This window comes from Legionella massiliensis, assembly GCF_000756815.1.
In the GTDB taxonomy this organism is placed as follows: domain Bacteria; phylum Pseudomonadota; class Gammaproteobacteria; order Legionellales; family Legionellaceae; genus Tatlockia; species Tatlockia massiliensis.
The window spans coordinates 230686-288356 of record NZ_CCVW01000001.1; the positions used below are offsets into that span (position 1 = coordinate 230686).

Below are 57671 nucleotides of genomic sequence, written 5' to 3' on the forward strand. Positions count from 1 at the left end.
GGTTTGTTGCGGAAACAACGATGACACCTTCATTCCCCTCAAAACCATCCATTTCAACTAACAGTTGGTTTAGAGTCTGCTCGCGCTCATCATGACCACCACCAAGGCCAGCACCACGATGCCGGCCAACCGCATCAATCTCATCGATAAAGATGATACAAGGTGCATGCTTCTTGGCTTGCTCAAACATATCGCGAACTCGAGAGGCACCAACACCTACAAACATTTCGACGAAATCAGAACCAGAAATTGTAAAGAAAGGAACCTTTGCTTCGCCAGCCACTGCCTTGGCTAGCAAGGTTTTACCTGTACCTGGAGGACCAATCAGCAGTACACCACGAGGAATACGACCGCCAAGGTTCTGGAACTTAGTTGGATCACGTAGGAAATCAACTAACTCCTTGACTTCTTCTTTAGCCTCATCTACGCCAGCTACATCGGCAAAGGTTATTTTAACCTGATCTTCACCCAAAAGCCTTGCACGAGAACGTCCAAATGACATAGCTCCACGGCCACCGCCGCCCTGCATCTGTCGCATAAAGAAGACCCAAACACCAATCAACAGCAACATTGGGAACCAGTTGACAAATAAGTGCAATAAGAAGCTTTCTTGCTGCTTTTCTTGTCCGCTGACATCAACTTTCGACTTAAGTAACTCGCCGAGTAATGCATCATCCTGCATTGGCATATAAGTCACAAAGCGATGATTATTCTTGGTTATTCCCTTAATGACCTTACTATCTTCGATAGTCACCGAATTAACCATTCCTTGATCAACTTCTTTCAAGAATTCACTATAGGAAAGCTTTTCAGCCGAGGTATGGCGAGGACCAAAATTACTAAATACCGAGACCAGCACTATCGCGATGATCAGCCACAAAAATAAATTTTTTACCATGTCGTTCAAAGCATTGACCTCAATTGTGACGTATTTCTACGACGTTAGAACGATAAAGTTACTATAAATTATAGCCCTTCGCCAGCAAATAGGTTTCCCGCGAGCGAGAACGTGAAGCTGAAGGCTTGCGAATAACTACTCTATCAAACTGCAACCGCGCTAGTCTAATAAGATCGTCAAATCCAGCACCATGAAAGACCTTCATCAACATTGCCCCACCTGGTTTTAACATTTTATTACCAAAATCAAAAGCAAGTTCTACTAAATACATTGCGCGGGGGATATCGATCGCGGCCGCACCACTCATATTTGGGGCCATATCGGATAAAAGCAAGTCCACACCACGTTCTGGTACCACATTCATCAATTTTTGCAGCACCTCATCCTCACGAAAGTCGCCTTGAATAAAGGTAACATCAGGCAATGCATCCATTGGAAGAATATCTAGAGCTACGATAATACCACGCCCATCCAACTTTTCCGCCACGTACTGCGTCCAACTACCCGGTGCTGCACCTAAATCTACTACAGTCATTCCTGGTTTTAATAAATGCTCTTTATCATCAACTTCTTTTAGTTTGTAGACAGCACGGCTTCGATATCCCTCAGCCTGGGCTTTCTTGACATAAATGTCATCAAAATGTTCTTGCAACCAGCGTTTGCTACTTTTGGAGCGAGGCATACTAATTAGAATTAAGGTTAAATGTTATATGATACTGAAATTTACTACCTTTTCCCAGCAAAACGTGCAATAATTTAGCATTTTGCAAGATTACATCGAGTTACAACGCAAAAATATACCTAATTAACTTCAAGATGCATGGTTTTATACGACTCGATTTTTTGTCCTGGGAATTCTTTAAAAATGAGTAATAGCCAGCTCTATTGCGAATTTTTAAAGAATCCCCAGGGCGAAAAAGTGATAGCAGAAAACATGCATCTTGAAGTTATTTGGGTGTATAGTGCTTAACTTGCTTACCTAGCAGTAAAACAAACCAGGAATCTATAGGAAACAATTAGTGGACACATCATTTAGACAAGCTTTAAAAGCCAGAGCCCATCATTTAAAACCTGTGGTACTTTTAGGTGCTAAGGGCTTAACCCCTGCTGTTATCGAAGAAACCAAGGTTGCTTTAATCGCTCATGAATTAATCAAAATTAAGATCAACGGTGCTGAAAAAGAAGACAGACGCCTCATCGCTGCTGAACTTTGCCAGCAATTAGAGGCAGAGTTAGTTCAACTTATTGGTAATACAGCGATCGTATATCGCAAGAATGAAGAAAACGCTTAGACAACCCTCCATCACCTAAGATCTTGTCAGGAGCAAAAAAGTTATTCGTTTTTTATAGATCCCGCGGTCAAGCCGCGGGATTTCGTTATCTCAGTAGTTAATGACGGCGCCTCCCCTCTAACAGCTCAAAACCAGCGAGTATCTGGTTTATTAGGCTTAACTTGACGGCCTTAGCCTTGAATAACAGACTGCGTGACAGTCGAGGCAGTATTGTATACACTTGACGAACATCCGTGCTAAATCCTGAGTTGTTTTTAGCATAACCTTATACATCCATGCCCTAAGTACCAAAGGGCATATTAATTGCCGTTTTTACAGATGATATTAAGACACTTACCCAATGTGCTTACCTTGTTTCGTTTGGGATTGATAGTACCTTTTTTGGTCTTTCTCTACCAACATCAATATGTAAGCGCTTTTTACATGTTTCTTCTGGCTGGTTTTACTGATGGTTTGGATGGCTGGTTAGCCAGACATTTTCATTGGCAAAGCTTTCTCGGTTCTTTTATTGATCCCTTGGCTGACAAATTGTTAGTTGCCTCAAGTTTTATTTCCTTAGCGCTAATCGGTGAATTACCCTGGTGGTTGGTGATATTGGTCTTTTTACGTGATTTAACCATATCGATTGGAGTAATAGCCTGGTATTGGTTAATACAACGCAAACTGGATTTTCAACCAACATTATTGAGTAAAGTCAATACATCACTCCAGTTAGTTCTGGTTATTCTTTGTCTCTTTGAATTAGCATTTTTTGCTTTTAGCCCCTATTTGATCAATACCCTTATTCTGGTTACTGCACTGACAACAACAGCAACCTATATTGACTATGTCCGTACCTGGGGCAAAAAAGCATACACCTTCGCTCAACTGACAAAATGAACCGGCAGTTAGCTCTAGCAATACAACTGAACGATGAAGCAACCCTGGCAGATTTCTGCTGGGGTAGCAATACCCTGTTTCAGCAGGAACTAAACGCGAGCCTGGCCGGGGTTGGTGGCCGTTTATTTTTCTTATGGGGTACTGAAGGCTGTGGAAAATCACATTTATTACAAGCCTGCTGCCAGCTCGAATCGAATGCTCCGGCAATCTACCTCCCTTTACAGGTTCTGAAAGAGTGGGGACCGGAAAGCATCGAAGGATTGGAAGAACAAGCGTTGATTGCTATTGATGATATTGATGCAATTGCAGCAGATAAGGCCTGGGAAGAAGCGTTGTTTCATCTTTTCAATCGGGTTCGCGATAATGGAAAAACTCTCTTACTGATTTCAAGTAAACAGCCGCTTTCTTCTTTAGCGATCAATTTAGCGGACCTTAGATCGCGACTTGCCTGGGGTTTAGTGGTACAGCTCAATGAGTTAAGTGATGATCTAAAAATCAAAACCATACAGCAGCATGCTCATAAGCGTGGTTTTGAATTACCAACCAGTGTTGGTCAGTTTCTGATAAATCGCTGCGCTAGAAATATGCACGATTTACATCGAATCCTCGACAATTTGGATACAGCCTCTCTAGCTGCACAACGCCGAATTACGATTCCTTTTGTTAAATCAATCCTAGATATTTGACTTAGTCACCCCATCATCCTGAGCGCAGCGAAGGATCTCCCGAATGAGGCATAGTGCTAATCCCGGAGATCCTTCGCTGCGCTCAGGATGACGGAATGTAGGGGCAGGGAGAGTAACCTTAGCGTTCAGGGGATATCCTTGACTCTTGGTGAAAGTTTGGATTTGAGTGCATATTTTGCCTTGTTTTCTCGAAAACTGCGCCAAATACAGACTTTCGGTGAATAGGGGTTGAACAGCTAACATTTGACTTTATATAAATACTCCCTATACCCTAATAAATTATGCCGTCTCTCAGGAGAGAAAATGAGCAGTTCCTTTCGTACTAAATCAATAGACGTAGAAGCTCATTTATCACCTATTCCCGAGCATTTAATTGGTTCCCTCGAGCAATTTACCCGCCGCCACTATCAATTAGGCAGTCTTAGCGACTTTCATGAAAAGATTCTTGGTATCGACAAAAGCGGAGGCTTAAGTATTTTTTATGATCCTGATAATAAAATTATCGGTTTTACCCGCATTTGCCGGCAGGTACTGCAGCTTTATGACAGAGAAATAAGCGTTTATACCGGCGCCACTTATCATAATCCGCGTAACGATCTTAGTTTAAGTGCTGCAAAATTCTGTTTGTCTAAAGCCATGCGCTATAAATTACAACGCCCAGATGAAGAAATGGTCTACATCGCCCATGCCAATACCCCTCTCAGATACCAATTCCTGGCAAAATTAAACCCTTCGCTTTATCCCCAGCCAGATGTTCCCACGCCTAAATCGGTTATAGAGCTTGTTGATCAGCTCAAGACACTGAATCAATGGCAAACACATAGCAGGCACTCTATGCTAATTAGCAATCAATTACCGATCATTGATCATGCCGCCCTGAATATTGACACAAGGGATCTGCTAACCAATTATTATCTATCCCTAAATCCCGAGTATTACAAAGGCACGACGCTTCTTGTTTACCTGCCAATCAATTTGGCAAATATTAGTCTAGGGATCAAACAAATACTGAGCAAAATGCAATCGAGTACACAACCTACGCATGCTTAATGGGAGTGAGATAAGTAATAATCTGACTCACTAAAGGATTTAGCAGCTGTCTGTCTTGTATCGAAAAAGCCATCTGTCCTGTTTAGTGCAAACTCATAATCGGAATCAGTATCAATAGCATGCTCTAAGGTCAGTGATTTTGGTAATTGTGCTGGAGCAGAAGCAGATCTCCTTCTAGTTTCCTTTTGGTCTTGTTCCTCTGAACGTCCTCTCGCCATTTGCAAAGCCAACTCTCTTATGGTCTCATTTGCTTCTCGCAATTTTGTAGCATATTCCACATTTTCTTCAGAAACAGCCACCATGCTGTCCTTACAGGCGATGATATTTGCTCTTAAATTATCCAATTTAGTACTGTGCTCTGCTATTTTTTCAAGATTGCAGAAGCTTTCGATCTTCTCCTGATCAAGCCCGCATAAACGGCCAACAAGCTTGTCGATTCCCGGGCGCTCCACAAACCAATAAACACTCAAGGCAGCAAGACCTATTGCAAAGCTGGCCACAAAAATTGGCCAAAATAAGGACGCCGTTGATGCCACAAATAAGCCAGCAATCGCCACTACGACTGCTTGTCCGGTAAAAAAGCCACCGCTAAAGTAGATAATGCCAATAACCCCGGCAACAAGGTATTTCAAGCCAGTCAATTTTTTACTCGACATTAACGCGTCTAAGGACGCCCTGCCTTCATCTAATTTTTTATAACGCTCAATTAGCAACTCTGTGATTAATAAATCCTCTTCCAGCTCTGCAACAGAGGTGCGTTTGATATACTCATTATCAAGATTTCGTCGAATTGCATTGATAGCAGAAACCTCTTTCAAGTAAACATCAACAAGTTGATTAACATTTTTCTTCTTTATACCTAAGTTTCTAGAAATTTCTGTTAAATCAAAAGCATAAAAGGCCATAATAGAAATTGCAGCAAAGAAGGTCCCGACTGCAAACACTGCTAATTTAGGCACGGAAAACATAGAAATAATAGCAGTAATTCCATCAAAGCCTTCGCAGCCAAAGTAAATTGTCCCTGCTAGCGCAAGAAAGGTATAAATCATCCCGCTTTTGTTAGACGATTTATTGGCTTGCTTTTCCTTTTTCTTGGTGTCTGGCAACAACTTCGACAAATCCTTGAGTAAAGCAGCATTTAATGAGGCCAGAAGAAGCGCGGTATCGCTGTCATCTTCCAAAGTTTCGTTGGCTGCTTGGCTTAGCGTCAGCCATTTAATTAATTTCTGTAACTTAAGAGTATCAGCCCCTCCAGTACTAAAAATCTCATTGACCTTATCGCTATAGGCATCATGCTCTCTGAGAGTATCAATCAAGTCCATTGTTTTCTGGCTCAGCTCTAATAATTTGCCAACCGGCGCTTCGCATGCCTGTCCAGCTTCGAAGAAAAATCCCAAGCTTTGCAAATCCCCTTGTGTCTCCTGAATCAGCTGCAAGGATTGCCGTCTTGCTAGCAAAGTTCTCAACTCTTTTATACGTTTATTCGCCTCACGTAAGCGAAATTCATAAGTGCTTTTGTCGCTGTATGACTGGATTAATTTAGATTTACTAAGGATGAGATTTTCTTTCAAATTTTCTAATCTGGTTTTGTCATTCTCTATCGATTCAGAATCACATAAGCACTCAATTTTTTCTTGATCAAGTCCAAACCAACGACCAACGAGCTTATCAATACTAGGGCGTTCAACAAACCAATAAACACTAAAGGCAGCGATACCAACAACCAAACTTGCTGCAAAAACAGGCCAAAATATTGGAACTGATGATGCAACAAGAAGCCCGGCCAAGGCAGTAGCCACTGCCTGTCCAGCAAAGAAACCACTGCTGAAATAAATAATCCCAATAACAAGGCCTACACCGTATTTAGCAACTCTAAGTTTTCTGTTCTCTGATAGCCGGGTTAAAGCTTGCCTTCCTTCATCTAAAGTCTTGTAACGTGCGATTAGTAACTCTGTAATTAACAGGTCTTCTTCTCGTTCTTCAATGCTTTTCCGTCGGAGATAATTATTGTTTAAATGCTTGCGAATTGCGTTAATTTCTTCAACTTCTTTTAAATAACGATCGACCAGTTCACGCGCTTCTTTTCGTTCAATTTCAAGGTTTCTTGCGATCTCTGTTAAATTAAAGGCATAAAACGCCATCACCGAGATAAAGGCGAATATCGTACCGATAATAAATAGTCCTGTTGTAGACATGGACAAAATACCGACGATAGCAGTAATACCGTCAAAGCCTTCACAGCCAAAGAATACAGTACCCGCAAAAATCAACAGACCATATTTAACGCGATTTGCCAAGCTTGTTTTGGTCTTGGTTTTCGGTGGCTTTATATACCCGGGTAAGGATTTAGCTAAGTCCTTCATTAGATTCGCATTAAAGGACGCAAGGAGGAGCTGAGGATCGTCATCATCATCAAGCTGGTCAGTTTCACTAAGAACTAGTTCGTCATTTTGCTTTAACCAAAGAGCAAGATCGTCTAAATCGGCGATATTGGAATTATCTAATTTAAAGATCTGTGCAATTTTGTCAGCTTGCGAGTTTATTTTCTTTAGTTTATTGAGAAGCGCTACTGTCTTAGGGCTAAGTGCTATCTTCTTGGTCATTCAGTCACCTTTATTGGAATGCAAGAAATGCAGAGTGCAAATTCCTAACTCCCGTCAGTTAATTTAATTATCATAATGAAAAATTATTAACCAAACGTTAAGCGACTGCTAATAATACAGTAAAAACCAAAAAAAATCTTTGAACTTCACAGCAGTTTTCAGATTTGCTATGAATTTTTGCTAAAAATACATGTCCATGGATCTAAGCCACTCTATCAATCTTTATAATGAATAAAACGACTCAATTTTGGCGAAATTAGCCACATTAGGATACCAATCCCCAAAGTGACCAAACCAATATAGGCAAAAACCTGAGTATAGATAGTTAAAGAGGTCATACCGGCTTCCACAGGTTCGGGTAAAGCGGTCAAAGAAGCAACTGAAGCCCCTATAAAACCTGCAACGGAAGAGGTTAAAAACCACATTCCCATTACAAAACCAGCAATCTGTCGGGGTACCAACTCAGCAACCATTGCCACACCCAGCGCGGAAACCAATAGCTCGCCTGTACTCTGTAAAAAATAACTGGCAACTAACCACCAGGATGAAACCATACCTGCCGAATTATGCACATAGCGAGCAAAATAGAGAAGACAGAAACTTAGGCCGCAAAGAAGCATACCTAAAGCAAATTTGTAGGGGATTGGAAAATGAACCCCATCAAGATGTAATTTGTGATAAATCATTGCCAATATAGGACTCATAATGATGATCCAAATTGGGTTTAAGGCTTGAAAACTTTGTGGATCGATAGGAATACCCAATAAACTCGGGTTAACATTATTTACAGCAAATAAATTTAAGGAGGTTGGCATTTGTTGGTAAAGGGTAAAAAAGACAACAGCTTCCACCATAAGAATGAAAGCAACTAGCATTCGCAGCGCCGAGATTTTACTCTCCTTAGACATATAATAAAAATAGACACCAACAACAGCAGTGGTTACTAACCAAACCAGACCTTCAGCAAGCTGAATGTGTTGCAGCAAATAAGCCGATATTAGTGTACTTATAATGATACCTAGAATGATTACCAGCCACTGCCAAATTTGAATGCTCCGACTATCAGCAGGAGAATTGATTTCAGCGACATGCTGACGTTGTAAATAATAATTTGCTAAACCAATCGTTAGGCCAATGAAACTAATAAAATAGGCATAGGAATAACCATAATGGCTAGCCACCTCTGGACCCGCTAGTAAAGCGACTATAGATCCAAGATTGATAGCCATGTAGTACAGTGTAAAACCACCGTGTAAACGCTCATCATTTTCGCGATAGCATTTAGCCAGCAAGCTTGAAGGATTAGCTTTGAATAGGCCATTACCCACGCAGATTAGCCCCAAAGCCAGATAGACCTGCGCTTTATTAACAAAGGAGAGGGCTAAATAACCGAGAGCAAGGGTGATGAGTCCCAATACTATTGTCCGTTTGGTACCTAAAACCTTATCACCTAGATACCCTCCGAATGCGACCATGCCATACACTAAGGCTGAAAAAGCACCAAAGATAAAATAGGCCTCACTATCATCGAATCCTAGATATCGGATAAAGAATAAGGTAAGCACCCCTTGCATGGTATAAAAACCAAAGCGCTCCCAGATTTCCAACATGAAAATCATGTAAAAAGCACGGGGTTGTGCACGAAACAAGGTTAGCATTTGTCTGTATCAATCCCTTAAAGTAACGTCAATTCAACGACACACTTCCCCACGCACACTGTCGTCCTGCTCTAGTTGCGCTTTATCATCTGGCCCTAGTTGTTGAACATGGTCTAATAAGGAGGTTATGGTTTTTTTCATAACCTTGTTGTTCATTAAAGCCTCGACCACAGGCCTATAAATTAGCAAGCCTTGTTTCTGTTCATCAGCAATCATAGGATCTTTCAAGGCGCTTTTTAAGAAGATTAATGCTTCCGGATTTGTTTCGCATAAATTGTTTATGCAACCCTGGGCCTCAGCCACTGTAAACTCTTGCTTCTGCGCATAGACCGCTAGCCCGTTGAAAAACTCCAGGACGCCAGCAGCACTATTATTTGCAATGTGTGAGTGCAAGGTATTATCAACTTTTTCCAGCCATTGCTGAAAAGCCGTCAATTTACGTAATGCCTCTTCAGCATGTTCCTTACCTGACATCAATGCGACTACGAGCCCTGTAGACTCATGTATTTCCTCATCATCATCCTGGTGCTCAGGACTCACGGGGGCCGGAGATTCATGTATTTTCGCATCTTGTTTAATTTGTTCCTGGGGACCAAGACCATCTTTCTCAGAATCAACCAGTGATGCTGTGGCCTCGTCCTTTGCCTCTTTTCTATTTTTTATATATTTTATGATTGCTGGGACAGCTACTCGCCCCAAAAGATAGGCTCCACCCGTAGCAATACAACCAGCAAAAACAGCCAATCCAATAGGTGGGAAAAAAATACCAACCACAGCACTGGCAATAACACCTGCCGCGACCGTTAAACCTACAGCCTTATCCAGTTTACTATCAGAAGCAATAGCGAGGCGGGTGATAAAATATGCAGTACCAACAGCGGCACAGCAGCCAATAATTGCAGCACCCAAGGGAGCCAAGGGCGGGACAATCAGTGCAATAAGTGCTCCACAAACCGCACCTGCGCCCAACCCCAACCCTATAGCACTATTAACTCCAGTGCCCATACCTAGCTCGTTATCCCACTTATACTTTAGTAAAAACTCTTTATCACGCAAATCCTGAACAGGCTTTACCTTTTCATCATATAGTTGACGCAGTGCAATGAGCTTCTCTGCAATTTCAGCATGTTTCCCTTCGAGTTCTGGATTGTCTAAGTCCGCTACCAATCCTTTTACTTTGCTCTCCAAGTCTTTAAGCTCCTCCACTGCTTGAAGCGCCTCCTCTGCTTGCTGAAGCGCTTTAGCAGTCACCTTTCTTTCTTTAGCATTTTGCACGAGATCAGAAATAAGCTTGCCAAAAGCGATGGCACTAGCCACGAAGGCAAGGATTGCACTTACCGCCCCTAAAATAGGAAGAACGACTGCTGGCGCTAAAAGTGTAGCGACGCCTAAACCGAATAAGATAAGTGTATAAATTGTTTTAGCACCATCAGTCAGAGTAAATGGCAGCTCGACGCCATAGTATTTAGCAGCAGCAATAATGATCGGAAGACGTATCAGATCCAAAGCCAATAACAAATCAGAGGTAGCAACAAGGCCTCCAGCGACAGGTTTTCCAATGCCGCTATCTCCCTTTAATATTGCTAATTTGCCCAAAGAAGCGCCGGTTCCATCAATGCCTCTTAAAAAACCACTAAGAAGCGGAACCTTTTCATATAAGATCTGAATTAGCTTATGTGGCTCTGGAAGCTTAGGTTTATATTCCGCTCCCATTACTTTAGCATTTTCTAGCGCCTTCTCACGCGCCTCTTTAGAGAGCTTAGTCACCTGTTGTGGGTCTATCATGTCCTGGGCCATATTAGTTGCTCATTATCACTTGCAATAATTAATTATATCGTCAATTTATTATCAGATTCTGAAGAAGACTCTTTAAAGAGTAATTATCTATATAGCAAGTTGGCAATAGGCATATAAATATTTTATTCCTGCCCAAGTCTACAACCGCTTGCCAGAACAAGGTTCCTCAACTATATTGCTACGATTTATAAAATCTATTAGTGCATATGGCTAGAAAAGCCCTGTATTTGGCCGGTGGTGGAGCAAGAGGCGCTTATCAAGCGGGAGTGCTCAAAGCAATCGGTCATATTCTACAAGTCAAAACCCTTCCCTTTGAGGTGATTAGCGGTGTCAGCGTTGGTAGCTTGAATGCTGCCGTACTCGCCGAAAATGCTCATGACTTTCAAGTTGGCCTCGAAAAACTTGAAACCCTTTGGACTGAAATCCGATGTCAGCATATTTTCAATGCCAGTAATTATGAGCTCTCCAAATCCGTTTTGCGGAATATTAGCCATTTAATTGTTAAACAAAGACAATCGGGTAACTTACTTGATACCTCGCCATTACGCGAATTTATAAACAACACTATCGATTTTGATTTGATCGACGCAAATATAGCGAGCAACCACTTAGAAGCAGTGGAAATTATTAGTCACTGCTATGAATCACAGCAGACTATTTCGTTCTACCGACACGATACCGCTTTATTTGAAGACTGGCATTATCCTCGTCACATTAGCCAGCAAGCTAATTTGCGAATGGAACATATTCTTGCTTCCAGTGCCTTGCCACTCTTTTTTCCGTCCGTAGCAATCGACGGTTTTCACTATGGCGATGGGAGTATGGGGCTGGTATCGCCACTACGTGGGGCTATCCGTTTTCAGGTTAATAAGATCCTGATTTTAGGTACCCGTCAACTTGCAAGTTTTCATGAGCCCGAACTCTTAAAGAATGGTGAAATTGGTTTCGCTAATATTTTAGGCGGGATGTTGAACGGTATTTTTCTTGATAATCTTGACCGCGATATCGAAATGGTAAATCGCATGAATGATATTGCCCGCCTACTATCCATGTGGAAAAAACGCCACTCACCCTGGCGTCCTATTGAAACCTTTCATCTAAGGCCCAGTATCGATGTCTCGGCAATTGCCCAAGCACAATATAACAGCATGCCGACCCTGCTTCGTTTTTTACTGAATGCCCTGGGCGCTAAAAACCATTCCGGTGATTTATTGAGCTTTCTGCTATTTGAGCCCGAATTCACACGCGAGCTTATTAGTCTTGGATATCAGGATACACTCGAAAAGGCGGATGAAGTGCAGAAGTTTTTTTATTAGGTCCCTACATTCCGTCATGCTTCGCTAAGCTCCCAAAGACGTACGTCATGTCGAACGTAGAGAGACATCTCCTGAGTGTGGCACTCTGCTAATCCCGGAGATCCCTCACAACATTCGGGATGACGAGGTCTTTATCGATGTTTGCCCCAAAGGAGCTGGAGCTCTCAGTATGACGGAGTGTAGGGAGACCTATTATGGATACATTCAATTGCCGCTGTTCAACCGCTCTGCGAATACTTTAACTCCGTTAAAACTGCTCGAGCATCAGGCCGCACACCATGCCAAATCAGGAAAGCTTCTGCTGCTTGCTCAACTAACATTCCTAAGCCATCTGCAGCCTGGACGCCTTGCTCAACTGCCCATGCAACAAAGGCTGTTGCGCCAGTTTTAGAGTAGGCCAAGTCGTAACAAAGTGTTGTGGATTTCAATAAGGATTGTGGTAGCGCTAAACTATCGGCGGCTAGACTTGCTGAAGTTGCGTTGATGATTAAATCATATTCGGTCTTAAGCTCAGCTAAACGGCTGATCTTGAGCTGGGTAAATTCTGTTTGCAGGGCTTTAGCCTTTTCTTCATTACGATTTACCAAGGTCAAGCCAGCAAGCTCAGCGGCAAGCAAAGGACCAATAATACCGCGTGCAGCACCGCCAGCGCCTAATAAAAGCACCTGCTTTCCTGCAAGTTCACCATAGGATGCTAGATCTCTGATTAATCCGATACCATCAGTATTATCCGCCTGAAGCTTGCCTTCACTTAGCCATAAGGTATTTGCTGCCTTAGCCAGCTTACAACGAGCAGTTATGCCTTCTGCCATCGCAAAAGCCCTTTGCTTAAAAGGAAGGGTGATATTTAAACCCTTGCCATCCCCAGCAAAAAAATCAAGTACTTGGGATTCAAACAAAGTGTCTGGCACCAGGATTTTTTCATAACTTAAGGCTATCCCTGCCTGCTCGGCAAAACGTTGATGGATAAAGGGGGATAAGCTATGGGCAATTGGATTGCCCATAACAGCAAAGCGTTTTAACATCTTGCCCCCTTAAACAATCAAGCTCTTCTCAACCACTTCTCGCAAATCGCGGGACAGCTTCAGCTCAGCCAGACGCTTAAGTTCTTTGTGCATTAAGCCTTGTCTGAGACTATCATAACGACGCCAGCGAGTGAAAGGAGTAGCCAAGCGGGCTGCAATTTGCGGATTTATCTGATCCATGATCTCGAGGATTTCACTTAAGAAAACATAACCGCTGCCATTTTCTGCATGAAAATGTCGTGGATTGGCCTGGCAAAAAGCCCCCACTAGCGCTCTGACCTTGTTCGGGTTTTTCATACTAAAGGCGGGATGTTTCAACAAGGTTTTTACCCGTGCCAGTGTGCCCTCTGCTTCGCTGGTTGCCTGAATAGAAAACCATTTATCCAAGACAAGATCATCTTGCGACCATTGCTTATAAAAATTATCAATCGCCAATTCTTGCACGCTTTTTTGTGAACAATTGCTTAAGGCAGCAAAAGAGGCAATCTGATCAGTCATGGTTTTGGCCTTTATAAATTGCTGCTGGCAGCTCGCAAGACTGCGTGCCTCATCGGCCTTCATCATAAACCAGAGGCATACATTTCTTAATTTCCTACGGCCATAGGCCTCAGCATGCATACCATGATCTTCCTGTTGCCAGAATAACTCATACATTGCCGCCATCTGCGGATACAGCTGTTTACCAAGCTCTGCACGGAAGAAATCACGAGCTTGTTCAACGGCATTAACATCAACAGCGTCCAGAGTAGCTGCAACCTCCTCAAATCCGGGAGGAATTAATAATTCGGCTCTTAAAGCGGTGCTGAGAGACTCATCTTGCAAAACATGACGATAAGCATCAACCAGCGTTTGCGGAATCTGCCATTGGCTTCGTTCTGTGTTAAAACAATTTGTCAGGCAAGAAAGCGCTAGGCGCTGTGCTGCATCCCATTTCGCATAGCCATCCGTCTCAAAACGCAGCAGCGCAAGCAAATCGGCTTCACTCTGCTGGTAATTCAGTTTAATTGGGGCTGAAAAATCGCCGAGCAAGGAAACAACCGGCTTAGACGGTAAACCTGAAAAGCCAAAACGCTCCTTAGTGTCACGTAATTGCAACACATTGTTTTCAAGCGGCAAAATTTGGCCAGACTCAGTAAATAATGCGACACGAATAGGAATGTGAAAGGGCTTTTTCTCTTTGCACTCTGGGGTTGGAATACAAGATTGGGTCAGCGTTAGAGTCAGAGTGCCCTCAACATAAGTGCTGGTCACCTCAACCTCCGGTGTTCCCGCTTGGCTGTACCAACGCTTAAACTGGTTTAGGTCAACCTGATTGGCATCTTCCATAGCAGCAACAAAATCATCAATCGTAACCGCCTGGCCATCATGGCGTTGGAAATACAAATCCATCCCGCGGCGAAAACCCTTGCTACCCAGGAGGGTATGTTGCATACGAATAACCTCAGCCCCTTTGTTATAAACAGTTGCGGTATAGAAATTATTGATTTCCTGATAAGACTCTGGCCTAACTGGATGCGCCATTGAACCAGCATCTTCAGGGAATTGCGCCGATCGCAATACTCGCACATCATCAATACGATTCACATCACGTGAATTCATATCGCGAGAAAACTCCTGATCGCGAAATACGGTTAACCCCTCTTTTAAAGAGAGTTGAAACCAATCCCTGCAAGTCACACGATTACCGGTCCAATTATGAAAATACTCATGGCCAACTACACTTTCAATACCCGCAAAATCCGCATCGGTTGCAGTATCAGGTCGCGCAAGGATGTATTTAGAGTTGAAGATGTTGAGGCCTTTATTTTCCATCGCCCCCATGTTGAAATCACTGACAGCAACGATCATGAAAATATCCAGATCATATTCCCGCCCATAAACCTCTTCATCCCAACGCATTGCATTCTGTAAAGAGGTCATGGCGTGAGCACATTTGTCTTCATTACCCGGCTCAACATAAATCCGCAAATCGACCGTTTTGCCTGAGGCGGTGACAAATTTGTCCTTCACACAGGCTAAATCACCGGCAACTAAGGCAAAAAGGTAGGAAGGCTTTTTAAAGGGATCGTCCCATTGCACCCAGTGCCGCCCATCTGCCAAATCGCCGGCACCAGTCAAATTACCATTCGACAGCAATACAGGATAGATCGCCTTATCGGCAGTTATTCTTGTGCTGTATTTTGCTAAGACATCAGGGCGATCTAGATAGTAGCTGATACGTCGAAACCCCTCTGCCTCGCATTGGGTGCAAAAAAGATGGTTTGAGCGATAGAGGCCAGAGAGCTTGGTGTTGTCTTGTGGATAAATTCGGGTAACGACTTCTAAACTGAATTCCTCCGGGCAATTGTCAATGATTAAATCATCCTGCTCCATACTGTAGCTGCTTTTATCAAGCGGTTTGCCATTCATTGCAAGGCTGACCAGCTCTAACTCATCACCATATAAATGCAAAGCCCCTTCATGTTGTCGCTTTAAGAGCATGCGATTTTGCACCAGGGCGTGATCATCATAAAGATCAAAGTTAAGGTCGATTGTTGCCACTGAAAATGCTGGAGGTTGATAATCTTTTCGATAAATGGTCTGGTCTGGCATGAACTTTGCTCCGGTCAGATATAAGTTACAAACATTAATGATTTTAGTAAATTTTTTCTCATTTAGGGCGTTACAAGATCTGATAAAACAGTTCTATAATGAAATTAGGAAGATAGTGTCTCGCTTTTAATGGCGAAATGCAAAAGAATCAAACAGAATAGCTTTTTACCCGAGAGGGATAAGCAAAAGGGGATGGCTTATGAGTACACATGATTTTTTAGCTAACTATACAAAGCGCTTTGTTGATAATAAAGCGGAGGAACTAAGTCTGGATGAATATCTAGAGCTTTGTAAAACAGATCCTTCAGCCTACGCAAACCCAGCGGAGCGATTACTAATGGCCATAGGCGAACCTGAAATGGTCGATACTCGCCACGATCCTGTTTTATCACGTATCTTTTCCAATAAAGTTATTCCTCGATATGCCGTATTCAGAGAGTTCTTTGGTATGGAAGAACCCATCGAGCAAATTGTAGGTTTCCTTAAACACTCTGCCCAAGGCTTAGAAGAAACCAAGCAAGTTCTCTACCTGCTTGGTCCTGTTGGTGGGGGAAAATCATCTTTGGCAGAAAAGCTGAAAGATTTGATGGAAAAAGTTCCTTTTTATGCAATCAAAGGTTCACCTATTTACGACTCACCCCTGTCCTTATTTGATCCAGAGGAAGATGGGCAAATTTTACTTGAACGCTTTGGTATCCCCACGCGCCATCTGCGCTATGCGATGTCTCCCTGGGCTATTAAACGTTTGCATGAATACAATGGCGATATTAGTCAGTTTCGTGTCATTAAAGTCAAACCCTCCCGCATGAAACAAATTGCGGTTGCGAAGACAGAGCCTGGTGATGAGAACAACCAAGACATTTCATCACTGGTTGGAAAGGTTGATATTCGTAAACTGGAAGAGTTTTCCCAAGATGACCCAGATGCCTACAGCTATTCCGGCGGCCTTTGCCGTGCTAACCGGGGCTTGATGGAGTTTGTGGAAATGTTTAAAGCACCGATTAAAGTGCTTCATCCCTTATTAACCGCAACTCAGGAAGGCAATTACAACGCTACAGAAGGCTTATCGGGCTTACCCTTCGAAGGAATTATCGTCGCGCACTCTAACGAGTCAGAATGGCAGACCTTTAGGAATAACAAGAATAATGAAGCCTTTATCGATCGGATTAACATCGTTAAAGTGCCCTATTGTCTACGTGTCTCTGAGGAATTACGTATTTATCAGAAGCTGCTTGATAACAGTTCTTTGACCGAAGCACCCTGTGCACCGGGAACCCTGGATATGCTGGCGCAATTTTCTGTGCTCACCCGTTTAAAAGAACCACAAAACTCCAGCATTTATTCAAAAATGCGTGTTTATAACGGGGAATCCTTAAAAGATACGGATCCGAAGGCAAAATCCTACCAAGAATACCGCGATTTTGCCGGAGTCGATGAGGGTATGAGCGGTATTTCTACTCGTTTCGCCTTTAAGATTTTATCGAAGGTCTTTAACTTTGATCATTCTGAGGTCGCAGCTAATCCAGTGCATTTGCTCTATATCCTTGAACGACAAGTCGAACAAGAACAGTTTCCCCAAGAGCAGCACGAAAAATATTTAACCTTTATCAAGGAACATTTAACACCCAAGTATGTTGAATTGATTGGCAAAGAAATTCAAACCGCCTATCTCGAGTCTTATTCTGAATATGGGCAAAACATTTTTGACCGTTACATTACCTATGCTGACTTCTGGATTCAGGATCAGGATTATCGTGATCCTGATACCGGAGAAATCTTTGATAGAGGTTCACTAAATGTTGAATTGGAAAAGATTGAAAAACCAGCAGGAATTTCCAATCCCAAAGATTTTCGTAATGAGGTCGTTAACTTTGTACTCAGGGCACGCGCTAATAATCATGGCAAAAATCCAGTCTGGAACAGCTATGAAAAATTAAAAACTGTGATTGAGAAAAAAATGTTTACCAATACCGAGGATTTACTGCCTGTTATTTCTTTCAATGCCAAAGCATCTGAAGATGATAAGAAAAAACATGAAGAGTTTATTGCTCGCATGGTTGACAAAGGCTACACCCGTAAACAGGTCAGATTACTCTGTGAATGGTATCTAAGGGTTAGAAAATCGCAATAAGGTTGAATCCGAATTTGCCGTTCCCGCGAAAGCGGGAACCTAGATCTAACTAGGCACAATGCCAACTCTTGCCTTTAGGGGAGGGAGCCTCAGTGTCCATTGCTTAATGGAAGGACCATAGTATGTCGCAACTGATAGATAGACGACAAAATGCAGGTAAAAAAAGCACGGTTAATCGCCAGCGTTTTCTGCGTCGTTATAAAAATCAAATTAAACGCGCTGTATCTGATGCGGTAGGAAAACGCAGCATTACTGAAATTGATCAGGGTGAGCAAATCTCTATTCCAGCCAAAGATATCTCTGAACCCCGCTTTCATCGTGGCCAGGGAGGACGGGTCGAACGAATCCTGCCCGGGAATGATGAGTTTATTGCGGGCGATAGAGTCAAACGTCCAAGCGGTGGTAATGGCGGAGGCGGTAGTCAGGCCAGCGATACTGGCGAAGGAGAGGATGATTTTGTTTTTCAACTTTCTCGTGAAGAATTTCTCGAATTGTATTTTGAAGACCTCGAGCTACCTGATTTAGTTAAGAAAGAATTGGCAAAGATGACAACCTATAAAACCGTGCGTGCTGGTGTCAGCAGCAGCGGGATTCCTGCCAATATTAACGTAATCCGCTCAATGCGCCAGGCAACTGGCCGGCGAATGGCCTTGTCCTCACCGTACAAACGCCAACTACGGGAAGCTCTGGAAGAATTGGCTAAGTTAGAAGCCATTCCCAATCCCGATAAAGTTGATTTACTACGCTTGCAACGCGACATTGAGTTTTTAAAGAAGAAAATCCAATCCGTACCCTTTATTGATACCATCGACCTGCGTTACAACAATCGCATCCGAATTCCCGCGCCATCTACTCAAGCCGTAATGTTTTGTGTCATGGACGTCTCAGGCTCGATGGATGAAGCGAAAAAAGATATTGCCAAACGGTTCTTTATTTTGCTCTATCTTTTTCTTACTAAAAATTACGAGAAAATTGAGTTGGTCTTTATTCGTCATCACACCTCGGCAAAAGAAGTGAATGAAGAAGAGTTTTTTTACTCCCGCGAGACAGGCGGTACAGTAGTCTCCAGCGCACTAGAATTGTTATATAACATCATTGAAGCCCGTTATCCTGCTGCCTCTTGGAATATCTATGTCGCCCAAGCTTCTGACGGCGATAATTGGAATGCCGACTCGCCCTATTGCCAAGAGCTCTTACAAGAAAAAATCATGCCCTTGCTGCAGTACTTTGCCTATATTGAAATCATGCCGCGCCACCACCAAAGCCTTTGGGAAGTTTATCAATTGGTAAAAGGGGTATTTCCCAATTTTGCTATGGAGAATATTGATAATATTGCCGATATTTATCCAGTATTCCGCGAATTATTCAAAAGGAAAACCACATGAGAAAAGAACCTTTATCTATTGGTGCCGAATGGACCTTTGATCTAATTCAAACCTATGATAGGGAAATATCTCGCCTGGCAAAGGATTTTAAACTAGACACTTATCCTAACCAGATCGAGATTATCACCGCAGAACAGATGATGGATGCCTATGCCTCTGTTGGTATGCCGATTGGCTATCACCATTGGTCATTTGGCAAGCATTTTGTTGGCGTTGAAAAAAGCTATAAGCGGGGACAAATGGGCTTAGCCTATGAATTAGTCATCAATTCGAATCCCTGCATTTCCTATTTGATGGAAGAAAATACGATGGCCATGCAAGCCCTGGTTATCGCCCACGCTTGCTATGGTCATAATTCCTTTTTTAAAAACAATTATCTTTTCAAAATGTGGACCTCTGCCGATGCGATCATTGATTATCTGGTCTTCGCTAGAAACTATATCAGTGAATGCGAACAACGACATGGTATTGACGAGGTTGAGGCCGTTCTTGATGCCTGCCATGCATTGATGAATTATGGTGTGGATCGTTATAAACACCCGGCAAGTTTATCAATGCAGGAAGAGAAAATTCGCCAGGAAAATCGCGAAATTTACTTACAATCTCAAGTTAATGAATTATGGCGCACTATTCCTAAAGCCAAGGAAGCCGATGGAAGTGGCCGAAAGAAACGATACCCCGAAGAGCCCCAAGAAAACATTCTCTATTTTATTGAAAAGAACGCCCCTTTACTGGAGTCCTGGCAACGTGAGATCGTGCGTATCGTAAGAAAAATTGCTCAGTATTTTTATCCCCAAGGCCAGACCAAAGTAATGAATGAAGGCTGGGCTTGCTTTTGGCATTATACCCTGCTACATGCCCTCTATGATGAAGGCTTGGTGACTGATGAATTCATGCTGGAAATCCTGCAAAGCCATACCAATGTTATTATGCAACCAGCCTTTAACAGCCCTTATTTTAATGGCATCAACCCTTACACTTTGGGCTATCACATGATGCAGGATATAAAACGCATCTGTGAAAATCCAACGGATGAAGATAAACAATGGTTCCCCTATTTGGCTAACCGCCAATGGCTAACAAGCCTAGATGAAGCCATGCGCAATTTTAAGGACGAAAGTTTTATCGCCCAATACCTATCCCCACGATTAATACGTGACTTAAAGCTATTTTATATTGTTGATGATGATAAAAGCCCCGATTTGCTGGTCAGCGCAATTCATGATGCCCAGGGTTATCAGGCAATCCGCGAAGCCTTATCGAGACAATACAATCTTGGCTATCTTGAACCCGATATTCAGGTCTATTCAGTTGATGTGGAAGGCGATCGTTCTCTGACCTTGCAGTATATACAGCAAAACCGTGTTCCCTTGGGTAATAACACGAATGAAGTGCTTAAGCATTTACATACTTTGTGGAAGTTTCCAGTAACACTGCAAGCCATAGACGCACAAGGTCAGGTAGCTGCTGAGTTTCATTGCCCGCCGGTTACGACAACTAAGACAGCGGTTTAATGAGCCCCGCAGGCGGATGAGGGGCAGCGATCTAACCCTAACTACCTGCAAGTTCTATCGCAAAAGCCAAGGCTAACTTTGTGAAATTCACCATATGCTCGGTATTCAACAGGTTCATGGTATCGGAAGAGGTGTGCATAAAGGGATTATGATCCTCAAAACTAGTTTCACAGGGAAAGACCACAGAAAAACCAGCCTCAGACCAAGAAGCATGATCACTACAGCTATAACCGCAACTCGAATAAGCAACTGGAACCTTGATGTATTCCTCGATTAATTGTGCCGTAAAAGCAGTTAAACCTGGCTCAGTATTATCGAGGAAGAGCCACATCGTTGGATCATCATCCTGATGCCGAAAGCCAGTCATATCAAATTGAACCACTGCTTTTACCTTGATTGCCCTCTCTTTGAAATAAGCAACGACACGCTGAGAACCTAGCAAACCCGACTCTTCAGCTGCATACCAAATAATATAAACAGGGTGTTTCAAATGATTTTCTGAGGCAAGCAGTACCCGCGCCATTTCGAGAATAGTTGCAGAACCACTAGCATCATCGCCAGCACCAGGCATTCTACCTGCAAGGGTATCCATATGCGCGCCGATCACAACAGCTGGCGCCTTTAGATCCTTACCAATAACAGTGACCACAGAGGGTTGAATATAGTCGTTACCCGTTTCAACTAAATAAGTAGCTGTATCATGACGCCCCTGGCTACGCGCTAAGTCTTCAAATTGGTTTTGTAGCCATAATGCGGTCTGATAACCCGTTTCCTGTTTAGCAAAACGGTTGTGGTAACTGGTTAGATGGCTCAAGGTTTGCCAGATATTTGTTGAGTCAATTTTAGCAATAGCCTGATAGACAGCTTCCCTATGGTTAATCCTATAATTGCCCCTTTTATAAGCCGGAACCTTAATCGTTGCTGGCTGCAACAAAGCTCTGGCAACTTCTTCTTTGGACTGGTGGCTGAGGTTTTTAAAACGACCGCAAGCCACCTGATCAGCAAGCAAAGCAAGCTCATCTACTTCTGCCGCTGGGATGTTAATGATTTTAAAGTTCTTGTTTTCAGCCAAGATCGAATAGTTTTTGTCTAACTTAGCGGCCAAACACTGGGGTATTTGTAATTGTTCCATCTCGTTTTGGGCTTGGGCAAATACTGGGCTTAATACACAAAGGCTCAAAATAAAGTTAAGGATAATTTGAGGCAAGTGCATTAATTTTCTCCGTCCGATATGTTAAATGTCGTCCCCGCGAAGGCGGGGATCCATCTGTGATGTAGTTCAGTGCGGCCTTTAGGGATGGATTCCCGCCTTCGCGGGAATGACTCTAATTCTGCTATGGGCCAAATTTGCTGGCCATTCTAGCAAGCGAAGAGTTCTTCATGATAGTGCATAATGATTTTTTTTTGTTCTCAATATTATTGATAATCATTTTCATTTGTTATAAAGTTTCACTTTCCTTGAACTGCCCTCCTGGTGAACAATGAAACTAAAAAAAATACCCTATTACCTTCTTCTAACCCTTCTTACCTTGGGAGCTAGCCTTATTATTGGCTTCTTAAGCTTTACAGGGATGTTTACCTTAGCACCGATTCTCGGTCTTGCGATTGGCTCTTTAATCCTGTCAGTTGCTTATGAGGGGGAGATTTATTTACAAAATATTAAAGGCGCTCTAAATAAACTCTTTAAGCGAGATTTCCTGAAAAATCAGTTAGGTAATGATGCGCTACTAAAATTATTTGAAAATAATACCATCGATACCGAAGCAGAAGATTGTCCGCAATTTTTCAAGGATTACCAAGCTCAACTCAAATTACTGCATAAGTTTGATCACAAGCGCTTAGATGAAAAATCAGAAAAGGCCAAGCGCCAAATCGAGAAAAAACTAAAAGACATGGAAAGATGGTTCGCCTCACAACTCTTTGCCGAGGAAGGGGGTGAGCTAACACCTTATGAAAGAGAGCTCAGTAATTGGCTGAATGAAAGCATGCAAGATAAATTGCTAAAAGCCTATCGCGCAGCCTTTGATGAAGAAATGCAATTAGATGAATCTAGCGAACAGGTTGACGAATGGATTAATAATTATCTAAACATCCAATTTGAAAAGCAGACCATCAATCCCGACGCAAACGATTGCCCAGCACTTTTCAAAGAATATAAGGAACAACTCCTGGCGCTGCAGGCTCAGCAAGAAAGTGACGCTGCAAATGATGAGGAAAGCGATTTCCTTATTCTGGAATCCACTCGTGTGGACGAATCCAGAATACAGCAGGAAGCCAAGCTGAAGCAGATGCGACAACGTTTCGCCCAACTGATGCTTGCTAACAATCTACAAGCGAAAAATCTAACAGCCCCTGAGCAAGAATTGTTGCAATGGATGCAAAAAAACCCGCGTGGCGAAGCAAAAGCTTTATATTCAAAGCGCGAAACAACTTATAAATGGGTTATCGCCTTTAGTGCGGTCTCTGGTTTCTTTATGAGTCTGGGGATTACCTACCTATTGGTCGAAGCCTTTTCCATGCTGCCTATTTTAGCGGCCATTTCTGCAGCCACCTTGCCGGCAATTATTGTCCCCTTGGCTTTGATTTGCGGCGCAGCCTATACCTTCCTGATTTATAACGCAGTAACCGATATGATTCATAACGATACACTGCGCAAATGGTATTACAAAATACGTGATGATCTAAAACAGGGCATTACTCTACGCTCTGTTTCGCTTGCCGTATCGGCTGTTGTCTTACTTAGCCTGACTATCGCCTTGACAGTTTGTACCGCAGGGACCTGGTGGACTGTTGCTAAAAACGCCCGCCCACTTTTCGAGTGGATGCGCAGAATGCCCAGTTTTATTATGGGCGTGGTTACCCCCCTTTTCCTTGGTGTTTCCCAGCTGATCTTTAATCTGCAGAATACCAGCGAATCCCTGGAAATGATTGACAATGCCACTAGGGCAGAAGAAGGCTTTTTTGCACGAATCGCCAAGGGCATTGCGGATACCTATCACCATGTGATGGATAATGAAAACTGGTTACAGATCATTAACCCCTTCCGTTTACTATTAAAACTAACAGTAACTCCGCTACGCCTACTCTTCTTCTTTGGCCATTTGATTAGTATTGGTGTTACTGCGGATCGTGTCCCTGGTATCCCGGAAATTGTATCGGCAATTCTCGGCATCATCAGTGAAGGATTCGAGGATGCTCATTATTTTGTTGGCGATCTTTTGCATAATCATGACCACCATCATCATGGTATCAAGGATCTAGCTAGAGAACGCCTTGGCGAAGGCCATGGCCATTCTCATGACAACGATATCCCATCCCGCCTGCTCAACTTCATCTTCACACCGCTCTATGCCGCAGCAGCAGGTTGGGATTATGCAGCGACGCGTATGGTTAACAAAACGGCAGAAGACTGCGGCCTTATGCAGGTAGAGGGAGAAGAGAAACCTTCTTTCGACCAGTTAAGAGAAACCTTACAAGGCAAGAATGCCGTGGTTTCCCATAACAATAAACTTTACTATGCCAATCAACGAACCGAGAAGGTTAAGGAAATTAAATTAACCCCAGCGAACCAGGAAAACTATGAGGCTTTACAAGCAAAATGCGCTGGGGAACACCGCTTCGCCCAAGCTGAGGAGTTGGAGTCGATTGCGTCCCTAACCAAATCAAATAAGCATAGCATTGGTAAAGAACTCTCTTGGGAAGAATCCTGGGATAAACAAAAGGGGCAGCCTCCCAAAGAGTCGGTCGAAATCAAGCCAACTGCAGCCAAACCATCCAAGGAATGGCAACTTGAACATTCGGTTCACCGCATTGATCAGTACTTGGACAAGCATTTGAACCAGGCAAAGATCAATGGACAACTTGCCTCAGAAAAAGCAGCAGGCTTACTGGAATTACGTAGAGATTTACGGGATATGCATGAGGCTGATGAGGAAGAAATTAAAGTCCGAATTTCTCAAGAGACTGCAAAGCAGGTTTATGGGCAACAGCGCTTCTTCGGTCTGGGTTATAAAACACGCACAGAAGACTTTCTTGCTGATTTACCTGAACGCATTAGTTCGGCGCCTGTGGCTTAAGTAAATATCGTCATGCGAACGCAGTGCCCCTTCCATCATCCTGGAGCGTAGCGAAGGATCTCCTGAATGTGGCACTGTGCCAATTCCGGAGACCCTTCGCTACGTTCCCAAAGACGAACGTCATGTCGAACGTAGAGAGACATCTCCTGATGTGTAGCACTGTGCTAATCCCGGAGATCCTTCGCTACGCTCCCAAAGACGAACGTCATGTCGAACGTAGAGAGACATCTCCTGATGTGTAGCACTGTGCTAATCCCGGAGATCCCTCACTATGTTCGGGATGACGGGCTATGTTAGGGTGACGAGAGTGACCTATTACCCTACGATTCCAACAAATTCTTCAACCCCGCCAAATGAGATTTAGCCAAAGCCTTAGATTTAGCCTCATTCTTCTCCCCTGATTTTCCAAACCATTCAAGACTGTCCTGGGGTAACTCATCGAGGAAACGGCTGGGCAGGCAATCTTGCATCTCGCCAACACGGCGGCGTTGCTTGGCCAGAGTCAAACATAGACCTTTCTGAGCTCGAGTAATCCCCACATAAGCGAGGCGGCGTTCCTCTTCAATTTGATCATCGTCAATGCTCACCCGATGTGGTAGGAGCTCTTCTTCCATTCCCACCAAATAAACAAAGGGAAACTCAAGCCCCTTTGAGGCATGCAGAGTCATTAATTGCAAGGTAGAGCTATCTTGCTCTTCGGCCTGTTCAAGGATATCAATCAGGATTAATTTATTGACAACATCAGCTAACTTCAGCTCGGGCTCCTTGGCTAGTAATCGACCTACCCAATCTAAAAGCTCCCAGACATTATCCATGCGTTTTTGTGCTTTTGCTGGTGTATCACAGAGTTCATAAATATAAGCTTCATAGCCACTGTCTTCGATCATTTCACGCAAAACCTCGACCACAGACTCAGAGTGTAGACGTGTTTTAATCCCTTCCAGCCAGGACTTAAAGTGCTGCAAAGCAGCTCGGGGTTTATCAGCAATCTGTTCTGTTAAAGCGAGGTGATCAGCGCAACTATAAAGATTTTGCCCTCTGCCCTGCGCATAATGACCTAAAGTATCCAGACTGGTCTCACCGATTCCGCGTTTTGGCGTATTGATTACCCTTAAAAAGGCGGCGTCATCCGCTTCATTGCATAATAACTTCAGGTAAGCAAAGGCATCTTTGACCTCAGCACGGGCAAACCAGGACTGCCCGCCGCTGATACGGTAGGATATGCCGTGATGGCGTAACACCTTTTCAAAGACTCGTGACTGATGGTTGCCGCGATATAAAATGGCATAGTCGCCGTAGTCCGTTCGACTGCGGAGCTTATGGCTTATCATGTCGGCGACAACCTGCTCTGCCTCATCATTCTCATCCTTACAACACAACACCCGCAGCATTTCGCCATGCCCGAGGTTTGACCATAACTTTTTGTCAAACAAGTGGGGGTTATTCGCTATTAAATGGTTTGCTACGTGCAGGATGCGCGAAGTTGAACGATAATTCTGCTCCAATTTAATCAGCTTTAAATTAGGATAATCCTGTTGCAACTGAGAAAGATTCTCCGGCTTCGCCCCACGCCAGGCGTAGATAGACTGATCATCATCACCGACCACGGTGAACTGGGCGCGTAAACCGACTAATAATTTCACTAATTTATATTGCGAGGTATTTGAGTCCTGATATTCATCAACCAATAAATGGCGGATTTTATTTTGCCAGCGCTCTAAAACCTCAGAATGGTTAACCAAGAGCTTCACTGGCAGGCGAATCAGATCGTCAAAATCTACTGCGTTATAAGCTTTTAGGGATTGTTGGTAGCGTGGATAGATCAGCAGGGCATCGTCAAAGACCGCTGAATCAGCCTCTCTTCTGGCGGCATCTTCTGGCTCAAGCAAATCATTTTTCCAACGGGAAATCTGCTGCTGAATCTGCATAAGATAATCCCGATCACTAGACTTACCCACGGGTAAAAAGCTGCGTAGAAGTTGCTGGCAATCTTCGCTATCGAAAATTGAAAAGCCTGTTTTTAAGCCGCATAAACTCAGATCACGCTTGATAATCGATAAACCCAGAGTATGGAAAGTCGCTACCTTTAATCCTCGGCGACTAGTGGCCGGCAAAACCGAAGCGACCCTTGCCCGCATTTCATTCGCCGCCTTATTGGTAAAGGTTACTGCGCAAATTGTATTGGCCGCATAGCCACAATTTTCGATGAGATAAGCAATTTTTTGGGTAATTACCCGGGTCTTCCCTGAGCCGGCACCGGCGAGGACTAATAAAGGTCCATCGATGTATTTTACTGCGGCTGTTTGTTGGGGGTTTAGCATTATGTGATTCTCAAAAAAAATCGACATGGGGGTTAGAAATCCCCTCATCCGCCCTTCGGGCACCTTCTCCCCTGAAGGGGAGAAGGGAAATATGTTCTTCGGGGGCGCATTATCTCTCGGCTCTAACAGGCAAGCAATCTGAATTTCTCAGGATTATGTTAGAATAGCCCAGATTTTTTGCATCCTAGGGCTAACAATGAAAGAAACCGATTCCTTACAACGCTTTTTGTTTGAGAAAGCCAGTATTCGCGGCGAAATCGCGCATCTAAAAGAAACCTATCAAACCATTATGAATCAACGTCCCTACCCCCCCATGGTAAAAAACTTACTTGGCGAGGCTTTGATTTCCTGTTTGCTTCTGGCTGGAAGCATTAAATTTGAGGGTGAACTAAGTCTGCAATTTCAAGGCGATAAACGCCTACCCTTATTGTTAGTGCAGTGTGATCATCAATTGCATATGCGAGCTTTTGCAGGCTATCAGGACGATCTGGAAATGATCGACTATGCCGAAGCCTTTTTGAAAGGGCAGATGGTGTTAACGATTAACCAATATAATACGACTCAGAGTTATCAAAGTATTGTCCCCATCCAATCCACTGCGATGAGTGAAAATTTAACACATTATTTTGCCCAATCGGAACAGGTCGCAACCCAGGTTTGGCTAGCTGTTGGCGATGATATGGCCGCAGGGATGTTATTACAGCTAATGCCCGGCCAAGATAGTCAACAGCGTGAGCAATTCTGGGAATATGCTGTCGTCCTTGGCCAAACTGTTAGTGAAAAGGAATTACTAACCCTGAACAATGAAACCCTGCTGCACCGGCTTTATCATGAAACTGAGCTGCGTATTTTTGATGGCCGACCTATCAGTTTTCGCTGTCGTTGTAGCGAAGAAAAAATGAAAGAGGTTTTAAAGATACTTGGCGAAGAAGAGGCTAAGGCGCTCTTGAAAGAACGGGAAAAGATAGAAGTCAGCTGCGATTTTTGCAATAAACATTACAGCTATGATGCTATTGATATTGCTATGCTTTTTCTTAAATCCTAAAGGTATCCCTCTCATCTCCCTTCTCCCCAGACATGGGGAGAAGGGAGATGAGAGGTTGCTGGTTCTAGGCTAACAGTTACTTAATACACAGATATTGATGCACAAGCACTTGGATCCGTAATCATTTCCTGAGCCGCGGTTTTTAAATTGTCCATCTTCTTCCCAGAGTCAGTATTGGTTTTGAAAAACATGAAGCTATCATTATTGTGGTATTTGTTATAAAGACCATAAACCACATAACCAACACCCAATAGGACAAAAGCGAGAGCAATATTAGCCCAAACCTCACCATACTCTCGGTGATCTTTTAATGTGCTTTCTGCCTTACCAAAAGCCGTATTACATGTCTTGTCGAAGGCTCGACAAGAGCCGTAACTCTTCGGATTAGAGTTGAAAGCAATATAGGCGAAGTAGAGCGAATCACAGAGTGCTCTTGCTTTCTTATTTGCCTCATCATAGTCCTCATTGAAAGTCGCTTTGTCCGCCAATACAAGCGCTTTTTCATTCATAATTTTTAGTTGCTCAATGAAAGCCTGTTGTTTTGGATTAAATGAAAACAAGGTTTTTATGGCATTCGCGGGGATAACTGGTGGTTTGTTAGCAGCCTTACCAGCTTGACCAGATCCACCAAGTAGTGGATTAGCACGGCTACCGATTAGAAGTAGATTATCAATGCTCTCAGAGGACACTTCTTCATCTAGCTCATTCTCTGAATCATCCTCTGAATCAACGGCGCTAATAGTCGGTACAGGATTTGAAACAACTGTGCTTCTGATTGCAGGCTGGCTCGACACCAATTGAACTGAAGCCTTCCCAGATGCCAATTGATCCAACTGAGCATTCTGTTGTTTAACCATTCTATAATCTTGTAGGAAACTAGCCTGTTCAGCCCCAGAGATTAAATTGTGTTTTGCAAAAAACTCAAGAACTTGTTCCAGCTTCGGCTCATCAATAGCTTTAGCAAATCTCATGTGCATATGCGTATCGTCAAGAGGAAAGCTATCTTGATGGTAACGATCATGATCCGCGTCGTCACGGTGGACAAACGTTACAGGCTCGTTTAACTCATTAACCCTTTGAGTAACTAGTCCCGCCTCTTCATACTCGCACTCCAATTCAATCATAGCAGGCGCACCCATCAAAATTTGAAAAATTGGATGCACGTGATGGAAGGATGTTTTACCAGTTTTCTTTGGATATAGGGTGATGGTATCGTCAAAAAGACTAATATTGACCTTTTCGCATAGCCGAGTAAAGGCAGGCATTTGTATTCCTCCAAATTAAATTAACAACAAAGAATTTTGGTAGGGCTATGCTAACTGCCTTAGATTAAGGTTTTATTAAGAAATCGAATAGTTTGCATTAAGAATATTAATTCAAGACTCAATAAACACGCTACTGCAGAGGTAAATCACCCGGCGAAACAATGCAACTATCCGTTGAAGAAAATTGGAAAAACTCACCGCGCATAGCGCGCAAAATTTGCTGAAGGGTTAAAAATTGCTCACTGAGCTGAAAATACAGACCAGCCTGACTTTCGTAGAGCTCCCCTACCGTTAGATAGGCGGCTTGCCCCATATCGGCAAAATAACTTAGGCTTAGGTTTCTTTTCTTTGCTACACCCGGAAACAAACCACAGAATAATAAACTCTTGTCACCAACATCACGTAACATTTCAACCTGCCTTTGCCTCGTTCTGTGCATTGACTCAAGAAAATCAAGGGCAATAACGGATTCAATCAATTTACTCGCCTGCGAGAAGCGCATGAGCAGAAAGACAAGATAACTTTCCGTGTTCTCATTAAGCATCAGACGGGTTGAGGCCTGAGCTTCATTCACCAGTGCATGCCATTGGCTGAGCTCGGTGGGATGCAAAATTAAACTCTTCATCATTATCCCCCTTTTTTACTTCTTATTTTTAGTGTAGCAAACTGTATACCAGTATCCAGTTGATTATTTATTAAATTTTATGAGCTAAAAAAGGGCATCTGTAGCCTGGATGTAACGAAGCAAAATCCAGGTTACGGAATTAAATATAATCCGCTCGGGCTGAAGAAGTGCGCAGCGCTGTCTCGAAGCCTTAGCTAGAGCCTTCGAGACGTGGCTTGCGCCACTCCTCTCAAAGAACGGTGTCTGAAGGATAGATGAGGGCTGCTGGTTCGAAGTTCTTTACCGATATTTGCCCCAAAAGGGCTGAGCTGCTCAGGCCGAACGGAGCCATAAAAATTAGGTGGTTACTCAGCAATACAACAAGCAATCGGCGCCAACTCAGAATAAGGAACCTGAGGCAAAAAATCATTGCTGTAACATTCCTTCACCGCAAATTGCTTATCGGTAATCGATAAATGCCGAGTATAACGGCCAACCTTCTCCCAATCTCGCTCAATATTGAGCAGGGTTCGCGAAAAGAAAGGCAGGGTTCTTACAAAGATTTTTCGGTAGGTTTCTGTGCGTAATTGCGGTTTTTGCATGCACAACAATTCATAGGCCTCATCTGGTGCTTCGGTAGTAAATGCGGCACCACGTTGGGTTGCTCGGAGAAAACCGCGAATTAATTCCGGCTGCTTTAAGATAGCTTCTGGCACGATAAACTGGATAGAGCAGAAGCAGCAACAACCTAAGCCAGCCAACTGATCCAACCGTAAAAACTCTGTATCACCAGCTAAGGCTTCGAGTTCAACACGCTGAAAATTAATAAAGCCTATCCCGGTATCCACTCTGTCGTGAAGAATAGCGTCCGTTAAATTCATACCAATTCGCACCGTCTCATAACTGCCAGATTCAATACCCGCTAAATTGGCCAAGTCATCAATTATTTTCTTACCAAACTCACCGATATAACCTACCCGCTTACCAACGATGTCGTGAAAGGATTTAATCCCAGAACGCTTAAGCGCGATCAAGCCAGTTGGCGGTTCATCAAGCAAGGTGCCAATTGATTTAACAGCATAACCTTTTGCCCTGGCCGCTACTGTATGAATCATCGCTTTGACACCAAAATCAACCTTAGCCAAACCAACTATCTCGGTAACATCGCTAGGATCCGTTGGCTCGAGAATTGCGAGTTTGATGCCCTCGTCTTGATAATAACCAAGTGCCTGTGCGGCAAAAATTGGAGTATGGTAGGGATTAGCGTACCAGTTAAGTAATAAAGTTGTTCTAGTATGAAGTTCAGACATAGCAATCTCCTTGGAAAATGAAAAAAATGGAGATGGCAAAAGGTATCCATGTCTTAAAAAATAAGAGCATGGATTTTTTGAAGGCATCCTTACGCTGGTCCTAACCAGTTCAAGTTCTGCGGGTGTTTCTCAGCCGTTACCGGCACCCCGAGCCATCTTTAAAATCTCGAATATCCTATTGGAGCCCTGATTCTTTGTCAAACGAGACTAAACAATCTCGAATTCCCGCGGCTTGACCCGCGGGGTCTATAGTTCCTAACTATCAAAAGAAACCAGACTGTTGTACTGTGCTGCCTTGTGGGTTCTGTAATTGTGGGATCTCGAGGGTTGGAGTGAGTGATGATGAGGACGCAGGATGACCAAACATCGAATCACGGCTAGTACCTGCAGAAGCTTGAACCTGTTTCCTGGCAATTATTTCTTGCAACTGAGTATTAAGTTGTTTTTCTCGGTTTAATAAAGCCTCTTCCTCTGGATTCGGTAAATAGTCGGTATCTACGGCTCTAATTTCCTTTGTATTGCGTAATTTTTCCGCATAATCCAAACCAAATCCGATAATAAATTCCTCTTTCGAAATCACAAAGCCCGAGAATGTTGGATGACAACCGAGTGCACGCTCCTGCTTCTTATCTACTAAAGTCATGAGGTGTACTTCTTTTGCGCCCTGTTTCTCAAAAAGTTCCTTGATTTTTTTATAGGTTTTTCCTGTGTCACAGACATCGTCGATTACAATAACAGTTCGCTCGCCAGGTGGAATTTTAGTGTTCAAATCCACAGTTAAATCCCCTGAACTTACACCACCATGATAACTACTTGTTTGCATGTAGGCGGGATCGAAGGAGTATCCTCTTTCTGTCAGCTCGTCGAATAATCTGTTGGCAAAAGGCATCCCACCAACCAATACACCAACCAATAGTGGGCACTCATCAGGATAAGCTGCGATTATTTCTTCAGCTAAAGAAGCAATTCGATTCTTAATATTCTCTTCCGACAAGGCCTTGCCATTATTGATATCAAAAACTGGTGTGCCATGAGCCCACAGGCGGGCGGCAATGACTTCCTTTAATTTTTTTATTTTAGTCAACTCTGCTCTGATTTCGCTTTCTGACAACATATAAAATTCCCTTATTCAATGGTTAAGTCACCAACAATTCAGTTAGGTTTATTTTTATGACGCAATGACTAACTGCCGGGCGGTATTCTCAATTATTTCCCAGGAAAATACAATTTGAAAATTAGGGTACAAAGTGAAGGCAAAAACTCAACTAAAACTGCCAGGTTCCCGACTCATCGACCAGCACTTTCGCGCCATCAGTCACCAGCAAATGACCATCTTCAGAAACAAAATAGATAATTTTACCGTTAGTAAATTGATAACCAAGCGAATGGCAGGGAGTAACTCCATCAGCACACATCTGCATAATCTGCCTGCCCATTAAATTGATAGTGCCTCCGGTGGCTTTATTGGTCCCTTGATAAGAAGCCTTGTCACAACCCACCTCATATTCTGGACTTTGGCAATTGATGGCTATCGTAAAATGCTGGGTATCCAGTGTTTGTGCCGTAGCCAACCCTGAGCATAGTAAAGCAATAACCATTATTGGTGCTTTCATCATAATATCCTTATCAATCTGAACTCATTTTAGTATAGCCTTTCGAAAGGCAAATAATTGATTGAATCCACGGATTGATTTGCAGCAATAGGCTGTACAAAGCCTTTGATAAAATCCTGCCAAAAAACAGAGTAGAGATAAGCTTGCAAAGGATGGTCATCACTGACAGGAAAACAGGGGCCATGATTGGCTTCCAACAACCATAAACGGCCGGAACTATCCACAATAAAGTCGAAACCATAGATAGCGAAATTTCGTTCTTTCTCAGGGATAAAGGCTTGGGGATTTTTCTGTGCAAGTGCAGAGACTGCTGCCTGAGAAAGCTCTTTTATTTGTGCATAAATTGGCGGGAAGTTTTCAAAGCGCTTAGAGGGAATTTGTATGACATTAGACTCCTCATCCCGTAAATGCTCATTAGTTAAATGAGAGCGCAGATCACTATAATCGTTAGCCATAAAGGGATGTAAGGCAACATTATAATAACCATTAGGGTAGATAAAACATCCGGCATAATTGGTTAGGACAACAAACATGCGAATCGAGTATTTCCGTCCATCTCGCAATAAATGCGGGCTAAGATAGTATTGCAAAACATGCTCGCCACCTAAACGTTTTGTGCTTAGAAAATGCCTCTCTATTTCACTCAGTTTTTGGAAAATTTTTATTTCCTTACCATTGTTTAATAATGCAGGCTTTAATATCCAAGATAGGTTGGGAATTTGATTCAATAGTTGTTGATTCTGGTAATAGTATTCACTCGCTAATTGGTTTAAAACCTGAAGCCAATTTTCATCGTTAATACAATAGGTTAATGGCATTACATCATGGCAGTATTTATCGACTAATTGTGCCAGCAAATGTTTATATTCAAGCTGCTCAGCTGCTTGAGTATTAAACTGCAAGTTTGCATCGCTAAAATCGGCCAACTCTTGCGAAGGACTTTCTTGCCAACCTTGCTCTTGCAGATAGCGACTTAGATTAAAATGAGTCGGCGATTGGTCAGCCTTTAAATAAAAGCGAAATTGGCGATTCATTTTCTTTAGTTAATCCGTACTAATTAGCGTCTTGCTGAGAGTATAGTTGAATTGATAATAAAGCCCAGTACGCCAGCGACCAAGCCCCAGAACGCCGCACCAATTCCAAAGAGGGAAATACCGGAGGCCGCGACAAGAAAGGTGACTAATGCAGGCTCTTTTTGCGCCTCATCCTCTAAGGCAACCTTCAGACTATTACCAATTGTGCCTAACAAGGCTAATCCAGCAACAGCCAATACTAGCTCTTTGGGAAAAGCATTAAAGAGTGCCACAACTGTTGCGCCAAAAATGCCTGTAATTAGATAAAAGGCACCCGCCCAAATCGCTGCGCGATATCGTTTTGTCGGATCATTATCAGCTTCTTTCCCCATACAAATAGCCGCGGTAATCGCTGCTAAATTAAAGGCAAATCCGCCAAAAGGAGCTAAAAGCAAGGTAGTTAAACCAGTCCAGCTTATTAGAGGTGAAATCGGCGGTTTATAGCCTGAGGCATGCAACACAGCAACGCCGGGAATATTTTGTGAAGCCATTGTCACCACAAAGAGTGGTATGCCAATGCTAAATAAAACAGGTAAAGAAAATTCCGGCAGGGTGAACTTTGGCGCCGATAAGGTAAAATGGAAATTTGCTAAATTAAATAAACCCTCAAACCCCGCAATCAGGGTACCTAAAACCAAAGCAAAGATAATCACATAGCGAGGGAAAAAATGCCTTCCCAACAAATAGCTGATAAACATAGCAAGCACCAAAATAAACTGATGCTGCATGGCAACAAAGAGGTTCATACCAAATTGTAACAACACACCAGCGAGCATAGCCGAGGTCAGTGAGCGAGGAATCCGTGACATAATCTTCTCAAACCAACCTGTTATGCCGGATAAAACAATAAGCAAACCAGAAAAGAGAAAGGCGCCAATTGCCTCAGCCATTGAAACACCCGATAAGCTACCTACCAAAAGCGCTGCACCAGGCGTAGACCAGGCTGTTAAAACGGGAATACGATAATAAAGAGACAAGCCCATCGACGTTAAACCCATACCGATACCAAGAGCAAACATCCAAGAGCTCAGCTCTGCTGGATCAGCCCCTGCGGCTACTGCCGCTTGAAAAATAATCACTGCGGAACTGGTAAACCCCACCATTACCGCAACAAAGCCAGCAGTTAGATTAGAAAGAGTCGAACTATTCAACATGGTGTTAAACTTGGTAAATTGATGAGTCAGGGTATAGAGATTACTATTGTGCGCTATAACGCACAAGTGCTTGCAGGATTAACATGAAAAATATTTCGCATCATATTGCAGAAACCCTAAAATCTTTACGGCAAAAGGAAGGATGGAGCCTGGATAAGGCAGCTCAAGAAACAGGTGTCTCAAAGGCAATGCTAGGTCAGATCGAACGCCAGGAGTCTAGTCCTACTGTTGCTACCCTCTGGAAAATTGCCAGTGGTTTTCACACTTCTTTTTCAACCTTTATTGAAGACTACCCCAGCGAGCCCCAGGGGGTTATTTTTCGCTCTGTAGCAACTCAAAATCTCAGTCATCTCAACGAAGAAATCCGCATCACAACGCTCTTTCCCTTTGATAAAAACCTGAAATTTGAACTCTTTTCTATTGAATTACCCTCGGGTTGCGAACATTTATCATCAGCCCACGAATCTGGCGTTGTCGAGCATGTTATTGTTGTTAGCGGAGCGATGGAGCTACTACTCAATGAGGAATGGCAGCTCTTGCAACAAGGCGATGCATTTCGCTTTAGCGCTAATCAGTTTCATGGATATCGTAATAGACATGCTGAGAGCGCGGTGTTTCATAATATTATTCATTATCCATGAGTAAATTTTTGTTTATGCCTCCGTCATCTCGAACGTAGTGAGGGATCTCCGAGATTAGCACTGTGCCACATTCAGGAGATCCCTCACTACGTTCGAGATGACGAAGGTCTCTATTGCAATTTACAAGCAGACTGTGTATAAAGGTAATTCTATGCAATAATTTTGCTCACAACCAACGGTCTAAGATGAACGATAGATTTTCAACACAGCTTGCTAACAAAGCACCTCTCTTGGAGGCCGGAAACCCCGGGCTTAAGCCTGTCGTTTTTTCAATTGTACTAGTCCTTGTGGCCCCCGCGGCCATCTAATATCCCACACACAATTCGTTTTTCTACCACCCACCAAATAAAAAATGGGAAAAGGCTATGCAACAATACAAATCCATTCTGATCTACGGTTTCGCAATTTTCGCGATGTTTTTTGGTTCTGGCAATCTGGTTTTTCCAATTCAAATAGGCCAGGCTGCTGGTGATAACTGGTTTCTAGGTTTCGCTGGCTTATTACTTACCGGCATTTTCTTGCCGCTGATGGGGCTTTTTGTGATTAAGCTCTACCAAGGCAATTACAACGCTTTTTTTGCCGGTGCAGGTAAATTTGCGGGTATTGTTTTACCCTTGATTATGCTTTCCTTACTTGGATCTTTTGGGGTTGTCCCTCGTTGCATTACCGTAGCCTACGGTAGTCTTAGCTATCTAATGCCAGAAATTAAATTAGTCTACTTTAGCCTTTTTTTCTGCATCGTTACCTTTTTCTTTTGTCTCAATGACAAGGTCATGATAAAAATTTTAGGTAAATGGATGAGTCCGATTCTGCTGATTACGCTGGCAATTATGATTATTATCGCAGCGATTAATGCACCTGAAGCGTCAACGACAACCTCAGCTAGTCATGCCTTTATGGGTGGTTTTACCACAGGTTATCAAACCATGGATCTCTTTGCTGCCTTTTTCTTTTCCGCCCTGATCTTTAGCCAAATCCAGCAACAGATGCCAGAAGCTACTACTAAAGAGGTTCTCCGTTTTGCCATCAAGCCAAGTATCTTAGGAGCCTCCTTACTTGCCTTGATTTATTTTGGCTTTGTCTTTTTAGGTTCGCATTACTCTGCTTTATTGACTAATACAGCGCCGGAGTTGATGTTGCCATCTATTGCGGCCAATGCGATGGGTAACTATGCGACTCTATTTATCGGAGTTGCGATGTTCTTTTCCTGCTTAACCACTGCTGTTGCCTTAAATAACCTGTACGCTCGTTATCTTTGTTCTACCTTCAAGGTAAAAGAAGATAAATTTTATCTCTTCTTGCTGGGTACAACCGGAGTCTCTTTTATTGTTTCGCTTCTCGATTTTAAAGGGATCGCAGCATTTCTGGCACCGATTCTGGAAGTTACCTATCCTGGAGTTATTGCTCTGACAATGATGACAATCGTTCTTAAAGAACGACGTAACTTAAAAAAGGCCGTATTTTATGCCATGACTTTTTTTATGTGCCTGCCACTTGCAACCCATTAAGCTTCCCACTAGATCCCGCGGTCAAACCGCGGGAATTCGAGATAATTAGAGTCCGTTAAGAGAACTTGCAGAGCCTGGATAGGATTTATTAGTCAATCCATGTATAATGGCGAATCCATGAACAAATGCTCTGCTTTTGCTCAATTTGAGTTCTTGCAGCACGCCGCTTTATCGCACAACATAGGTCATTTATGATTGAGAAAATTAGAAATATCGCCATCATCGCTCACGTCGATCATGGTAAAACCACTTTAGTAGACAAATTACTTCAGCAAACCGGTACCCTCAATGAGCGTGCTCCCAAGGTTGAGCGTGTAATGGATTCCAATGCACTTGAGAAAGAACGCGGCATTACCATTCTTGCAAAAAATACCTGCGTGCACTGGAAAGACCATCAAATTAATATTGTTGATACCCCTGGCCATGCTGATTTTGGCGGTGAAGTTGAACGTATCTTGTCGATGGTAGACTCTGTCCTCTTGCTGGTTGATGCGGTAGATGGTCCCATGCCACAAACTCGCTTTGTTACCCAGAAGGCCTTTGCCCGGGGCTTAAAGCCAATCGTGGTGATTAATAAAATCGATCGTCCCGGCGCGCGTGCACATTGGGTCATGGATCAAGTTTTTGATCTTTTTGATAATTTAGGTGCAACTGATGAGCAGCTCGATTTCCCTGTTGTTTATGCCTCTGCTTTAAATGGCTATGCTAAGCTGGATTTAGAAGAAGAGGCCTCAGACATGAGTGCCTTACTACAGACAATCATTGATCGAGTTGCCCCACCCGAGGTTGATGAAGAAGGTCCCTTCCAAATGCAAATCAGTTCCCTGGATTATTCGTCTTATGTTGGAACCATCGGAATTGGCCGTGTAACTCGTGGCCATATCAAGGCTAAATCTGCCGTTAAAATTATTGATAAAGATGGCAATATTCGTAGCGGTCGCCTCTTGCAAATTCTGGGCTTCAAAGGACTAGAGCGTGTCGAGGTCGAAGAAGCCAGTGCTGGTGATATCATTGCTATTACTGGTATAGAGCAGCTCAATATTTCTGACACAATTTGCGACCCGAATACTGTAGAAGCCTTACCTCCATTGACTGTTGACGAACCTACAATCAGCATGACCTTCCAGGTGAATGATTCTCCCTTTGCCGGACAAGACGGTAAATTCGTTACCAGCCGCAAAATTCGTGAGCGTTTACAAACTGAATTATTGCATAACGTTGCCCTGCGCGTAGAAGACACGGAAGATCCGGATAAATTCCGCGTTTCAGGACGGGGTGAACTGCATCTGTCTATTCTCATTGAAACCATGCGCCGTGAGGGTTTTGAATTAGCGATTTGCAAACCAGAAGTTATCATGCGCGAAGAAAACGACGAACTTCTTGAGCCTTATGAGCGTTTAACTGTCGATGTGGAAGAAAACCACCAAGGCTCCATTATGGAAAAATTGGGTGAGCGTCGCGGTGAATTACAAAACATGCTCCCAGATGGAAAAGGACGTGTGCGCCTGGATTACATCATTCCTACTCGCGGCTTAATTGGCTTTCACACCGAGTTTTTATCAGCAACCTCAGGAACAGGCTTAAATTATCATGTCTATGATCATTATGGCCCTGCGGTTAAGGGACGTATTGGTAAGCGCTCAAACGGCGTGTTAATTGCAAATTGCGCCGGAACAGCCCGAGGCTTTGCTTTGTTTAATTTGCAAGAGCGCGGACGCCTGTTTATCGACCCACAAGTTCCCTGCTATGAAGGAATGATCGTCGGTATCCACGCGCGTGATAATGACCTGGTTGTCAATGTGACCAAAGAGAAACAATTAACCAACATCCGAGCGTCTGGTACAGATGAAAACATCATTCTGACCCCACCTGTGAGGCTATCGCTTGAACAGGCTTTGGAGTTTATTGACGACGATGAGCTAGTTGAGGTTACACCACAATCAATTCGCATTCGCAAAAAATCGCTGAAAGAGTCTGATCGTAAGCGGGAGTCTCGTGCTGCTGCCAGTGAGGATTAAGTAATATCTGGCGGTCTAGACGGATTATAGCTCTCGAATCCCTGCGGCATAGACCGCGGGGTCTAACAATGGTGCAAGCCGCATAGATCCCGTGGTCAAGCCCATAAGTATCTACACAAGTGTCTGTAATAGGTCATGTCCCTCCTCAACACTACGTCATCTTGAGCGCAGCGAAGGATCTCCTGAATGTGGCACCATGCTAATCACAGAGATCCTTCGCTGCGCTCAAGATGTCGTGGCGTTGGGGGACAGGGCGTTCAATTACAGACACTTGTGTAGATACCTATGGGTCAAGCCACGGAAATTCGAGATTTAGAAACCCTACAAAAACTCACATCCTCTGCTCAACAGAAACCTCAAAAGGCAAATCGGCAACTGGCAAGGGATTAAGAATTTCCTCAAAAAAACGGTATTCGAAATCTACTGATAACCAAAATTGTCTTGCAATACTACTTCGCCTATCGGGGCAAAGAATCTCTACATTCAGCTCATCAGCTATTTCCATCATAGTCTGTGTAGACTCTCTAAATTGCTCATCAGCATAAGTCGCAATCCATTCACGATAGGGATGGCCTGGTTCACACTTAGATAAATCCATTTGTATCCCCAATTCCTTATAAATCCAAAAACAGGGAACCAAGCTAGCCACAGCTTCTTCTATTGGCGCAAATTCAGCGTTATCTAAAAGATGTTTTGTATATTCAGCAATAACCGGAATTTTTTCTTTGGGTCGGCGCTCAGTACTAAAAAAGGAATCTGGTGCCAATTTTTTCAGGTATTTAGCATGAATATCCTTTTCTAGCTGAATAGTTCCCTTCGCAAAATCACGGAAAATTTGTGCATGTCGTTGATTAACCAAGCGTGAGCTAACCAGATTAAGCGCCTTTCCATAATCAGACAAATACAATTCATCTTGCTCTAAATAGGATCTAAAAACAGATTTTGACAAAGTGCCCTTATAGAGCTTGCGATTGAAACGGCAGGTATAAATTTTGGAAAAAACAGACGGATTTTTCTGAATTAAAGCGAATAATTTCACTGCTAAACTCCCCAAACTTAGCGGAGCGGATTAAATACCTAGCGTTTTATTCATCCAATCTGATACTCATCTTTCAATTTTGCTCAATCAGAAAAATGCTTACGTAGAATAGCTACGCGCACATTTTTCCTCAATCACAAAATTGAAACCTGAGCATCAACTTAGCGAATAAAACGCTAGGTATTTAATGCGCTCCGCTTTAAAAACAAGGAGAGCAAGATGCAGAGGGATCTGAACCTTTGAAGCTCACTCTCCCTCCGCAGGCATTACCCAGTGCAGGTTCTAAGGGTTTTTCTCAGCTTTGATTGTTGAATCAAAGCACCCCTGGTGAATCATCAGTCTAACGAAGCATATTTCAAGTTACAAGCAAGGGGGTCTAATAAATTTATCGACAAATAGCGTGATTTTTATTACATTAGCGATCCATTCGCACCTCGTTACAGATTCAACGGCGGTTTTAATAGGAATAAGCTAACCTTCTTGGAAAAAATCAATTATGTTATTTACAACCCCAATATTCTTATTTTTTTTCTTACCGCTTTTTATTTCTGCTTATTATCTAGCACCAGCGAAAGGGCAAGCACGAAATTCTGTTGCGCTGCTTGGCTCCATACTCTTTTTCTCATGGGGTGAGCCAGTTTACGTGTTCTTTCTACTGGCCTTTGTATTTTTTGACTATCAGCTTTCAAAAGCAGTTTCTGAAGCTTCCAAGCTTTCCCAGCCAAAAAAGAAGCTACTGTTATTTATCGGTATTTTGGTCAATGTCGCTATTTTAGTCAGCTTCAAATACACCACCTTTATTCTTAGAGATATTCTCTTACCTCTGCATCTATATAGCGGGCAGATTCCGGAAGGTACAGGGCCCTTGCTCCTAGGTATTTCCTTTATTACCTTTCATAAAATTAGCTACTTAGTAGACAGCTATAAAGGGCGCGCAGTTCCGCCAAGGAATTTCTACGATTGCGCTCTCTATATTTTCCTCTTCCCACAGCTGATTGCTGGGCCAATCATTCGCTACCACGACATTGGTTCACAAATTCATCAACGAAGTTACACAAGCTCCGTGTTCTTAGTAGGATGCTTTCGCTTTTGCATTGGTTTCGCTAAAAAGATATTAATTGCAGATCAATTGGGACTGGTTGCTGACCGCATTTTTGCCTTGCCTACCAATGAGCTTTCCCTCGGCTGTGCCTGGGCTGGCGCTTTTTCCTATATGCTACAAATCTATTTTGACTTTTCCGGTTATTCAGATATGGCCATCGGCCTAGGCTGTATGATGGGCTTCAGATTTCCTGAGAATTTTAACCGCCCCTATATTTCTAAAAGCATTACCGAATTCTGGCGACGCTGGCATATCAGTTTATCCAGTTGGATGCGCCAATATCTCTATATTCCCCTAGGTGGAAATAGAACCTCCAAATCACGCGCCTTTATCAACCTATGGATTGTTTTCCTTATTTCCGGCCTTTGGCACGGTGCAAGCTGGACCTTTGTAGCCTGGGGCGCCTATTATGGCTTCTTTCTCTGCGTTGAAAAATATTGCTCGGAAGCCTTTCCCAATTTGCACAACTTTATTCCCTCTGTTTTAAAGTTTTCGCTGACCATGCTGATTGTTCTGTTCGGTTGGGTGCTGTTTAGGGCACCAACCCTAAGCTATGCTATTGATTTCATGAAAGTTATGCTGGGGCTTTCGCAACTGAAATCTGCCGTCCATGCCTGGGGGCTTTTGTTAGGAAATCACGATTTATTTCTTTTATTTGTTGGTGCTGTTATCGTATTTTTTCAAGTACCAGCTAAGCTCTTTAAACGGCCTAACTGGATTAGCTCTGCATGGAGCGAAACGATGACGCTTGATGGGACAAAGCAACTCTCCCTCTTATTTATCAGCACAGTGGCACTTTTACTGATAGCGACGATGGGGATGCTGAGTGCAGGTTATACAGCGTTTCTCTACTTTAGATTTTAACTTATGAATAATAAACAAAATTTTTTAACGCGCAGCTTTGCGATAATATTTGTCATCCTACTTAGCCTGCCTGGCTTAGGCTATTTTTTTCATTTTACCCCAGGGAAAGAACTCTTTGGTTATACAGAAATCCATACAGCCAAGCCTGAGAAGCTCTTAACAGGTTGGTTCGATAAACAATTGCAACCTCACCTCGAAGAGGTCGTCAATCAGGATCTTGGCTTTAGGGCATGGATTATAAGGCGCTACAATGATGTGTTCTTCCGTCTCTTTGCGCAGCATCCACGCCAAGACATCTTTTCAACCAAAGAGCATGGCTTATATTTCGGACTTTCTGTAGCCCACTTAAATAATGAATATATTAACCGCGAGGAATTATCAAAGACTTATAATGAACTTGCCCTTAAGTTAGCGGAAATTCAAAGCCTGCTGACAGCAAAGGGAAAGCATTTTGAGGTTATCATTGCCGGCTCAAAGCCCTATGTTTATCTGGATGGCGTTGGCAAGCGCTTTCTCCTAGATGACAATCTCCACGAAAAAGCCCTCCGCCTTGGTAGCGTCTTAAAAGAGCATGGGGTCAATGTAATAGATAGCGCCCCAATATTGCGTGAAGTTAATAAAAACAAAGGAATAGAAACCCACGCTCGCTCAGGAGTGCATTGGAATTATTATGCTGGCTGTGTAATTGCGAAACAGTTATTTACTGAGATGCGAACAACCTTTGCCAATGCCCCAACACTTCATTGTGGAACCCCAACTTACAAAGCGGTTGAGCTGATAGATAAAGACGGGTATTTGCTTATGAATGTCAAAGGCAGGGTTAACCTCATTGGGAAAACTGCCTATCCAACCCCGGTAGCTAGCATTTCTAATGATTATCTGCCAAAAATGCTAATAGTCGGTGATAGTTTTATGCATCAAATAATAACCTCGCTTGATCAGGCTAAGGCCTATTCAAATATTACCGTATCGAGTTATTACCGTACCAATATTAACCATAAGCCGGGCGAACTTCTGCTTTATCAAGATCCTGATCCTATCGATCAGGTTGAAAAGGGTGTCCTTAATGCCGTATTAGAGAGCGACATCGTTATTTTAGAAATGGTGGATTACAATATCCCTCGAATGGGTTACGGTTTTGCTGAAGCCCTTTTGAAGCGGTTAAAAGAAGAAACATAATCGATTACTAGGTGGTTAATAGACCATGAAACAAAAGTTTAAACGCGTTATTTTGTATGCACGGCAATATCGTGCTAGCGAAGGTGTTACGGAAAGCCTCTATCGTCTGGTCAATTTTTTAGATGATAAAAAAATAGAGGCCTATTTGGATATCGATACCGCTGCCAGCTTTAATATCAATTTGCCAATTCTTAATCGCGCGGCAATGGATCCAGAGCAAGATCTTATCGTCGTTGTTGGTGGCGATGGCAGTCTGCTTTCCGCTGCAAGAATGTCTATACAGGTTAATGTCCCTGTTATTGGTATAAATCGTGGGCGTCTTGGTTTTTTAACAGATATTTTACCAAGCGAGCTTGAAGAACAACTGACAGAAGTTCTCGCCGGAAAATATCAAGAGGAACAGCGGTTTTTATTACATACCACTATCCATGACGGCACTACGACCTATTTTGAAGGTGATGCCCTTAATGACGTTGTTCTGGGACGAGGGGAAGAAACACATCTTATTGAGTTTGATGTAATTATTAATCAGCAATACGTCTGCCATTATCGTTCCGATGGCCTGATTCTCTCCACGCCCACAGGCTCAACGGCCTACTCCTTGTCTTCAGGAGGTCCCATCATGCATCCCCATTTAAACGCGATTGTACTGGTGCCTATGTTTTCCCATAGCCTAAGCTCGCGTCCGCTGGTTGTAGATGGCGAGGTAAACATCGATCTGAAAATTAGCATGTCTAATGAAAATAATTTGCAGGTTAGCTGTGATGGACACGAGTCGCGCATGGTAAAACCCGGGCAACTGGTTAGTATTAAGAAAAATGCTCGGCATCTTCGGCTCTTGCATCCACTTAATTATCATTATTATGATACCTTAAGGATCAAATTAGGCTGGGAATCCAAACACCAGGGATAAATACACGCTATGCTTACCCACTTACGCATTGAAAATTTCGCGATTGTTAAACAACTAGACCTTGATTTTGCTAATGGCATGACAGCCTTTACCGGAGAAACAGGGGCTGGTAAATCAATCATGATTGATGCGCTAATGCTAGCCTTAGGAGGACGGGCTGACGCCACGGTAATTCGTTCAGGTGAGGAAAAATGTGACCTTAGTGCCTGTTTTCACTTCGATGAGCAATCAGAACCGGCGCAATGGCTTTTGCAGCATGACATTCAATGTGAGGGTGGTGAAATTATCCTGAGACGCATACTCTATGCCGAAGGACGCTCAAAATCATATATCAATGGTCAACCCTTCCCACTCCAGAAGGTCAAAGAGCTCAGTGAAATGCTGGTTCATATCCATGGCCAGCACCAACATCAAACCCTGATGCAACATCCGACTCACCGGCAGCAGCTGGACACCTATGCTGGACATGTAGACTTAGAGCATGAGGTCAACCAGCTGTATAAACAATGCCAAAAGACCAAACAAGAAATCGATAAGCTGCAAAATATCGATAAACAAAATGATAAAATTGAGCTTCTTCGTTTTCAAATTGATGAATTGTCAGCACTGAATCTACAGCAAGATGAAATGCTGCATTTACATGAAGAACATCAATTATTGCACCATGCTCGCGATTATCTGCAACAAACACAGCAAATCACTTATCTGCTAAATGCTGATGATGAGCCCAATATATGCCAAGGCCTTAGCCAAATTTTACAAGCCTTGCAGGGCCTGCCCCAAGAACAGGCCACCATTAAGAATGCCTATGAGCTAATTAATAGCGCTCTGATTCAATGCGAAGAAGCCCTCGATGAGATGCAAAGCTTTTCTGAACAAGTTCAGCTAGACCCTGAACGTTTGCAAGACGTCGAAACACGGATTAGCAGCCTGCATCAGGCCGCTCGCAAATACCATATTGATGCTAACCAGTTAGCCGCCCATGCAGAAAACCTAGAGCAGGAATTGCATAATTTAGAGTATGCAGAATCCAAGCTTAGTGAACTGGAAGAACGCTATAAGAAAGAATGCCAATCCTTTGAGCTTGCAGCCTTGAAACTTAGGGCATCACGCCAGGAGCATGCGAAAAAACTAGCCCATGAAATCACCGAAAGTATTCGTAAACTGGGTATGCCTAAGGGACGGGTTGAAATTGAAATAAGTCCCCTGGAAAAAATGCAAGCCCATGGTCTCGATAAGATAGAGTATCTGGTCTGCACAAACCCAGGCTCTACTCCTGACACCTTAGCAAAGATCGCATCTGGCGGTGAATTATCCCGTATCAGCCTTGCGATTCAAATGATTACAGCACAACGAGGTTCGACACCCACCCTACTCTTTGATGAGGTTGACGTTGGCATAGGAGGTCCGACTGCAGCATTAGTAGGCCAGCTACTACGTAGATTGGGCGAACGTTTGCAGGTTTTCTGCGTAACCCATCAGCCCCAGGTCGCTTCTTGTGCCCATAATCATTTTGTTGTTGAAAAACATTCTGACAATGAGCAAACCTTTTCACGTATCGTCGCCTTGTCTCAGATTGAAAAAATTGATGAGATCGCTAGGATGCTGGGGGGATTGATTATCACAGAACAAACACGTTCGCATGCTAAGGAACTTTTAGTACAAAGCTCCTAATAAGAACCCTCATCCGGCGATTGTTCCCTTCGCCCCTCTGGGGAGAAGGTGCCCGAAGGGCGGATGAGGGGTGACATACTACAGATCCTCATTCTCAAAAGGCTCATTGCGATAAATATATATTGCCATAACTATCATTGCCAGATTGTAAACAATATTAATACCGACATAACAGGTGATTGCGCCTTGCAAACCTAGCCATGGAATTAAAATAAGACAGGCTAGAAACTGAGAAAACAATAATGATACGGTTAATCTAGCGCCTGTCTGGCTGCCATTCTTTGAAAATTGAATCATTCTTGATAAGGGCATTGAGATTGCATAAGTCAAAATATTAATTAAGCAAAGATGAGTATAGGGTAAGGCAAGGATAAAATTTGATTGATAAAGCAATAATATCTGTTCTGCAAAGAGAGCAATAACCACAATAATAACAAGCGCTATTAGTGTAAGAATCGAAAGGTACTTTACCATCGTTTTTCTCAAGACTTCTCGGCTTTGCGCATAGGCTGCGGAGATATCTGGGCTAATCAAAATACCAATGGGGCCAATAGCAATATAGGCCAGAGAAATAATAGAAACGACCGCTGAAAATAAGCCTACAGATTGTTCATCAGGCCCTAACCATTCAATCACAAAAAGTGGGATCGCTGTAAAATTATATTTATTCAAATTTTGCAGGGTATAACCATAGATTTTGTCTTGCCATTTATAAAAATTCACTTCGCTAGGAACCGTGTCCTTATACATTTGCTGCAAGTCACTTTTTCTTTCAAGAAAAAGAGAAACCAAGACAATAATCACGTAGCTAATAATAAATCCAATGAGCATCACATGAGGGAAGTAATGCGGATTATCATGGAACATCACTCGATAAAGATAAAAATAAGTGAATAAACTTAAAATAAAATAGGAAAAAGTCTGCAGTAGGCTTAATACTATCGCCGTTCGCATATGATTAACGGCACGGAAGAATTGAATATAAATCGTATACACGGACAGTACTACCGCCCCCCAGGCAAATAGAAAAAAGGGATGACTAATTTCAAACATATCAACATCCGCTAGAATCACACTAAGTGCCATAATCGCTATACTAAGAAGGATTCCGCCGATAGCGAGCGTCTTATAAATAGGCTGTAAAAAAATTCTTAGCGATGAAGTCAATCCTACAATTTCTTCATACTTTTTCTTGACGTAAAATTTGGGGACGTAATAGGCAATAATTGAATCAATACCAAAGGTAATAAAGGTTGCAACTAAGAATAAGGCATTAGTAGCAACTGTAAAGTCACCGAATAACTCTTCTCCTGCTTGTCTAGCTACCAACATATTGATAATAAACAGCATTAATTGATCAGCGATAATAATTAATAAATTAAGTGAAAAATCCATAAATAAACACTAACTACTTAGCCCTCGATTATATATTATGGACCGGTTTGCCTTACTCTGGTGAACCGATTGATTAGTCCCGTTGTGCAGAAATTCACGCAGGGTAACACAAAACCTATCAATAACCATTGTAATTGGTAAAGGTAAGCGGGGCTCCCTTGTCCAAGTACAACATGGAAAAAAGTACTAATCAAAGCAATTGCCAGAAAACAAAGCAAGGTCGCTAATAATTTGTGCGACCTTAACAAGGCTACCACTCGTCTATTGGCAATCTTTTCAGCACTAATGAGTCCCCAGAGCCCGTAATAAGCCATCCATACATGAGCGGCTATTTGCTCACTAGTCAAAACAATATAGATTAGCAGCAGACTGGCAAACAGAAGAATCAACCAAGGCACAGAATCCTGCCACCTAAGATCAGCCAAATAATAAAGGCCGATCAATATAACTGCGAAAAAGACAGCAGCTACGACGTCATAGAGATTATGATAGCCAAAGTGTATAAGACTTAAGGCAACGCCTATCAGTACGATAACTATTGCCATTGTTAGCCAAAAATTCTTAACCCTCAGAGCAAGCCAGGCATACAAGACCGTTACAAATTGCATGTGCCCGCTTGGAAAGGCATAGCCAATCTTGCCAAGGGCAGGTGACAAAGGAATCTGAAAGGTGTTTTTCAACGCAACATTCACTAACATACTAAAAAGTATCAAACAGGTTGCATGATAAAAAGTTTCGCGATTCAACCAGATAAGTCCGATGACAACCAGCGGGATAATAATTAAATCGCTGCTAAAGAGCAGGAAAATTCTTGCTAAATGATCAATCATAATTTGTTATGGCCATTGTTATTTTTTGCAATCGGTCACTCCCCTGCCGTCATTCTGAGCGTAGCGAAGGAGCTCCTGAATGTAGCACCGTGCTAGTCCCGGAGATCCTTCGCTACGCTCAGGATGACGGACTATGCTTGGGTGACGGGGGTGACCTATTACTATTTTTTGCCTCGTACAAAACAAAATAATATAAAAGACTCTCGGTTTAAGCAATGAGCCTTTCTTGCATGGCATAAATAAGAGCAGCCCCCTAAGTTCAGGTTTTTTCAAGACTTCAAATACAAATCCACAGACTTATCAACAGATCTTGTGGATTAAACAAACCAAAGAAAATAAGAAAACATTTGTTAAATATCAATCGGTTGATGAAATCCATGTTTATATTTTTGACTTCAATTTAAATTTTGCGCATAGTTATCCACAGGTTATAGCTAATAACTCTTTTAGCTTTCCAAGGTCAGCTTTAACCCGTTGTATCCTGTTGGGTCTATCTAGCAGCCTTTGCAATTGCGGCGCAATAGGAACCTTCGTCTTGATTATGGGCTCAATAATGTCGTCAAATTTACTAGGGTCTGCTGTGGCCACAACGACCCAGGGCTGCTGCTTAGTTAACTGTTTGCGAATGGCTAAGGCAGTAGCCGTATGAGGACAACAGATATAGCCATAATGCGTATAAGTCTCGCTGATTGCCTGGCGAATTGACTCGTCACCGACACTAAAGGCCTGCACCTCTCTTTTAAAGTCCGCAAAAGAGCCAAATAAATGATTGAGACGCTCTAAATTGCTAGGATTTCCAACGTCCATCGCATTGGCAAGCGTTGCGATGCTGGGTTGTGCTTGATAATGCTCATTTTGCAAATAATCAACTAAGACGCGGTTGGCATTGGTTGCCATCACGATTTCCCGGATAGGAAAGCCCATTGCTTTTGCCCAATAGGCCGCTGTAGCGTTACCTAGGTTACCACTGGGAATAATAAAGCCAGGCGCAGTCTGATATTGCCTAAAGAAAGCAACCGCCGTGTAGGCATAGTAGGTTAGCTGCGGCAAAAGCCTACCAATATTAATGCTGTTGGCAGAGCTTAAACCGGCTGAATGCCGCCAATAAGGCTCATTAAATGCTGATTTGACCAGTTGCTGACATTGATCAAAATTGCCCTGCACAGCAAAGGCAAAAATATTTTCATCCCAACAAGTCATCTGTTTTTCTTGTTTCGCAGAAACCTGCCCATCGGGGTACAAAATAACCGCACGATAATTCTGTTTACGATAAAAAGCACTGGCCACCGCAGAACCTGTATCTCCAGAAGTAGCCACCATGATTGTTCTTTTACAATCGGCCAGGCTGTTTAGGCATTCCGCTAAAAAATGTGCGCCAAAATCCTTAAATGAGGACGTTGGTCCGTGAAAAAGTTCTAACACAAAGGAATTAGTATCAAGCGTTTTTAAGGGAACAGGAAAATGGAAAGCACGTTTGCAATAATCAGCTAAAGACTCAGCAAGCCGATCCGCCTTAAAAAAGGGCTGCAACAACTTGCAAGCGAATTCAGGGTAGGCTAAATCGGCAGCAAGCAGCGAAGAGTCAACTTGGGGAAGATGTTCTGGCACAAATAAACCGCCATCACTAGCCAAACCCATTTTAAGTGCAGCAGATAAACTATGCAGGCCAGCCTGATTACGTGTACTGAGGTAATACATAAAATCTCTCCTAATCGTGGATCACATGAGCCGCTTTTTTACTAATAGGCGTAAGCCAGCAGTCGGAGGCGATATTTTGTTTATGCAAAACCAAGCACATCGCTTCTGAAATATCAGCGGCTTCTTTCTCTGTTGCAGCAAAGGCAAATAAAGCTGGGCCAGAACCTGAAAAAGACATGCCCAAAGCACCTGCATCCAAGGCAGCCATCTTGATTTCATAAAAGCCAGGGACAAACTGGGCTCGTTGCGGTTCAATAATCAAATCGTTCAAAGACTCTTTTAGCAATAAATAGTCATTCTCGTATAAAGCAGCAATAAAGGACGCCAATTTAGCCGACTGTCGCACATAATCTTTTAGGGCTACAGTTTGTCGCAAAACCTTTCTTGCTTCGCGGGTTGAAACCTGCAAATGGGGATGAATGATTACCGCGTAAAGTTGTGGAATGGGAAGTTGAATAATTTTTAGCGGTTTTTGAGAGTGGATTAAAGTTAAACCGCCATAGAGACAAGGAATAATATTGTCATAATGCGCCGCGCCACTCGCAGCCTGTTCACCGGATAAGGCAAAAAAGGCCAACTCTTCAAGAGTTAGTGGTGTTGTTAAAAACTGATTACAGGCAACCAAAGCCGCAACCGCAGAAGCTGCAGAACCACCCATACCTGAGCATAAGGGGATCCCCTTATCGATATGAATTGAAAATCCAAGATCCAAACTCATACTGCGACATAACTTTTCTACTGCGATGGACGCGGTATTCTTATGAAGTTCTCGCGGCAAAACATCTTTTGAATTAATTGATTCTACAACAATTTTTTTATCATCACGCCTTGTTAGCCTGACACGATCACCTATAGCGTCCAGGGCAAAACCAAGAATATCAAAACCTACAGCGACATTTGCTGAGGTTGCTGGGGCAAAGGCTGTAACACTTTTAATTGCGGGGTTAATTCTATTCATCGTTGATTCTCTCAAAAAGCATTCTCATTTTTCTGTTCCTCCAAACTCACTGCCATTAAGTTAAGGAAGGTTTTGTCATTCCTGCGAAGGCGGGAAACTATTTCTAGTTATGCAAAGTGCCTATGTAGAGATGGTTTCCCGCCTTCGCAGGAATGACAAATGCCCTTAACTTAATGGCAGTGCCCCCCAAACTTGGGGAGCAAGGACGGATTTAGACCTGTCTGTTCGTGCGCTACTTCCCAGTAAGCGGTTACTTACGATAAAACCGAAACCAGGCGTAATAGATCAGCAAAAATTCCCGCTGCCGTCACTTCAGCACCAGCCCCCGGACCTTGGATGATTAATGGGCGTTCATAATAGCGTTTTGTCTTAAAAATCAGCATATTATCCGTGCCTTCTAAGCGTGCAAAAGGATGTTCTGCGGCGAGTAATTTAATAGCTACCTGCACTTTACCCTCTTGAGAAATGCTCCCCACATAATGCAGACGTTGATTCTTATCCTTCGCTCGTTTTAACCATTGATTCATCGCTTGATCATAGGAGGATAAATTAGCAAGAAAGTCTTTGAGACTGCAGGATTTTAGCTCAGGAGGAATCAAATCATGAACAGCAACATCTGCCAGACTGACCTCATAGCCAATTTCCCGGGCAAGACAGACTAGCTTTCGCGCCACATCTTTCCCGGATAAATCTTCGCGTGGATCTGGCTCAGTATAGCCACGACTTTTAGCCTCAAACACAACAGCGGAGAAAGACCGTCCCTTCGCCATTTCATTGAAAATATAACTTAAAGTGCCTGACACCACACCTTCAACTTCCAGGATTTCATCGCCTGTCCTAATAAGATCCTGCAAAGTGGAAATAACAGGCAAGCCAGCACAAACCGTTGCCTCATAAAAATAATGATTATTGAAACCTGTCAGCGCTTTTAATTCTTTGTAATAGGCCAAATCTTCGGCATTGGCATGTTTATTGGGTGTAATAACATGTATACCCTTCTTCATGAAATGCTGATAGAGCTGAGCAATTGCTTTGTTAGCTGTGCAATCAATAATGACTTTGCTAGCAAGATTCGCTGAAAAATGCTCAACAAAGCTCGGCAAATCAGCCGCAACTGCCTGCTCCTGAAAGGACTCTTGCCAATTATTGAGCTCAATCCCGGAATCAGAAAGCAGCATTTTCTTGCTATCCATAATCCCCAAAATCTGTAAATTCATTTGATTGGATGAACCCGAGTGATTGATGGCATTCTCCAGCTGCTGCAAAAGGCTTTTACCAACAACCCCTGGACCGATTAAACCAATTGCCAAACTTTTAGGTGAGAGATAGAAACCTGCATGCACGGCTTGCATGGCTTTGCGCACATCGGCATCTTTAATGACTACGGAAATATTTCGTTCAGAGGACCCCTGGGAAATTGCTGCGATATTAATATTGGCCTTCGCCAGTGAGGCACAGAGTTTAGCGGCAATTCCTACATTACCAATCATTTCCTCGCCAACCGCAGATAATATGGCGCAGTCTTTTTCTGCAGAAATACTATGGAGATGCTTTCTGTCCAAATCTGCTTGCAAATGCTCTTGCAGAGAGCTGAGCGCTTTCTTCAGGTAAATGGCCGGAATAGCCAAGCAGATAGAATGCTCCGAACTCGCCTGAGAAATAAGCATGACATTAATTTGTGCCTGATACAGGATGCTCGCAACCCGTGAAACGATCCCTGAAACAGAGATTAGACCAGAGCCTTCAATATTAATGAGCGCTACATTTTCGATACAGCTAATGCCCTTGATCAATTGTGAAGATTTCTCAGCTTTTGCTGATATGAAAGTCCCCTTGGCTTGTGGGTTATAGCTGTTTTTTATATATAGGGGAATTCGCTGACCAACCAGCGGAGCTATAGTCATGGGATGCAGAACCTTAGCACCAAAATAGGCCAACTCAAGTGCCTCTTGATAGGATAGGGATTCAATCACAAAGGCGGAGCGCACTAAGGAAGGATCCGCTGAATAAATTCCATCAACATCAGTCCAGATTATTAACTCTTTTGCATTAAATAAATTAGCAAAAATAGCTGCTGAAAAATCAGAACCATTTCGCCCTAAAATAGTCCTTTCTCCATCGAGAGTTGAAGCGATAAAGCCAGTTACCACCAACTGATTAAAACTGCAGTTTATTAAATGATTTTCTAAGGCACTCTTACTTCTGTCCCAATCGATACAAACAATCCCTTCTTTCTCATAAATAAACAGAACATCTGCCGCATCTAAATAGGCAACACTCGCTGATTTGGCAAGGTATTCCCTCAGAATTTTTGCTGACCATAATTCGCCATAACCAAGGATATAATTTTGTATTTCTTTTGAGTATGAACCAGTCAAATAAACAGCGTATAGGATGTCCTTTATTTTAAAAATATCATTTTGAATCATTTGCAAAAGATGGCCTGATCTAAAATCCAAACCCAATTCTTGAATTAGTAGCAAGTGTTTTTCTTCCAACTTTTCTAATACTTGCATATAGGCCAGACTGGATTTGGCCAGATCAAGCACAGATTGCAAGGAAGAAGTCGTGCCTTGAACAGCCGACACAACAATAATTTCCTGTTCGCCCTTAAGAAGAGACTTTAGCGCTTTAATTTTTTTTGAATTAGCAAGACTGCTTCCACCAAATTTATGAATAGAATAAGAATGATTATTAATCATGATAGTGACCTAAATTTTTAAAAGTTTTCGATAAAATTAAAAAACAAGTAATAAAAAAAGATTGTTGCTTTCTAGTGTTTTTTAATAGATAAAACAGCGTGCTTGATTAAGCAGCGGTGGTGTAGGTGACGGTGGTGGTAACAGAGGAGAATGAGAAAGAATTTAAGTGTGAATCAGCTGATTTTTTCCGAACAATTTCTAGCGAAATTTTTCGAGAGCTCTGCGATAAATGCATAGTTATTCCCCAAGGTTAGTAATGTTTTTTATGGTAACACCGCTGTAATTATTCTGTCAAACAGCGATCGTTGGTGGGTTGGCTTATGTAACCATAACTGACTTTACCTTGCGTCATCCTGAGCTTAACGAAGGATCTCCTAAATGTGGCACTGTGTTAACCTCTGAGATCCTTCGCTACACTCCCAAAGACGTACGTCATGTCGAACATAGAGAGACATCTCCTAAGTGTAGCACTGTGCTAATCCCGGAGATCCCTCTCTATGTTCGGGATGACGTGGTCTTTATCGATGTTTGCCCTTAAGTGGCTGGGGCGCTCAGGATGACGGACTATGTTAGTGTGACAGGGGTGGCCTATTACATAACTTCTTGGATAATATGTACATTTTATGAACCTAAAGATCAAAATTAAGCTATACTTAAAGTAGGGAATATCAAAAGGTGATTATTATGAACAAATGCAGACTAAGCACCCTCGCAATGGGATTAGCGTTTGGCACTCTCTGGGGATGCTTCATCTTTCTGGTTGGATTATTTGCTCATTTTGCTAGTTATGGTACAGCTTTCGTATCATCAATGGGGGTATTTTATATTGGCTATGGACCATCAATTTTAGGGAGCATTATTGGTGGGTTTATTGGCTTTGTAGACGCCTTTATTGGTGGCTTCTTACTGGCATGGCTTTACAACCTGTATGCTCATTGTGGTTGTAAGAAGGTTGGGGAAGGGGAAGGGGAATGAGCTGCATGCTCCATCTATTCCTTTGTCAAATAAGTCCGCCGCTCTTGCATCGTCTCAATACTATTGAGCACTGTTTGTCGGCAAATTTCCTGCATAATCGGTATGGCTTTCAAGGATTGCCCAGTGAAGATGGAATAAGCAATGAAAAAGCAGTCTTGCCAGATTTTTTCATTTTTTCGTTCTTTTGCCCGTGCCCACAAGGCTGTCCATAAGAAATGGAGAAGCCATTTATCTCGCTGTTTCTCTAATTCATTAGCAAACACTGACTCCATTGCCTCATCCAAAGCACAAATTTTCGCCCCTTCAACAATAGTGCAATAGCGATTTACCAATTTGTCTACATGTGCATTTTCCACATACCAAGATTCGGTGAATTGCTTATTAGTTGTCCAGTTCTTTGAGCGATTGAAGGAGCTCTGTACTGCATCTGCTGTAAATGGGACAATTTGTACACTGAGGTGCTCAATCAGATAGGGTAGATCAAGCATTTCAGGATGAAACTGTAACCCCAGCAACTCCTGAATTTCCAGCAAATGCAAATCAGGCATCGCATTCTGGTTAATAGTTAGGGCTAAAAAATGCCCAGCAATCATCAGCAAATAGGCTTCATCCACTTCCCTCAGACTAACGCTCTCATCGAAGGCCTCATCATAATAGCGTGTTACATCGCTTTTGCGAATTTCTGGGGTTATCCAGGCATCTTTGATACCAAGCTCTTGTTTCAACAATAAGCCACAAAGTCTATTTTTCCTTCCTTGCTTAACATGGATAAAAATCCCCTGCGCCCCAGAGCCATCAATTTCACTTGCTTTAAGCCGCATCACAGGTTTGCTATTTTCTTTCGAGAACACAACGCCTTTTTTACGCTGGATTTTTATCCAGCGATTAAATTGCGCATGATAAGCCTTTGGATACCAATTTTTTATCACTTGCAAACGAGTCAGTGAAATTGAACTTAGAACAATCTTATCAATGAGTTGCTCAAAGGTAGCAACGACGGTATCGCGCACCTCTTGCTTTGGATGTAGCAGGGTCAACAAGGCAATATCCTGGCCTTCTTCAATACTATACAAATCCAGAATGAGGTCAGTGAAAAAATCTGCAGGCATCGCATAACTTTGTGCAAAGAAATTTTCTGCAATATCAAAAATAGATAAATCAGATAATTCCTCAATCATCTCGCGGATGGCGTTTAAATGATCAACCTCTTCCTCTGGAGACAAATCTTCTTCTTGACCAGCCAACTCGAGATAAGCCTGTTTTAATTCATCTGATAATTCGACATGCACTTCATAAAATGCATTTAGTACCGGTAACCAGAAACTCAGACTTTGCTTGCCTTTAATAATCGCCTGGGCAATTTTTGACATCAACGATTTTAAGGACTTAGAGGCGGGTTTCGAGCCGTTTTCCTGAGCAGCTTGAAGTTGGGCAACGCAGATATCTAAAGCAAAAACACAGGCTGAATAAAAGGCACGTTCGTTATCAAGTTCAGCATCATCCAGAGTTTCAATTAAATCGACTAGATTTAAAGCAAGCTCTGGTTCTTGCAAAAAAGGCGTGTAATGCTGCGGATCAGGCTCTGCATTCTGCTCCATCAGGGCAGCCATATCGCTTAGCCATTTCTTTAAATTAGTCAAATCAGCAGTCATAAATTTCCGGATATTTGTCTTGGTTTGCCATCTTCATCAATAGCAACAAAAACAAAGGTCCCTTCTGTTACCTGATATTGCTCGCCACTTTCTGTACGCATTGCCCAAACCTCTACAGCAATTGTCATAGAGGTTTTGCCCTGTTTGATTTGTTCCACATGACAACTAACCACATCACCAACATGGACGGGCCTAAGAAAGGTCATGCTATTAATTGCCACTGTCGCTGCACGGCCACGAGATATTTTTTTTGCCAAAACACCGGCTGCTAAGTCCATTTGCGAAACCAACCAGCCACCAAAGATATCACCATTGGCGTTAGTATCTGCTGGCATCGCTAGAGTCTGGATAGTTAGTTCACCACGTGGGCTATTCATCTTCAAGAACCACGCTTTAATTTGGCCAAGGCATCAGCCATAGCCGTGTTAAATACCGTTTTCTTAGCAGCTGCAGGCTGTTGTGGCTTCTTGCCTGGCTGTGCCTTCTTACCTGGTTCTTTTTTACCTGAGTGTGGCTTCGTACTAGTCTGAGCTTGCGGCTTCGCAACCTTCTTCTGAACAACAGCTGCTTTTTCTTCTGTTAATTTCATGCTTAGACCAATTCGTCGCCGCTCCGTGTCAACTTCAACAACCTTAACAGTGACGATATCACCAGCTTTCACAACGGCATGTGGATCAGTGATAAAGCGATTAGTCATTGCCGAAATATGCACTAAACCATCCTGGTGGACCCCGATATCAACAAAGGCACCAAAATTAGTCACATTTGAGACAACGCCTTCTAAAATCATACCCTCATGCAAATGGCTAATATCTTCAATACCCTCTTTGAAGTTAGCTGTTTTGAATTCAGGTCTTGGATCGCGACCTGGCTTTTCCAACTCGCGTAAAACGTCACGAATAGTTGGTAGACCATATTCATCACAGACATAAAGTTCAGCATTGACACTTTGCAGTAATTGGCGATTACCAATTGCTTGGCGAATATCAGCCTTTTGATCTGCAAGCATTTTTTCAACTAGAGGATAGGCCTCTGGGTGCACTGCTGAGGCATCTAAGGGATTGTCACCGCTCATAACACGTAAAAAGCCAGCTGCCTGTTGGAAGGTTTTATCGCCCATACGCGCAACATTTTTTAACTGTTCGCGATTGAGGAAAACACCATTTTCATCACGATATTGCACTAGGTTTTTTGCCAAGGTTTCATTGAGACCAGAAACTCGAGTTAATAAAGCAA

43 protein-coding genes and 2 riboswitches (2 of these 45 only partly in view) are annotated in these 57671 nt (G+C 42.8%); of the genes, 18 read left to right on the forward strand and 25 right to left on the reverse strand.

Going from position 1 to position 57671, the window contains the following annotated elements:
* Together ftsH and rlmE are read right to left on the reverse strand one after the other, a co-directional pair.
* On the reverse strand, window positions 1-898 hold the start of the coding sequence (gene ftsH, locus BN1094_RS01030; RefSeq protein WP_043872574.1) for an ATP-dependent zinc metalloprotease FtsH. 1013 nt of this gene lie to the left of the window's left edge; the window shows 898 of its 1911 coding nt (coding positions 1-898); it begins with the start codon at window positions 896-898; its stop codon lies beyond the left edge, outside the window.
* Between the two features lie 61 nt (window positions 899-959).
* A complete protein-coding gene (rlmE, locus tag BN1094_RS01035) occupies window positions 960-1580 on the reverse strand; it encodes a 23S rRNA (uridine(2552)-2'-O)-methyltransferase RlmE (protein ID WP_043872575.1) in 621 nt (206 codons plus the stop codon).
* A 337-nt stretch (window positions 1581-1917) separates the two neighbouring features.
* Between rlmE and yhbY the strand changes: the two genes are divergently transcribed.
* The 4 genes from yhbY to BN1094_RS01060 all read left to right on the forward strand — a co-directional run bounded on the left by yhbY (window position 1918) and on the right by BN1094_RS01060 (window position 4805).
* Window positions 1918-2190 (forward strand): ribosome assembly RNA-binding protein YhbY, encoded by a 273-nt coding sequence (gene yhbY / locus BN1094_RS01040; RefSeq protein ID WP_043872576.1) that lies wholly within the window; start codon window positions 1918-1920, stop codon window positions 2188-2190.
* A 318-nt stretch (window positions 2191-2508) separates the two neighbouring features.
* Window positions 2509-3069: a CDP-alcohol phosphatidyltransferase family protein gene (locus BN1094_RS01045; protein ID WP_043872577.1), complete on the forward strand. Its 561-nt coding sequence runs from the start codon at window positions 2509-2511 to the stop codon at window positions 3067-3069.
* Window positions 3066-3755: a DnaA regulatory inactivator Hda gene (hda, locus tag BN1094_RS01050; protein WP_043872578.1), complete on the forward strand. Its 690-nt coding sequence runs from the start codon at window positions 3066-3068 to the stop codon at window positions 3753-3755. Before BN1094_RS01045 ends, hda begins: the two co-directional genes overlap by 4 nt.
* Before the next feature lie 303 nt (window positions 3756-4058).
* The gene (locus BN1094_RS01060) at window positions 4059-4805 is read left to right on the forward strand and encodes a hypothetical protein (RefSeq protein WP_043872580.1); all 747 of its coding nucleotides are present in this window, start codon (window positions 4059-4061) and stop codon (window positions 4803-4805) included.
* On the opposite strand, the gene BN1094_RS01065 is transcribed toward BN1094_RS01060, so the two are convergent.
* The 3 genes from BN1094_RS01065 to BN1094_RS01075 all read right to left on the reverse strand — a co-directional run bounded on the left by BN1094_RS01065 (window position 4802) and on the right by BN1094_RS01075 (window position 10851).
* Window positions 4802-7408, reverse strand: a complete 2607-nt coding sequence (locus BN1094_RS01065; RefSeq protein WP_043872581.1) for an AAA family ATPase — start codon at window positions 7406-7408, stop codon at window positions 4802-4804. The genes BN1094_RS01060 and BN1094_RS01065 overlap by 4 nt on opposite strands.
* 215 nt (window positions 7409-7623) lie before the next feature.
* Window positions 7624-9066: an oligopeptide:H+ symporter gene (locus tag BN1094_RS01070; RefSeq protein ID WP_043872582.1), complete on the reverse strand. Its 1443-nt coding sequence runs from the start codon at window positions 9064-9066 to the stop codon at window positions 7624-7626.
* Between the two features lie 33 nt (window positions 9067-9099).
* On the reverse strand, window positions 9100-10851 hold the full coding sequence (locus BN1094_RS01075) for an ABC-2 transporter permease (protein WP_141650399.1): 1752 nt from the start codon (window positions 10849-10851) through the stop codon (window positions 9100-9102).
* A 218-nt stretch (window positions 10852-11069) separates the two neighbouring features.
* Between BN1094_RS01075 and BN1094_RS01080 the strand changes: the two genes are divergently transcribed.
* Window positions 11070-12179, forward strand: coding sequence for a patatin-like phospholipase family protein (locus tag BN1094_RS01080; protein WP_043872584.1), 1110 nt, complete (start codon window positions 11070-11072; stop codon window positions 12177-12179).
* 218 nt (window positions 12180-12397) lie between these two features.
* On the opposite strand, the gene aroE is transcribed toward BN1094_RS01080, so the two are convergent.
* Complete coding sequence (aroE, locus tag BN1094_RS01085; protein WP_043872585.1) at window positions 12398-13204, reverse strand: shikimate dehydrogenase; 807 nt, start codon at window positions 13202-13204, stop codon at window positions 12398-12400.
* A 9-nt stretch (window positions 13205-13213) separates the two neighbouring features.
* A complete protein-coding gene (gene pepN, locus BN1094_RS01090) occupies window positions 13214-15796 on the reverse strand; it encodes an aminopeptidase N (protein ID WP_043872586.1) in 2583 nt (860 codons plus the stop codon).
* A gap of 199 nt (window positions 15797-15995) precedes the next feature.
* Between pepN and BN1094_RS01095 the strand changes: the two genes are divergently transcribed.
* The 3 genes from BN1094_RS01095 (at window position 15996) to BN1094_RS01105 (ending at window position 20826) form a co-directional block, all read left to right on the forward strand.
* The gene (locus BN1094_RS01095) at window positions 15996-17927 is read left to right on the forward strand and encodes a PrkA family serine protein kinase (protein WP_043872587.1); all 1932 of its coding nucleotides are present in this window, start codon (window positions 15996-15998) and stop codon (window positions 17925-17927) included.
* Window positions 17928-18049: 122 nt separating this feature from the next.
* Window positions 18050-19312 carry a YeaH/YhbH family protein gene (locus tag BN1094_RS01100; protein WP_043872588.1) on the forward strand — a complete coding sequence of 421 codons (1263 nt, stop codon included), beginning with the start codon at window positions 18050-18052 and terminating at the stop codon, window positions 19310-19312.
* Window positions 19309-20826, forward strand: a complete 1518-nt coding sequence (locus tag BN1094_RS01105) for a SpoVR family protein (protein WP_043872589.1) — start codon at window positions 19309-19311, stop codon at window positions 20824-20826. Before BN1094_RS01100 ends, BN1094_RS01105 begins: the two co-directional genes overlap by 4 nt.
* Before the next feature lie 37 nt (window positions 20827-20863).
* Here the strand turns inward: BN1094_RS01105 and lapA are convergent, their stop codons facing one another.
* On the reverse strand, window positions 20864-22039 hold the full coding sequence (gene lapA / locus BN1094_RS01110; protein WP_081934924.1) for an aminopeptidase LapA: 1176 nt from the start codon (window positions 22037-22039) through the stop codon (window positions 20864-20866).
* Window positions 22040-22307: 268 nt separating this feature from the next.
* Between lapA and BN1094_RS20185 the strand changes: the two genes are divergently transcribed.
* On the forward strand, window positions 22308-24902 hold the full coding sequence (locus tag BN1094_RS20185) for a hypothetical protein (RefSeq protein WP_052403061.1): 2595 nt from the start codon (window positions 22308-22310) through the stop codon (window positions 24900-24902).
* Between the two features lie 320 nt (window positions 24903-25222).
* Here the strand turns inward: BN1094_RS20185 and BN1094_RS01120 are convergent, their stop codons facing one another.
* On the reverse strand, window positions 25223-27223 hold the full coding sequence (locus tag BN1094_RS01120; protein ID WP_043873631.1) for a UvrD-helicase domain-containing protein: 2001 nt from the start codon (window positions 27221-27223) through the stop codon (window positions 25223-25225).
* Between the two features lie 196 nt (window positions 27224-27419).
* On the opposite strand from BN1094_RS01120, the gene hslO reads away from it, so the two are divergent.
* On the forward strand, window positions 27420-28268 hold the full coding sequence (hslO, locus tag BN1094_RS01125; protein WP_043872590.1) for an Hsp33 family molecular chaperone HslO: 849 nt from the start codon (window positions 27420-27422) through the stop codon (window positions 28266-28268).
* Window positions 28269-28348: 80 nt separating this feature from the next.
* Here the strand turns inward: hslO and BN1094_RS18630 are convergent, their stop codons facing one another.
* The 7 genes from BN1094_RS18630 to BN1094_RS01160 form a co-directional block, all read right to left on the reverse strand.
* Window positions 28349-29533 carry a hypothetical protein gene (locus tag BN1094_RS18630; protein ID WP_052403062.1) on the reverse strand — a complete coding sequence of 395 codons (1185 nt, stop codon included), beginning with the start codon at window positions 29531-29533 and terminating at the stop codon, window positions 28349-28351.
* 130 nt (window positions 29534-29663) lie between these two features.
* Complete coding sequence (locus BN1094_RS01135; RefSeq protein WP_043872591.1) at window positions 29664-30158, reverse strand: hypothetical protein; 495 nt, start codon at window positions 30156-30158, stop codon at window positions 29664-29666.
* A 344-nt stretch (window positions 30159-30502) separates the two neighbouring features.
* Entirely contained in the window at window positions 30503-31447 is a 945-nt protein-coding gene (locus BN1094_RS01140; RefSeq protein ID WP_043872592.1) for an ABC transporter substrate-binding protein, read from the reverse strand.
* Between the two features lie 69 nt (window positions 31448-31516).
* Window positions 31517-31607: riboswitch (TPP riboswitch) on the reverse strand.
* Window positions 31608-31709: 102 nt separating this feature from the next.
* The gene (locus BN1094_RS18635) at window positions 31710-32561 is read right to left on the reverse strand and encodes a phosphoribosyltransferase (RefSeq protein WP_052403063.1); all 852 of its coding nucleotides are present in this window, start codon (window positions 32559-32561) and stop codon (window positions 31710-31712) included.
* A 151-nt stretch (window positions 32562-32712) separates the two neighbouring features.
* On the reverse strand, window positions 32713-33060 hold the full coding sequence (locus tag BN1094_RS01150) for a hypothetical protein (RefSeq protein WP_043872593.1): 348 nt from the start codon (window positions 33058-33060) through the stop codon (window positions 32713-32715).
* A gap of 29 nt (window positions 33061-33089) precedes the next feature.
* Window positions 33090-34094 (reverse strand): ATP-grasp domain-containing protein, encoded by a 1005-nt coding sequence (locus BN1094_RS01155; RefSeq protein WP_043872594.1) that lies wholly within the window; start codon window positions 34092-34094, stop codon window positions 33090-33092.
* Window positions 34095-34117: 23 nt separating this feature from the next.
* Window positions 34118-35353 carry a benzoate/H(+) symporter BenE family transporter gene (locus BN1094_RS01160; RefSeq protein ID WP_281175038.1) on the reverse strand — a complete coding sequence of 412 codons (1236 nt, stop codon included), beginning with the start codon at window positions 35351-35353 and terminating at the stop codon, window positions 34118-34120.
* A gap of 17 nt (window positions 35354-35370) precedes the next feature.
* Between BN1094_RS01160 and BN1094_RS01165 the strand changes: the two genes are divergently transcribed.
* The 3 genes from BN1094_RS01165 (at window position 35371) to typA (ending at window position 39454) form a co-directional block, all read left to right on the forward strand.
* Window positions 35371-35928 carry a helix-turn-helix domain-containing protein gene (locus tag BN1094_RS01165; RefSeq protein WP_043872596.1) on the forward strand — a complete coding sequence of 186 codons (558 nt, stop codon included), beginning with the start codon at window positions 35371-35373 and terminating at the stop codon, window positions 35926-35928.
* A gap of 365 nt (window positions 35929-36293) precedes the next feature.
* Window positions 36294-37436: a branched-chain amino acid transport system II carrier protein gene (locus tag BN1094_RS01170; protein WP_052403064.1), complete on the forward strand. Its 1143-nt coding sequence runs from the start codon at window positions 36294-36296 to the stop codon at window positions 37434-37436.
* A gap of 191 nt (window positions 37437-37627) precedes the next feature.
* Window positions 37628-39454: a translational GTPase TypA gene (typA, locus tag BN1094_RS01175; RefSeq protein WP_043872597.1), complete on the forward strand. Its 1827-nt coding sequence runs from the start codon at window positions 37628-37630 to the stop codon at window positions 39452-39454.
* Between the two features lie 331 nt (window positions 39455-39785).
* On the opposite strand, the gene BN1094_RS01180 is transcribed toward typA, so the two are convergent.
* Window positions 39786-40493: a TenA family protein gene (locus tag BN1094_RS01180; protein WP_052403065.1), complete on the reverse strand. Its 708-nt coding sequence runs from the start codon at window positions 40491-40493 to the stop codon at window positions 39786-39788.
* A 234-nt stretch (window positions 40494-40727) separates the two neighbouring features.
* Window positions 40728-40829, reverse strand: a riboswitch (TPP riboswitch).
* A 160-nt stretch (window positions 40830-40989) separates the two neighbouring features.
* On the opposite strand from BN1094_RS01180, the gene BN1094_RS01185 reads away from it, so the two are divergent.
* Genes BN1094_RS01185 through recN form a run of 4 tightly spaced genes read left to right on the forward strand, consistent with a single transcriptional unit; the run spans window position 40990 to window position 46225 of the window.
* Window positions 40990-42459 (forward strand): MBOAT family O-acyltransferase, encoded by a 1470-nt coding sequence (locus tag BN1094_RS01185; RefSeq protein WP_043872598.1) that lies wholly within the window; start codon window positions 40990-40992, stop codon window positions 42457-42459.
* A gap of 3 nt (window positions 42460-42462) precedes the next feature.
* Complete coding sequence (locus tag BN1094_RS01190) at window positions 42463-43638, forward strand: alginate O-acetyltransferase AlgX-related protein (RefSeq protein ID WP_043872599.1); 1176 nt, start codon at window positions 42463-42465, stop codon at window positions 43636-43638.
* 25 nt (window positions 43639-43663) lie between these two features.
* Window positions 43664-44551: an NAD(+) kinase gene (locus BN1094_RS01195; RefSeq protein ID WP_043872600.1), complete on the forward strand. Its 888-nt coding sequence runs from the start codon at window positions 43664-43666 to the stop codon at window positions 44549-44551.
* A 9-nt stretch (window positions 44552-44560) separates the two neighbouring features.
* Entirely contained in the window at window positions 44561-46225 is a 1665-nt protein-coding gene (gene recN / locus BN1094_RS01200) for a DNA repair protein RecN (RefSeq protein WP_043872601.1), read from the forward strand.
* Between the two features lie 78 nt (window positions 46226-46303).
* On the opposite strand, the gene BN1094_RS01205 is transcribed toward recN, so the two are convergent.
* The 5 genes from BN1094_RS01205 to thrA form a co-directional block, all read right to left on the reverse strand.
* Window positions 46304-47620 (reverse strand): MATE family efflux transporter, encoded by a 1317-nt coding sequence (locus BN1094_RS01205; RefSeq protein ID WP_043872602.1) that lies wholly within the window; start codon window positions 47618-47620, stop codon window positions 46304-46306.
* A gap of 35 nt (window positions 47621-47655) precedes the next feature.
* Window positions 47656-48450 carry a phosphatase PAP2 family protein gene (locus BN1094_RS18640; protein ID WP_052403066.1) on the reverse strand — a complete coding sequence of 265 codons (795 nt, stop codon included), beginning with the start codon at window positions 48448-48450 and terminating at the stop codon, window positions 47656-47658.
* A 417-nt stretch (window positions 48451-48867) separates the two neighbouring features.
* Window positions 48868-50148: a threonine synthase gene (thrC, locus tag BN1094_RS01215; RefSeq protein ID WP_043872603.1), complete on the reverse strand. Its 1281-nt coding sequence runs from the start codon at window positions 50146-50148 to the stop codon at window positions 48868-48870.
* Between the two features lie 10 nt (window positions 50149-50158).
* Window positions 50159-51106: a homoserine kinase gene (locus BN1094_RS01220; protein ID WP_043872604.1), complete on the reverse strand. Its 948-nt coding sequence runs from the start codon at window positions 51104-51106 to the stop codon at window positions 50159-50161.
* Between the two features lie 254 nt (window positions 51107-51360).
* Entirely contained in the window at window positions 51361-53808 is a 2448-nt protein-coding gene (thrA, locus tag BN1094_RS01225) for a bifunctional aspartate kinase/homoserine dehydrogenase I (RefSeq protein ID WP_043872605.1), read from the reverse strand.
* A 684-nt stretch (window positions 53809-54492) separates the two neighbouring features.
* Between thrA and BN1094_RS01230 the strand changes: the two genes are divergently transcribed.
* Window positions 54493-54783, forward strand: coding sequence for a bacteriophage holin (locus tag BN1094_RS01230; protein ID WP_043872606.1), 291 nt, complete (start codon window positions 54493-54495; stop codon window positions 54781-54783).
* Window positions 54784-54797: 14 nt separating this feature from the next.
* Here the strand turns inward: BN1094_RS01230 and BN1094_RS01235 are convergent, their stop codons facing one another.
* The 3 genes in view from BN1094_RS01235 to BN1094_RS01245 are tightly spaced (at most 2 nt apart) and all read right to left on the reverse strand, a layout consistent with a single transcriptional unit that may run on beyond the window.
* Window positions 54798-56435, reverse strand: coding sequence for a hypothetical protein (locus BN1094_RS01235; protein ID WP_043872607.1), 1638 nt, complete (start codon window positions 56433-56435; stop codon window positions 54798-54800).
* Window positions 56432-56812, reverse strand: a complete 381-nt coding sequence (gene yciA, locus BN1094_RS01240) for an acyl-CoA thioester hydrolase YciA (protein WP_043872608.1) — start codon at window positions 56810-56812, stop codon at window positions 56432-56434. Before yciA ends, BN1094_RS01235 begins: the two co-directional genes overlap by 4 nt.
* A 2-nt stretch (window positions 56813-56814) precedes the next feature.
* On the reverse strand, window positions 56815-57671 hold the end of the coding sequence (locus BN1094_RS01245; protein WP_043872609.1) for a Tex family protein. Its footprint extends 1498 nt past the window's final position; the window shows 857 of its 2355 coding nt (coding positions 1499-2355); its start codon lies off the right edge, out of view; the stop codon is at window positions 56815-56817.

Bases quoted from the DNA above. Each gene is read 5' to 3' on its own strand.
- rlmE (WP_043872575.1), bottom strand. From the start codon at position 1,580: ATGCCTCGCTCCAAAAGTAGCAAACGCTGGTTGCAAGAACATTTTGAT.
- BN1094_RS01045 (WP_043872577.1), top strand. From the start codon at position 2,509: ATGATATTAAGACACTTACCCAATGTGCTTACCTTGTTTCGTTTGGGA.
- hda (WP_043872578.1), top strand. From the start codon at position 3,066: ATGAACCGGCAGTTAGCTCTAGCAATACAACTGAACGATGAAGCAACC.
- BN1094_RS01060 (WP_043872580.1), top strand. From the start codon at position 4,059: ATGAGCAGTTCCTTTCGTACTAAATCAATAGACGTAGAAGCTCATTTA.
- BN1094_RS01065 (WP_043872581.1), bottom strand. From the start codon at position 7,408: ATGACCAAGAAGATAGCACTTAGCCCTAAGACAGTAGCGCTTCTCAAT.
- BN1094_RS01070 (WP_043872582.1), bottom strand. From the start codon at position 9,066: ATGCTAACCTTGTTTCGTGCACAACCCCGTGCTTTTTACATGATTTTC.
- BN1094_RS01075 (WP_141650399.1), bottom strand. From the start codon at position 10,851: ATGATAGACCCACAACAGGTGACTAAGCTCTCTAAAGAGGCGCGTGAG.
- BN1094_RS01080 (WP_043872584.1), top strand. From the start codon at position 11,070: ATGGCTAGAAAAGCCCTGTATTTGGCCGGTGGTGGAGCAAGAGGCGCT.
- aroE (WP_043872585.1), bottom strand. From the start codon at position 13,204: ATGTTAAAACGCTTTGCTGTTATGGGCAATCCAATTGCCCATAGCTTA.
- pepN (WP_043872586.1), bottom strand. From the start codon at position 15,796: ATGCCAGACCAGACCATTTATCGAAAAGATTATCAACCTCCAGCATTT.
- BN1094_RS01095 (WP_043872587.1), top strand. From the start codon at position 15,996: ATGAGTACACATGATTTTTTAGCTAACTATACAAAGCGCTTTGTTGAT.
- BN1094_RS01100 (WP_043872588.1), top strand. From the start codon at position 18,050: ATGTCGCAACTGATAGATAGACGACAAAATGCAGGTAAAAAAAGCACG.
- BN1094_RS01105 (WP_043872589.1), top strand. From the start codon at position 19,309: ATGAGAAAAGAACCTTTATCTATTGGTGCCGAATGGACCTTTGATCTA.
- lapA (WP_081934924.1), bottom strand. From the start codon at position 22,039: ATGCACTTGCCTCAAATTATCCTTAACTTTATTTTGAGCCTTTGTGTA.
- BN1094_RS20185 (WP_052403061.1), top strand. From the start codon at position 22,308: ATGAAACTAAAAAAAATACCCTATTACCTTCTTCTAACCCTTCTTACC.
- BN1094_RS01120 (WP_043873631.1), bottom strand. From the start codon at position 27,223: ATGCTAAACCCCCAACAAACAGCCGCAGTAAAATACATCGATGGACCT.
- hslO (WP_043872590.1), top strand. From the start codon at position 27,420: ATGAAAGAAACCGATTCCTTACAACGCTTTTTGTTTGAGAAAGCCAGT.
- BN1094_RS18630 (WP_052403062.1), bottom strand. From the start codon at position 29,533: ATGCCTGCCTTTACTCGGCTATGCGAAAAGGTCAATATTAGTCTTTTT.
- BN1094_RS01135 (WP_043872591.1), bottom strand. From the start codon at position 30,158: ATGAAGAGTTTAATTTTGCATCCCACCGAGCTCAGCCAATGGCATGCA.
- BN1094_RS01140 (WP_043872592.1), bottom strand. From the start codon at position 31,447: ATGTCTGAACTTCATACTAGAACAACTTTATTACTTAACTGGTACGCT.
- BN1094_RS18635 (WP_052403063.1), bottom strand. From the start codon at position 32,561: ATGTTGTCAGAAAGCGAAATCAGAGCAGAGTTGACTAAAATAAAAAAA.
- BN1094_RS01150 (WP_043872593.1), bottom strand. From the start codon at position 33,060: ATGAAAGCACCAATAATGGTTATTGCTTTACTATGCTCAGGGTTGGCT.
- BN1094_RS01155 (WP_043872594.1), bottom strand. From the start codon at position 34,094: ATGAATCGCCAATTTCGCTTTTATTTAAAGGCTGACCAATCGCCGACT.
- BN1094_RS01165 (WP_043872596.1), top strand. From the start codon at position 35,371: ATGAAAAATATTTCGCATCATATTGCAGAAACCCTAAAATCTTTACGG.
- BN1094_RS01170 (WP_052403064.1), top strand. From the start codon at position 36,294: ATGCAACAATACAAATCCATTCTGATCTACGGTTTCGCAATTTTCGCG.
- typA (WP_043872597.1), top strand. From the start codon at position 37,628: ATGATTGAGAAAATTAGAAATATCGCCATCATCGCTCACGTCGATCAT.
- BN1094_RS01185 (WP_043872598.1), top strand. From the start codon at position 40,990: ATGTTATTTACAACCCCAATATTCTTATTTTTTTTCTTACCGCTTTTT.
- BN1094_RS01190 (WP_043872599.1), top strand. From the start codon at position 42,463: ATGAATAATAAACAAAATTTTTTAACGCGCAGCTTTGCGATAATATTT.
- BN1094_RS01195 (WP_043872600.1), top strand. From the start codon at position 43,664: ATGAAACAAAAGTTTAAACGCGTTATTTTGTATGCACGGCAATATCGT.
- recN (WP_043872601.1), top strand. From the start codon at position 44,561: ATGCTTACCCACTTACGCATTGAAAATTTCGCGATTGTTAAACAACTA.
- BN1094_RS01205 (WP_043872602.1), bottom strand. From the start codon at position 47,620: ATGGATTTTTCACTTAATTTATTAATTATTATCGCTGATCAATTAATG.
- BN1094_RS18640 (WP_052403066.1), bottom strand. From the start codon at position 48,450: ATGATTGATCATTTAGCAAGAATTTTCCTGCTCTTTAGCAGCGATTTA.
- thrC (WP_043872603.1), bottom strand. From the start codon at position 50,148: ATGTATTACCTCAGTACACGTAATCAGGCTGGCCTGCATAGTTTATCT.
- BN1094_RS01220 (WP_043872604.1), bottom strand. From the start codon at position 51,106: ATGAATAGAATTAACCCCGCAATTAAAAGTGTTACAGCCTTTGCCCCA.
- thrA (WP_043872605.1), bottom strand. From the start codon at position 53,808: ATGATTAATAATCATTCTTATTCTATTCATAAATTTGGTGGAAGCAGT.
- BN1094_RS01230 (WP_043872606.1), top strand. From the start codon at position 54,493: ATGAACAAATGCAGACTAAGCACCCTCGCAATGGGATTAGCGTTTGGC.
- BN1094_RS01235 (WP_043872607.1), bottom strand. From the start codon at position 56,435: ATGACTGCTGATTTGACTAATTTAAAGAAATGGCTAAGCGATATGGCT.
- yciA (WP_043872608.1), bottom strand. From the start codon at position 56,812: ATGAATAGCCCACGTGGTGAACTAACTATCCAGACTCTAGCGATGCCA.